This is a genomic window from Klebsiella sp. GW_Kp181 (assembly GCF_040062315.1).
GTDB classification, from domain to species: Bacteria; Pseudomonadota; Gammaproteobacteria; order Enterobacterales; family Enterobacteriaceae; genus Klebsiella; species Klebsiella oxytoca.
The window spans coordinates 1-57,516 of record NZ_JBEAFR010000057.1 but is presented as its reverse complement, the minus strand read 5'-3'; the positions used below and the strand labels follow the sequence as shown (position 1 = coordinate 57,516).

Sequence of the window (57,516 nt, the reverse complement as noted above, 5' to 3'; positions counted from 1 at the left end):
ACGGACGGGCCCCGGGCTGACCACATTCACGCGGATACCGCGCGCCTTCAGGTCCAGCGCCCATGAGCGGGCCAGGTTACGCACGGCGGCCTTACTGGCGCTGTACACGCTGAAGTTCGCGGTGCCTTTCACCGCCGCGGTCGAGCCGGTAAGGATGATGGAAGCCCCCTGGGTCAACAGCGGCAAGGACTTCTGGACGGTGAACAGCACGCCGCGCACGTTGGTAGCGAAAATGCGATCGAAGTGCTCTTCCGTTATGGCGCCCAGCGGCATCATATCGCCGCCGCCCGCATTGGCAAAAAGCACATCCAGTCGCCCTGATTCTCTGGCAATGGTCGAAAACACCCTATCGAGGTCGCTTAATATCGAGGCATCGGCGCGGATCCCGCTGGCGGCGGGACCGATTAACGCGACCGCCGCATCAAGCTCTTCCTGACGGCGACCGGTGATATAGACCGTCGCTCCCTGCGAGGCCAGCTCCCGGGCTGATGCCAGGCCGATACCCGAGGTGCCGCCGGTGACTAACGCGATTTTTGCCGAAAGTTTTTTACTCATGGTGCACTTCCTTAACTAAAGTATGAATATGCCAATTGAGTCATCCACTTACCGTGACCACCTGGCGACTGAGTACGGGAGCCACTCTACCGTCAGCCACGGATGCAAAAAACGGAGTAATGTGAAAAACACTCTTCACACTGGTGAATAATCAGCGGCTATTATCAGGAAAAATGAATAATGGATCGGTTTTCAGCCCTTAAAGTTTTTACGCGCGTTGTCGAAGCCAACAGTTTTACCCGGGCCGCAGACTCCCTGAATATGCCCAATGCCACCCTGAGTAAAGCGATTCAACAGCTTGAATCGCATCTTGGCGTGTGCCTGCTGCAGCGCACGACCCGACGCATTACCGTCACGCCGGAAGGGCGTGAATACTATGAAAAAGCGGTGCGGATTCTGAAAGAACTGGATGAGGTGGATGCCTCATTTCGCGCTGCCCGCAATAAACCAAAAGGGCATCTGCGCGTCGCGGTAGGCGGCTCCACCGCTCGCGACGTGCTGATCCCGCTGTTGGCTGATTTTATGGCAACCTATCCGGATATTCGTATCGACCTGGCGGTTGCCGACAGCCCCTCGGACCTTATCAGCGGCAATATCGACTGCGCGATCAGAGGCGGTCCGCTGGACGACTCGACGCTGATCGCGCGCAAAATCGGCGAAGCGACGATCGTGACCTGCGCCACGCCGGGCTATTTCAGGCTTTATGGTGTTCCCGCGTATCCCGATGAGTTGAAGAACGGACATCGGCTGGTCGGCTATTTATCTCCCACCAGCGGAAGAGCCTTCCCGTTCCGCTTTCTGGCTAACGGCATCGCGCAAGAGATCAAAACGGAACATCACCTTGGCGTAAATGAGAGCAACGCGCATATTGCGGCAGCGGAGGCTGGGCTGGGGATTGTTCAGACCTTCTCATATTCGCTGAGAAATGCGCTGGCGAACGGATTACTGGTGGAAATATTGAATAAATGGCGTCCGGCTCCTTATCCCTTTCATGTGGTTTATGCGCAGAATCGCCATGTCACATCCCGGCTGCGCGTATTTATCGACTGGCTGGCGGAGACATTCCCGGCGGCGGTGAAGGGGTCATTGCCCACAAGAACCAAAGAATGATGATAGCCTGCGAATTTTATGTATTGCGTGATGATAAATTAAGTCACAAAAAATATTATGCTCGCTTCGTCTAAGGGAATCAGGTCATCTATGTTTTGATATACAGAATACGATATAGTTAAATTATATGGGGATTCTATTAAAATATTTAATAAGACCTGTTAACGTTATTTTCCTTAAGGTCTGGAAGTATAAATTAGTCTTTTGTTTTCTATATTTATAGTAAATATAATAGCGGCAGGAATTTTTGTTTATAGTATGTTTGATATCCCACCTGTATCTTTTTGAAAATATTTTTTAGCTACTCAAGAGGTAATGTGAATGCCGGAAGATAACCATCAGATTAAATGTATGGCGTGTGGTTTAAACTGCCCTATTGAAGCGGAAGATAAAATGGAGCGATCCCTTTGCGGAGAGAGGAAGTTTTCTGTATGGCCAGATAAAAACTATTTTTTTAAGCGAGCGGTTAATGATTTGGTTTTTCGTGAAATTACCTGTTTTCTGCCTGAAGGAATGGTGCTGGTGGATTTCTCCCTCGACAATATTTTGTATTTTCTGCATGAGGGGTGGGTTGAAAAACTGCAGGAGACCGGGCTGAAAGTTATTTTACTCGCGGATAAGAGCATGCTACCCATGGCTAATTTTTGGATGCTGCGTTCCGGGTTATTATGGTCGGTGGTAGAGGTCAACGATGGCTTAAGCAGCTTAATCAAGAAAATAAAACGCATCATGCTGGGGCGAAATCTTCGCTGCCGGCGCACACCGTCGCTGACGGATCATGAAATGAAGACGCTGCGCCTGCTGGCAGATGGGTACTCCAGTCAGGATATCGCCCGCATCATGGCGTGCGATACCCGCAGCGTCTACCGCTTTCAATACTCTTTATGCAAGAAGTTCGGCGGACTCAACCGCCTGCGCGAGCTGCGCTTCAGGCATAATATCCCCGCTCTGGATTAGCAGCGGTTAGCCCGGCGAACTCATAAAACAGCCCTTTCCTAACTGATGATAGCGGCCTAATGCGACAATGTATTTCCTGTTGCTATTCTTCGCCTCGGGGCCTGTCCAGCTCTCCCCTGGCAACATATAAAATTGCGTTGAACTTTCATCGTCACCATTGCAGCCTTTCTGCAGAATGACTCTAAAATAGGTATTGCCAGTATTTTTAATGGTGCCTGTGGCTTCATTAATTTCATACTGGAATCGCGTCTTACGCGGGCGCACGATGAGAATCGTACTCATCGATACCGAAGGTACTATATCCAGTTTTTTCTGATCCTGACGCCAGGGGAAAACTGTGACGGGCGTCTCCTTAAAGATCACCCGATAATAGCGCTCAACGTCATCTTTAGGCCCACGGTAATAGAGTTTAAAATATTCCTGGCCATTGGCCTGCACGGTGAACTGCAGCGGCGACCAGACCAGGTCTTTATCCTGGCCTGGAACGGGTCTTTCATCTCCGTTGCCCGGATGGGAGATTTTATAAGCCGATATGGTATACAAATTGTTGTTTTTTGTATCATTGACTATTGGCCGGGAGATAAAATCTTTCCTGGCATCCATATCATAAATGATGGAATCAAAGTACACCGCGGAAGCGGGCTGAATACACAGCCCGCATAATCCGATGACAAGGATGTTTTTCATCATCCCCCCCGCTCGACGCCAATCCACGTGGCGGTCACTTTTACATCGCCGGTGGCGCTGACGGTCCCCATCCAGTCATGACCATTGGTGGTGAATTGTGAATGTGGGTCATCCATCGGAAACAGCAGTTTCAGCGTGGTGGTAAAAAAGAAACCATCGTTGACGTTGGCGTTCCAGGCCGTCTGTACCCAAACGGCGTTGGTCATATCGACAGGATCTTCGCCGCAGCTGTTGCGGACTTTTACCGCTTTACCGGTAGAGGATGTCCATTCGAGGTAGGCCGGGACCGGCACTTTTAGCGTCTCGTCCGCTGAGGTAAACAGGCAGAACGGCAAACCATACATGTTGACGGAGTCGCCAATCACCTGGGCGGTAATACTGTCGGCCTGACGCGACGCGGAGGTGGTGACTTTATATTCAAAGGTGATGGGCTCTTCGCTACCAATCTTGCCGGATGCTTGTGGATGCGAACGCCCGTCGCTGGCAACAATGCTGATGCCGTATTCCCGCGGGATGATGTTAATTAATGTTGATGGCGTGAACTGATAATAACCCGATTGTGGGGTGACGGAGTTATCAAAATAGAAGGTAAACAGAGCATCCTTGTTGGTTAAATCCGTTCCTGCCTTGAGGACTTTTTGGAAAAAGGCGTTGGACAGGAATACGTACACGTACTCGCCTGACGGTTTGAAAACCTTGTTATAGGTGCTGACCGTACCAAAATTGGTCCAGCTTGCCCCATCACCGCTGTACTTTACGTCAGACGTAGAAGGAGAAAATCCCAGCATCGCCGTGTCAATCACCATCCGGAAATCAAGTAAGGTGGTGAGAGTTTTAGTCTCCTGAAAATTGTAAGACACCATTTTACAGATGATCCCCGAAGCGCTCCCGACCACACCCATTTGACACAAATCCGAGCCGAGGTTGACGCTTGGCGTGCCATCGCTGGCAATCCACACTTCTGCCAGAGCACCGGTACTGTTTAACTTCAGATGCGAGACCTTTTCGAGGTTGAACGTGTAGTAGCGCCATGTTCCCCCGCTGGGGAGATCTTTACAGCGAACGCCGGAGGCAAAGTCATAATCGGTATTGGTATTCATGTAGCAAAGATTAAGCTGCAAAGAATCGATGGTCCCCACCGGCCGATCGCGAAAATACTCATAGGCTGACTGGCTTAGCGCTCCCGCACCGTAGTAACCGTTTGCTACGGTGTTGCCGGACATCGCGTGATAGAAGCCGTCTTTATCGATGACATCGGGAGAAATATAGCCAGACGCCGGGCAGTTTGCGCCCGTAGACATGCAACGGATCCCAAGAAACGGCTGGTTAATGGGCGAATTCTCGATCCACAGGTCGAAGTAGCGGTTGGCGTAAGCCCAGCCTATGTAGGTTATATATCCCAGACTTCGCTGGTTAGTCGGATATTTTGTCCAGACGTTGGCTCCGGTGAAGCGCGGGTCGAGGGAGCTGGTGGTGATGAAATATTCGTCATCAACATCATTGTCGATAAACATATAGGAGTTGCTGCCGCTTCCGCTGTTACTGGGGGTGAGCGCCATAGCCGGCGCAGCCAGCAGCCAGCCGGCCAGCAGCATGATGCTCTGGGGTTTAATAGACATTCTTAACATCTCCAGTCACTGATGCCGTTTGTTGTTGGATCTCACAAGGGATCTCACCGACCCATACGGCGCCTTTCGCTTCATTCAGATCCAGATCCACTTCGCAAATGCCGCCGAATTTATCCACCAGGGTAATCACTGGATAACGCTTATCGACGTCCATGGCGAACTCACCGAGTTCGTCGGTTCGGGTTTTACCAATGTGGTTATGAATATCGGCGTTGGCGTAGTAACCGCCGCGACGGTCTTTCACCCGGCCAAAGACGGTGACCAGCTGTTTGACTTCCGGATTAATCACGCTGACGTTGCCCGGATAGAGCACGACTTTGCTGCGGCGGTCGGTCACGATGTCGACGCTGTCTTCTGAGTTTTTGTCGTTCATCAGCTCCACCTTATATTCCGCGTAGGGCGGAAGACTGATGAAATTGCTTTTGCCGGTCAGCGGGTAGTTCTGGCCGTTGATCTGCGCCATCATCCGGCCCTTGCCGCTGAAATTGGTATTCACCACCAGGCCTGCGGTTTGGGTACCTTTTCCTGCATAGATATTTTTTTGCGTCCAGGCCACGCTGCCCTGCGAACTCAGGCTGTAGTTTGAACTGTGCTGCGATGAGCGGCTGACGGAGACGGTGCCAGCGTTATATTTGGTGTCATAGCTGACGTAACCATTGGCGGCGTAATCGTCGGAACGATAGCGACTATCGTCATTTTTATTCTGTTTAATCTGTTTCGAAACCGACGCCCCCACCTGGGTAATGGCGCGGTTGTCAAAGCTTTTGCGCAGCGTGGCGTTCGCCAGCATGTTTCCGTTCTGGCTGGACACTCCGGTGCTGAGCCAGGTGGAGAAGGGGATAGAGACATCAATATTGACGTACTTATCGCGCAGATTTTCATGGTTGTTGTACTGATAGTTCTGAATACCGGCGCGTAGCGTGACGGTTGCGTAGCGATTAGCTAACAAGGATTGATCATAATCGACGTTGGTATAGGTGCTCCCGGTATATTTGTTATTGGTGCGGCTGACGCTCAGCGTACCGAGGAACGGCGCAATTTTGCGCAGGTTAGCGTTGGCGCCGACGGTCACATAGTCGTTTTGCTGCATCGGTAGCGCGTTACCGATGGAACTGTACTGGCGCGACCCCCACAGGTTGCCATACCCGTCCGGTAAACTCATGTTGAAGGTGGAGGTACTCTGCCAGCTGCCGTCGGTAGCGAGCAGCCCCTGCTGGTTAAAGCTGAACGCGTTGTTGAAAATCACGTTCGCTTCCGTTTCATTGACACCGTTATTGTCAAAACCGTAGAGCGTGGTTTTCAGATTCACGCCGGAAAGCCAGGGTTGGCTGGTTGCAGCGGCGACCCCGGCAATCCACGTATTCCGTGTGCCATAATTGATGTTGTAGTTGTGGCGATAGTCCATCTTGTTGTATTCGAGGCTGCCCGCGAAGGTTTGCCATGAGAGATCACCGGTGACGCTCGATTTTCGGGCGAACGTTTTATTGATATTTGCCGTCCGGCTGCTGACCACGCGCCCGTTAACGACCACCTGTACGTCAACGTTGTAGATGCCAAACGGCAGGCGCGACGTATCGAGTTCGTAGCTGCCCATCGAGAAGTTTTGAATGCTGAGCAGTTTACCGTCACGATAAACATGCACTTCACCGGCGGCCGGGAGGAACACCGTGACGGGAACCAGAGCAAGCGTGTTGTCCTGCGTTTGGGAACTGCTTTTATTGCCATAGCTGATGCCGTAAATGCGGCTGGAGTTCAGGGCGCTCATGCTGGCGATCGATTGCAGATTCCAGGTATCCACCATCCCCATCGCCAGGCGGCGCCCTTGATAGTCGCGTTCGTACATCGAGCGATACAGTTTGCTCTGCTGGTTGCTGGTACCAATACCGTACAGGGAACCGTTAAAGTTCAGATGGTGCTCGCGCAGCGACCAGGTATTGTCCAGCGTCAGATAGCTGCTGGCGTTATCGGTATTCTCATATTTATTGTAATAGCTCCCCATCGAGTAATTCAGCACGCTCGAGAGATTCTGAGCAGTGGATTCCCCAAGCATGTTGGTACGCGGCAAAATAGCGGCCTGCATGGCTGCCCGGTTAACCGTCAGCTCAAGATAAAAGGAACGCGTATCGAGTGAAAGCGAGGCGTCTTTGTTGATATAAACGCGCTGACCGTCGCCGATGCTTTTGTCCTGCATCTCGTTGAGCAACGATTTTATCTGCGGTGATAATTCGGTTCGCTCCGGCAGATCGCTGAGGGCGATCTGGTTCAGGCGAAACTCATTATCCTTGATGGTAAGGATGGCATCAGCGATTTTTTGCTGGCTGCGTTGGGTACTATTATCGCCTTCATAACGAATAAAAACAGGGACCGACATGCCCTGATATAACGCGTTAGCAAATACCGAAGGAATAATATAGTTACTGACTTTGACTGGCGCTGTAGCATTAGCTGCCCAACCCTGGTTTACCGTAATCAATAACCCAGCGAACAACGTCCCTTTGACATAACCAAGATTATCCATAATATTACTCAGTTTACATTTATATATTGCTCACCGTGCCATATTCCAATTCGCGTTTTTTTGTTGGTGAGATCGGTATGCTTTATTTTTACGCTGATACCAGGCATGACATAATAGCGTTCACGACAGCCTTGCCCCTCATCCTTCGCTTTATCACGACAGGGTCCGTAGGAGATAACGCGGAATGAAGCGTTACCGGTATTGGTTACCGTGTCATTATCTCGACGATAGTCGAATCTTTCTTCGCGCGGCGCGACCACCAGAATGGTACCAATAATGGCAGAGGTCGTTGCCTCACCCTGTTTTTTCTTTTTACTGGCCTCAAACTCGGTCACCGGCTCATCGGTCCAGGATATGCGGTAATAACGCTCCTGATTATCCTGTGGCCCTTTGTAAAAAAAACGAAAGTTCTCTTTCGCATTTCCGGGTAATATCAGACTGGCTGGCGTTGACAATAATTCCGATCTGCTCGCCATCGGGATAACCTTGCCGCCGGCCATCGGCGATGAGATACGCTCCACGTTGACGCTAACGTAACGCGCCGTATCGGTGGTATTAATGATTTCTTTTGCCAGCGTCGAGGCATCCGGCCCCATTATTGAGGTGACGTCTCCGACATTTATTGCATGGGAGGAGGGCGTCACGGTGAATAAGAAGAGAGAGAGTAATAATGGATTCAGTTTCATGGCGCATCCTTATAAGGAGGCCAAAGCCTCCTTGTCATACCGGACAGGTGTTGGCTACACCTGATTAGATAGTCCATTCCGCGTTGAACTGAACGCGAACGTCGCCGCTCCAGTAACCGTCGGTTAAATCTTTGAACTCAGCGGCGGTGCTGCCGTCAGAAGTCGCGGAGTCGATAGTGAAATCGAAGTTACCCTGGGTGCTGACGCGATCGGCGCCTGCGAAGGCGGTGGCGACTGCCAGCGCATCCAGACCTGCGGAGATGTTGTTGCCCGCATCAATCATCGTTACCGGCGTGGTTTTGTTCAGTGCGTTGCCGTTCCAGCTCACACCAACGGCCAGAGTAGAGGCGTCAGTGGTACGGCTCAGGGTGTTGCTGACGATTTGAGAGGTCAGCGTGAAGTCAGTCGCGCCAGACTGGCCCTGGATGGTGATGTCAAAAGCGCCTTTCTGAGCGTTAAACGCTTTAATCCCTTCAGCGTACTGGAAGTTCAGGGATTTCAGCGGAGTGACAACCAGCGCGCTGGTGGTGTCTTTAGTTGCGCTAGCATCCCAGCTGGCAGTGGCGGAAGTCGTCACGTTAGCCATTGCATTGGTAGAGATAAGAGCCGCAGCCACAACACCCGCTAATACGATTTTTTTCATTTTAAATTTCCTGAGAATAATTAAGTTAGTTCCATTTATGGAGTTATTGCTGTAAATACTGATAATTAGTTTATCCAGATAGAATAATGTTTAACTTCCCTCTGCCTCCCATCTTATTCTGCAAGCTGAGCTTAATTGCGTAGATCCTTTTTTCTGCCATCTGCAATTCTTTTGCTATCTCTTTAACCGACTTCTCTGCGAGTAAAAGGTCGAGTACCAATACCTCTTGATCGCTGAGTTTTTGACGGTAGCCTCGAGCATCTCTTTGACCGAGAAACGAAAGCTGTATTTTCTTTTCAATCTCATCTCGGGTATCGCTGGTATTAATAATCGAAATTATCTGCTGACAGCGGTGTTTCCAGTACAGCGCCAGCGGTTGCGCTAATCTGTCGGCAATCAAAACTACCCGCAGCCCTGTCTTGATCAGATATTCAATCCATTTATCATTGGTGAATAATCTGATGTTGTAGCGAGAAAAATCAACAAAAATAAAGCCAGAATTAGAGAAGTTGTAATGCTTGTTAATTAAAAAACAATGCACACCATTTTTTAAATAGATATTTTTATCAGGCCATACGCAATAGTGAGTTTCAATGCAATTAATCGATTTTATCGTAGGTCGTGGATAGATTTCGCACTGATACTGACAGCTTATGCAGTATACCTTCTCATATTTCTGAGGAAGCATATGTCGATTTATTTCCCTATATTGTCTTACCCTATCGTTCAATGATGTGGCTATATTATGGCTAGTTAATAATTGTGACAACTTTAATTTCTGGAGAGTTATACAGATGAAAAATGTGTAAATTCTTAAGTCCAGAAAATGTCTGGATTTATACTAACCCACTCTAATAAATAAGAAAAATCTTAAGGTGCAGTATTTTATGTCGATCGCTCTTTAAGAATTATCCATTGCGACCAGGAATTTTCTCGCTGAATGGGCGAGGATTGGTTAAAAAAAAACAGCACAAAAGGTCAAAAAAAATGCTATCTCATCGCTGTTTGTTAATTTTGTGTTTTTATTTTGTTTTATTTTGTGGGGTTTGTTCTGTAATGGCCTAATTTTTGTAAGGGAAAGTTGCGATATTTTGGATTATGGGGGAAAGGATTGTCTGGCGAAATATGATCTGGCGTACAAAACCGGGCGTTTTTAAGCGCTAAAACACGTCGCAGTTTGCAGGGAAGTAAATCAGAAGGATGTGCTAAATCTTCACCGGAAGAAGCGGGCAATGCTTCTCGGTGAAATGGGGCGCTTCAGCCTGAACTGGCTTTGTCTGGAAGCCGCCGTAGCGCCACCGGGACGATGGCAGCGTGGATTTTGACTTGCAGACAAATGAGCTAACTCTTTCGCGGTGTCCGGCGAGCTTACGCCCCTTTCAGCAGAGGAAGCAGGTGATTCTCGGTAAGAGGAGCAAGCTTAATATGCCGAGCCTGACCCGGCGTATACCAGATAACTTCTTCTATTTCGGCCGTCGGCGTAAAGTTCGCTCTGTTGGTGGCTATCTGAAAGATATCCGCAGAGACCGTATGGCCCGGCTCGTTTGCCGCCGTATCGGTGAAACGGCCGACCGGAACCAGTTCTTCAGGTGAAACGCTAAAGTTGAGCTCCTCTTCGAGCTCGCGGATCAGCGCCGCTTCCGGGGTTTCCCCGATTTCAGGCTTTCCACCGGGCTGCATAAAGTACTCAGTCCCTCGTTTGCGTACTAAAAGACAGCGTCCTTGACCGTCGACGATCGTTGCCGCCGCGATGTGAATATTTTTTATGGTGTTCAAGAGATACCCCAGTTATATACCGATAGTGTTCAACGACCCGCATTCGTTTCGCCTCTGGCGAAACAACGCCTGGGCCATCATGATAACGGCCTTAGCGTGCTAATCAATCCCGTCAATTCTCGCAAAACCTGCTGACGGCGCGGGCGGCGCTCATTTATGATAGCCTGCGGAAAATAACGTCTATGCGGGAAGTGCAGCCTCTATGTCAATTCAGAAAATCGCTCGCCTGGCGGGCGTCTCGGTGGCGACGGTATCGCGGGTATTGAATAACAGCGATACCGTTAAAGCGAAGAATCGCGAACGTGTGCTGCAGGCGATCAAAGAGAGTAACTACCAGCCTAATCTGCTGGCCCGCCAGCTGCGAACGGCCCGCAGCAATATGATTCTGGTGATGGTCTCTAATATCGCTAACCCCTTTTGCGCCGAGGTGGTCAAGGGTATTGAAGAAGAGGCGGAAAAGAACGGCTACCGGATCCTGCTGTGTAATTCCGGCTCGGATTTGGCCCGTTCTACTTCTGGCCTGCAGCTGCTCTCCGGCAAAATGGTCGACGGCATCATCACCATGAACGCGCTCTCCAGCCTGCCGGAACTGACCACCATGATCGGCGACGCACCTTGGGTGCAGTGCGCGGAATATGCCGATAACGGCAGCATCTCCTGCGTGGGCATCAACGATGTCGACGCGGCGCAGGGCGCCGTTTCCCGGCTGGTTGACGGCGGGCGAAAACGCATTGCCTTAATCAACCACGATCTCAGCTATCGCTACTCGCGCCTGCGCGAGCGCGGCTACAAAAGCGTGCTGCACGTTCGCGAACTGGCGTATCAACAGGTCACCTACGCCAGCGACCTGAGCGCCGCCGCCGGTACCCGGGCGATGGAAACGCTGCTGGCGCAGAAAGAGAAACCGGATGCGGTATTTGCGGTCTCAGATTCGCTGGCGGCGGGCGCGCTGCGGGCTATCGCTCAGGCCGGATTGCGGGTGCCGGAAGATATTGCGGTAATCGGTTTTGATGGTACCGAACTGGCCGAAGTGGTATCGCCGCAGTTGACCACCGTGGAACAGCCTTCGCGCGAGATTGGCCGTACCGCCGTGACGCTACTGATGAAGAGAATCGATAATCCCGACGCTGCGGTCGAGCGGGTGATGATGGACTGGCGCGTGATCCCCCGCGCCAGCACCTGAGTTTTACCCGGATACCGCGCCCGCCAGCGAACGAATATCGTTGCCGGTGGGGGACTGGTGAATCCGCAGGCCGAACTCATCAACCACGGCAAAAACGTGGTCGAAAATATCCGCCTGAATGCTCTCATACTCCGCCCACACCACGGTGTTGGTGAAACAGTAAATCTCAATCGGCAGGCCGCTGGCGTCCGGAGCCAGCTGGCGCACCATCAGCGTCATGTCCTTACGGATGCGCGAATGGTTGCGTAAATACTCCTGCAAATAAGCGCGGAAGGTGCCGATATTGGTCATTTTGCGCTGGTTTAGCACCGACTGGTCGGTGGCGTTCTGCTGGTTCCACAGGCTAATTTCCTGATGACGCGAATCCATATACGGCTTCAGCAGCCGGGCCTGAATTAAGCGCTGCTGCTCCTGTTCATCGAGAAAATGAATGCTGGTGGTATCGATATTCAGGCTGCGCTTAATCCGGCGACCGCCGGATGCCGACATACCGCTCCAGTTTTTAAACGAGTCGGAAACCAGCGACCAGGTGGGAATAGTGGTGATGGTATTGTCCCAGTTGCGCACCTTCACCGTGGTCAGGCCGATGTCGATCACCGCGCCGTCGGCGCCATATTTCGGCATCTCCAGCCAGTCGCCGAGCTTGAGCATATCGTTGGCAGAGAGCTGAATACCTGCCACCAGGCCGAGAATCGGGTCTTTGAACACCAGCATCAGTACCGCGGCCATCGCGCCGAGGCCGCTAATCAGAATCGCCGGCGACTGGCCAATCAGTAAGGAGATAACCAGAATGCCGACAATAATCGCGCAGACCAGCTTAATTCCCTGAAATATCCCTTTAAGCGGCAGCTGAGAAGCGGTGGCGAATTTCTGCGATAAATTGAACACTACGTCCAGCAGCGAAAAGAAGGACAGCATCGCGTAGATCATCACCCACAGCTGCGCGCAGGTAGTGAGTATTTCCGCCGCCTCGCTGCCTTTTTGTAGCCATAGCACCGCCTGCACGTTGACGATAATCCCCTGCAGGGTGAAGGCCAGACGATGAAATAATTTGTTCTGGGTAATAATTTGCAACCATAGGTGGCTGCTGGCCTGCGCCCGCTTTTCGAAGGTGCGCAGCACCACTTTGTGCAGAATAAGGTGAACGACAATCGCCGTCAGAAAAATAATGCCGAAGATAATAATGAGTGAGGTGGTGGGGGTAATTTTGATGCCTAATGCGGCGATGTGCGATATGAATTCCTGCATAACGTCTCCTTTACATCCAGCGGTTATGATGACCGCTGGATGTCTATTATGCAAATCGCAGGTTACGCCGATGTGAATTATGGCGTCGCTACCGCCGGACGGACGTTAAGGTGTCGGCGTAGCCACAGCGCGATGGCGCCCAGTACCAGCATCATCACCACTTCCACCGCCAGGAAATCGATCAGCGCCCGGGGATAGTCGCCGCCGCTGCGCTGGGCGAGAGTTAAGAATAGCGACCCGAGAATTGCCGGGCCCAGGCCCAGCGTCGCCTGCTGCAGGGTGCTGAGAATTGCGCTCCCGGCCCCGGCGTCAGAAGCGCTGATGTCGCGCATCCCGATGCGATAAAAGCTATTCACGATCAGCGCCTGCCCGTAGCCGATAAGCGCCGTGGAGGGGACCAGCGCCAGGGTGCTGGTGTGGGTAGCGAGGCGATAAAAGGTCGCGCACAGCAGCAGCAGGCCGACAATCTGCACCGACAGGCCAGTCAGCAAAATGCGTCCCATGCTGTAGCGGGCAATCAGCTTCGGCGCGTACAGCGCGGAGATGAAGTAGGCCACGCCGAGCGCGATAAAGCTATTCCCGGACTGCCACGGCGCCATTCCCAGACCGGCCTGCATGGTCAACGCCATACAGAACATAAATCCGGACCAGGCGCTGAAAAAGAGCAGGGCGATGGCCATGCCAAAGCGAATGCTGGTGAGCTTCAGCAGGCGAGGTGGCAATAGCGGCTGCTCGCCGCGCTGCTGTTTGCTCAGCGCGCTGGCCCGCATCCAGACCAGCAGCGGCAGCACCGCAGCTAACATCAGCTGCAGCGTCCACGGCCAGTGCAGCTCCGGCCCCAGCGCCATCGGAAACAGCAGGCAGCAGAGGATCAGCGCAAGGCTGAAGGTGCCCTGCCAGTCGATGCGCGAATGCGCTTCGCGCCGGGTCTCCGGGACGTATCGCGGGCTAAAGGCCAGCACCAGCAGGCAGATCGGCACATTAATAAAGAAGGCATTCCGCCAGCCTAAACCGGCGATATCCGCCGAGACCAGCCAGCCGCCGCCCATCTGACCGACGATAAAGGCGATACCGCCAATGCCGCCGTACAGGCTGATGGCCCGGGCGTGGGCGTTGCCTTTGAGGGTGATATGCAGCGTGGCGAGGATCTGCGGCACGATTAGCGCCGCGCCGGCGCCCTGGACCGTGCGCGCCGCCAGCAGCGTGGTGATAGAGTTTGCCATTCCGCACAGCAGGGAGGCGACGCCAAAAATCGCCACGCCCCACATAAACAGACGGCGGCGGCCATAGTTATCGCCAAGTTTGCTGCCCATCGCCAGGCAGACGGCAAAGGCGACGCCGTACAGCGCGACAATCAGCTCCAGCTGGGTGGCGCTGGCGTTCAGCGATTGGGTGATGGAGTCCAGCGCGACGTTGGCGATCGAGGTGTCGATCAGCGGCAGCATCTGACCGGTCAACAGAAGGAATAAACCGGCGCGGCCGGGTGAAACAGCAGACGAATTCATCGGATCTCTCCATTGCGTCATTCAGCGGATGGCCGTAGCATCACCGATAAATTAAACGGGTACCAGTTCCTGCTTATACTGGTATTGGCACTACCATGCTGGAGGTTTTATGACGACCATGCCGCAACGTGAATCGACGATCGCCGCGCCCGATGATGCCCGTAAACAGCTGGGGGCATTTCTGCGCGCCCGGCGTGAGAGCCTCGATCCGCAGCGCCTGGGGTTGCCGCGCGTTGGCCGTCGACGCACGCCGGGTCTGCGGCGGGAAGAGGTGGCGATGCTGGCGGAGGTCGGCGTCACCTGGTACACCTGGCTGGAGCAGGGGCGGGACGTTAATCCGTCCGAGTCCGTGCTGGTGTCGGTGGCGAACGCGCTGCAGTGCAGCCCGCTGGAGACCCGGCACCTGTTTGTCCTGGCCGGACTGACGCCGCCGGAAGCCGCGCAGGTCACGGTATGCGAAGGCATCAGCCCCGGCACCCGGCGGATGCTTGATAGCCTGATGCCGCAGCCCGCCAGTATTCAGAAGCCGAGCTTCGATATTGTGGCCTGGAACGACAGCTTCTGCCGCCTGATGGGTATCGATTTCGCCACCATTCCGGAAGAGGATCGCAACTGTATTTATCTGTATCTGACCAATGAAACCTGGCGCAGCCGTATTGAAAATCGCGATGTGCTGGCGACGTTTGTCTCCTATTTTCGCGCGGCGATGGCGGAGCACCGCGGCGATCCGCTGTGGGAGTATAAGCTGGCGCGCTTTTTTGCCGCGTCGGCGGAGTTTGAGTCCCTCTGGCATCAGCGCTATGAGGTGCGCGGGGTGGAAAATCAGGTGAAGAACTTTAACCATCCGCAGCTCGGACGCTTCAGCCTGCAGCAGATGTACTGGTACTCGGCCCCGCGCAACGGCTCGCGCCTGCTGGTCTATTTGCCGATGGATGAAATGGGCGAACGGGCCCTGGCGTGGCTGGATAAACACTAATGACAAGGAATCAGATTGCTGACAAAGTGCAATCTTCAGGAACTGCCCGGCGGCGCGATGCTTGCGCAGGCCTACAGAGCATTGCATAGCAGGTTGATATTGCGGTTTTTCGTAGGCCCGGCAAGGCGCCGCCCGGCAGAAGTGCGAGCACAATAGCCAAAAAAAGGTTTGTCATCAGTCTCAAGGAATGCCCATGAATATTACCCGTAAAGAGCAGCGCATTATTCAGCGCGCGCTAAAGGCGTGGCAGGCCAGCGGCGATTTAGCCCCTGAGGATAGCCAGCGGCTGGCGCAAACGCTGCGCGTCTCTCCCTTCGACTGGCAGCGGCTGAGCCGCTATGCGTTCTGGACCGCGCTGGCCTGCGTGCTGGTCGCGCTGGGCAGCCTGTTTGCCGACAGCGCCCTGATTGAGCTTCTGCTGAGCCTGTTCAGCCGCTCGGCGCTGACGCGAATCATCCTGCCCGCGCTGCTGGCGGTAGCCTGCTACGCCTGGGGTTTTCGCCGCCAGCGGCGGGAAACGCAGTGGCACTACAGCACTGAGGCGATCCTCTTTCTGGGGGTTATTTTTACCGCCGTGGCGCTGTGGCAGCTTGGCGAACGTCTGGATACCGGCAGCGGTCATATCGCGCCGCTGTTCCTGGCCGGATGCCTGATTTACGGCGCGATTGGCTTTTTTGCCCGCTCCGGGCTGGTGTGGCTCTTTTTTCTGCTGTCGCTGGGCAACTGGTTCGGTGCAGAAACCGGCTACGTTTCGGGCTGGGGCGCCTACTGGCTGGGCATGAACTACCCGATCCGCTTCGTGCTGTTCGGCGGCGCGCTGCTTGCGCTCTGCTACGGCGCGCAACACGCTTTGCGCCAGCGCCAGCTGTTTACCGTCAGTAAAGCGATGGGGCTGATCTATCTGTTTATCGCCCTGTGGATCCTGTCGATTTTTGGCAACTATGACCTGGATAGCTGGTCCAGCATAGCGCAAAGGCAGCTGCTGCCGTGGGGGCTGCTGTTCGCCGTGGCGGCGGGGATCTGTATCTATATCAGCCTGAAAACCGACGACGGCATGCTGCGCGGCTTCGGTCTGACGTTCCTGGCGATCAACCTCTATACCCGTTTCTTCGAGTTCTTCTGGGATGGCATGCACAAAGTCGCATTTTTCCTGATCCTCGCAGTCTCGCTGGCGGTAATTGGCCGCTATGCGGAGCGCATCTGGCATGCGGGAAGGGTAACCCATGAATAATTAAGCTTTTTTAAGAAGTGTGGCAGGGGGCAGCGACGTCTTACGCGAATTGTCGTATAAGCGAATTTTACGCTTTTGACAGGGGCGCAAGATGAATAAGGAGTCGATTTTTCGCCAGCTAGAACAACGGATCGTCGGGCGACCGCTGACCGCGGAAGCGCTTGGCGAGTTTAATGCGATGGCGATTGCCGATAGCCTGAAGCAAAAACGCAGTATCATCAGCCATCATCTGAATAATCTCCATCGCGAGCAGCGGGTGGTCAAAGTAAATGGTCGCCCGGTGCTGTTTTTACCCATTGCCGCGCTGCGCGACCACCACCGCCTCGCGGTTCGACACGGCGAATACGCTTCCCTTCAGGCCCTGTGCGCTGAGCGCCAGGATAGTCTGGCGCAGCTGATAGGCGCTCAGGGCAGCCTGCAGGAAGCTTTGCGGCAGTGCAAGGCCGCCATCAGCTACCCCGGCGCAGGTCTACCGCTTCTGCTGCGCGGTCCCACCGGCACGGGGAAAAGTTTCCTTGCGCGCCAGCTCTGGCGTTATGCGATGGAACAGGGCGTTTTGCCTGCTGATGCGCCTTTTACCGTGTTTAACTGCGCTGAGTACGCGAATAATCCAGAGCTGCTGACCTCGAAATTATTCGGGCACGCGAAGGGCGCCTTTACCGGTGCGGATAAATCAGTCCCCGGTCTTATCGAGACCAGCAACGGCGGGGTACTGTTTATTGATGAGGTTCATCGTCTGCCCCCCGAAGGACAGGAGAAGCTGTTCCATTTTATGGATAACGGTAGCTGGCGGCGGCTGGGGGAGAGCAGCGAGGAGCGCAGCGCCACGGTACGGCTGATTTTTGCTTCAACGGAGGATCTGGAAAAGCACTTCCTGGCGACTTTTATTCGTCGTATTCCGGTGATCGTCAAAATCCTGCCGATCGCCGAGCGTGGACAGTATGAAAGACTGGCGTTTATCCATCACTTTTTTCGCCGTGAAGCGCAGCGATTACATCACGATCTGGCGCTGGACGGCGAAATCATCAGCCAGCTGATGCGCGAAACGCTCGAGGGTAACGTCGGCGGACTAGAGAATTTGATCCGCAATATTTGCGCCAGCGCCTGGACATTTGGCGAGCGGGATAGCGATCTTTTACAGATAAAAGCGGGTTTACTGCCCGACCGGTTGCTGGCGGATGCGCCTTTTTCTCTTCAGCAAAATAGCGAACGGGTCATGATTTACCGCGATGGCGACGCGCAGCCTTTATTTTCCGGTCGCCATCATGAGTATCAACGGCTAACGGAAAATATTTGCAGCCTGTGCGAGGAACTCGGGAAGGACAATATCAGCGCAAGGACCTTTGAAAAGCTCATTTATCAAAACGTGACGCTCTATCTCGATGCGTTGATGAATCAGGAGAGCGCGGTCTCTCTTCAGGACAAGCGGCTGCGCTTTATTGAGGATGTGGGCAAGGCGATCGCCGCCAATTACGATCTCCAGCTGAATGCCGAATTCGCCTATCTTACTGGCCGCTACCTGACCAGCCTGCCTCTTGCTCCGCGCAGCGTTGCCGAGCCCGCGCGTCTGGTGATGCAGCGCTGGCTGGAGTCCTCAGCGGGGCTGGCGCAGCGTATCGCGGGGAAACTACTGGATGTCGTCAATAACAAATACGATCTGCTCATCGATACGCTTGACCGCCTGGCGGTTGCCGCTATCGTCAGCAATGCGATTGATGCGACCAGCGGCGGAAAAGTGAAAGCGGTGATTATCGCCCACGGCTATTCGACCGCCAGCAGCATTGCGGGGGTCGCCAATCGCCTGATTGGCGAGAAGATCTACCAGGCGATGGACATGCCGATGGAGGTGGCGTTCAGCGACGTCAGCCGCGCCGTGGTTGATTATCTCCAGCATACCGATACCCGAGCCGGAGTCATGGTGCTTATCGATATGGGCTATACCAAAGAGATTGCCGATGCGCTTTTGTCGGTGATTAACGGCCCGCTGGTGGTGGTGGATAACGTCACGACGCGCATGGCGCTGAACGTCGCCAGCGAGATCGCGCTGGGGAAAAATATCGAACATATTGCCGAAGAGATCGTGCCGCTCAATCAGTCGCGCTGGGATGTCTTCTGGCCGACAGAAAAAAAAGAGCGTGCTCTGCTGGTGACCTGCATTACCGGAATCGGTACTGCGTTTAAATTTAAAAATCTGATGGAGAAGAGCCTGCTCAGCGACTTTGATATTAACATTATCGCCTGCGAGTATACGCGCTTAAAAAATAGCCGCACGGCGATATCGTTGCTCCACCAGTATGAAGTGATTGCGGTTGTGGGTACGCACGACCCACAGCTGGCGGGGGTGCCATGGGTAGGTATTGAAGAGCTGCTGGGCGAGCAGGGGCATCGGCATCTCAGTCAGCTCTTAAGCGGCTATCTCAATGAGAAGCAAATTGCGCTGATTAATAAAAATATGGTTCGTGAGTTTTCGCTGCATAACGTCGTCAACTCCTTGACGATACTGAATGCCGGAAAAACGATGAGCCATATTGAGACTATTATTGCAGAGTGGCAAAACACGCTTGGCTTTAATTTTAATAATAATTTAATTATTAGCCTGTATGTGCATCTCAGCTGCATGATTGAGCGTCTGGTAATGCGTAATGAAATTACCCATTATAAAAATCTTGAGCAATTTTCTCGCCAGCACGGAGAATTTATTGCTATGGTGAACCACTCGTTTCAGCGCCTGAAAATACTCTATAACGTGACGCTGCCGGTAGCGGAAATTGGTTATATTCACGATATTTTTGAATTACGCGTTGACGATTTTCGCTGGTAATCCTCAGCGCAGCCCCGGAGCAGGTCGCCGGGGCTGGCAGAGGGTTAGCGAATTAATATTCGACTTTCCACATATAGCGGCGGGTGGTCAGAGGATGGTTGCGGGCGGTGGCCAGCGCCAGGTTGTACACATCAAGAACGCAGTTGTGCAGCAGGCCGCAGAAATATTCGCGCACGCTGGCGTGAAGCGCATCAATTCCCACTTTTTCCACGTCAATAATCTGCAGTTTTCCCTGATAGCGTTCGATAAAGCGGATCGCGCGATCGTCCAGCGGACGGGTGCGGCCGCTGCTTTTTAATAAAATGAACGGCGTTCCCGGTTCGGTAATCTCAAAGGGGCCGTGGAAATACTCGCCGCTATGGATGCTGGCGGAGTTAATCCACTGCATCTCCAACAGAATACAGATGGATTCCTGATGCGCGGCACCGAACGAAGGACCGCTGCCCATCATATAAATGACCTTTTCACTTTTCCAGGCTTCGGCAAAATGCTGCGCATCCGCTTGCACCTGCTGCTGAGCGCCGCGCACCACGGATTCAAAACTGGCAAAGGCGCTGACCATCTCAGCGTAATGGTCGTATCCTTCTGTTTGCGCCAGGATCTCCAGCGCCAGCCACAGGCTGTACGCCGCTTTTTGCTGTGTCGGATCGACAGTTTCGGGATAGCGAGCCCAGCAGTATTCGATAGTGTAATCGCTGTGTTCGCACAGCGGCGTGCCGGGGGTATATACCAGTCCAATCGTAGCCGCGCCTTTTTGACGCGCGATGCGGGCGGCTTCGACCGTTTCAGCGGTGTTGCCCTGCTGAGAGGCAAGGATCACCACGCTATTTTCCCCTAATGCTTGCGGCGTCGCGTGGACAAATTCATTACTGGTCACATAGCCGACGGCCAGCTTTTTCGCTTCACAATCGAGAAAATATTTCCCCGGCCAGAAGCCGGTCAACGAACCCCCGCAGCCAACAAACCACACGCGTTCAATACGTTGCCTGGTTAAAATATCGCGAATAATATGGTGGGCGTTTTTCTGAGCTATAGACATATTGGTCTCCTTGAGATGTAAAGGGTCCTCCGCTGCATGGCGGATAACTTTTACAGGGCATTATTTAATTAAGTTTTTTACTTTTCATTTTCTGGTGGAACTGCGGATCCTTAGGTATTGCGGGATCGACACCCTTCACTGGCGGTAGTCTGGCGCAAACCATTTGCAATGGAATAATATATTCAAAGATTGCAAAGTCTGGATCGTTAATAAACGTAAAGGGCATGTTCTTACCGTTATTGTCAACATGCGGGCCAATGCGATAAATATGCGGCGTCCAACCAGACAGTATTTCCGCCAGACGATCCTGGCGCTCATCGGGATGCGGATCGAGCATAATCAGGGTTGAACGCTCATCGAAGGCGTTATAGATCCCGTGGATGAATTCCTCAAATTCATAGCCGGCCACCGGGCAGCGCAGCGTTTCAAGCATCTTTAGCGCGCCTTCCTGAACGGTGCCAAACAGTTCTGCCGGGCCGGTCAGGCGAATATCTGCGCTGTCGATAAGCGGCCGGGCGTGATTGAGAACCCACGCCTGCGAGGCCTCAATGAGCGTCGGCAAATGATTGAACGTCCTCTCCATGCGGACGAGTAGCGCCTTGCGCTCCTCATCGCTCAGGCGCTGCTGGCGGCTGGCGACGGCAAGCGCAAGCAGTATCAGGTTGAGTATGGTGCAGTGATAACCTTTGGTTTTGGCGCCGGCGCGCTCTTCTCCACAGGGGACCGTCAGGATCAAATCTGCCGCCTGGTCGATGGCAGCTGGCGCTTCCCCGGCCATGGAAGCGGTAAGGTGCCCGGCTGCCCGGGCGCGCTCCATTGCGGCGAGAGTGGAGAGGCTGCCGCCTCCCTGAGAAATGCCGATGACCAGCGCTTTGCCGCTGAGGGAAAGTGCCATCTCGTCCAGCAGGAAGGGCCAGTATACATCGACCGGGATGCCGCACCACTGCTGCATAAACGACCGCGCGGTCAGCGCGCCGTGGTAAGACGTACCGGAACCGGTCAGGATGATTCGAGAGATCCCGCGATCCGCCAGCGCTTTCGCCGCTTGCCAGAGATCTTCCCGCGTCTGCGTTAGCATAGCGAGCAGGCGAGCGGGGGTTTCATTCATATAGTCTTCTACGTGCATGGGTAATATTCCTCTTCTTAAAGCAGGCCTAACGCGCTGGCCGCCATGCCAAACGCGATGGTGCCTAACAGGATCCAGTTGATGTTGACTCCCTTACGGATCAGCTTGTACATCCCAAGGGTGAAAAGCAGAGGCAGCAGCGAAGGAAGTATTTTGTCGATAAACTCCTGTGCCTTCATGGTCGTCTGCCCGGCAGTGAAGCTGAGCGGGGTGGTGATATCTATCATACTGGCGGTCATCGCGCCGACGACCATCAGGCCAACGATTGACGCGATATAGGTGACCCGATCCATGAGTCCGCTTTGGTAAATCCGCATCAGCCAGGTGGTGCCAGCCCGATAGCCGAGCTTCAGCCCATACCAGCGGCACAACAGATGCGGTAGGTTATAAACTAACAACGCCATTATCGGTCCCAGGAGGCTGCCCTGCTGGGCGAAATAAATTCCCATCCCGGCGGCAATCACCTTCAATGACCCCCAGAATATGGAATCACCGATACCCGCCAGCGGCCCCATCAGGCTGGTTTTAATCGCGTTTATCGATTCTTCATTAAATTCGGGATTGCGCTGATTCTCCTCTTCCATAGCGATCGACAAGCCGAAGATAAAGGTGGAGAGGTGCGGCGTGGTGTTAAACAGCACCAGATGGCGCTGCAGGGCGCGCCCCAGTTCCGTCGGGTCCTGATAGATGCGCTTCAGGGCGGGCGACATTGCGAAGGCGTAGCCCATATGCTGCTGGCGCTCGTAGTTCCACGAGCCCTGCAGCGTAAAGGAGCGCCAGAACACGCTGCGTAAATCCCGAGCGGTGACCCGGCTTGCGTCATCGCTTTGCGGCTGGGCGGTGCCTGACAGGGTCTGCGTCATTTCACTCATGATTAGCTCTCCTGCTGCTTAAGATTAAGAAACTGGCTGATGATAAAAGCCAACACCACGGCGAATAGCGCGATGGCGATGATATCCAGTTTGGTATATGCCGCTATCAAAAATCCCAGACCGAGGTATGGCATAAGTTTGCTGCTGAGCATCATGCTGATCAGCAGGGCGAAGCCGAGCGCCGGCAGGATCTTACTGGCGACGATCAATCCGTTGGTGATCACCGGCGGAATCGCCTCAAGGAACCAGCTAACCGCCGAAGAGCCGAGCAGGATGGCGAAAAAAACCGGCAGAAATCCGTTTAAAAAATAGAGCAGCGTCGGACCGCCGAGGTGCATCAGGCCGACCATCCGGGTATTACCTTGCGCCGCATAGCGGTCCGCCAGATGACCGAAGCGGGCGTTCACCACGCGTACCAGAATGCCCAGCGTTTGCGCCAGCATTGAGACGGGGATGGCGATGGTGAGTGCAGCCTCCGGACCGCGGCCGGACATGATCGAAAACGCGGTCGCCAGTACGGAGCCGGTCACGATATCGGGTGGGTGCGCGGCGCCGATGGCGACGTTGCCGAGAAAAATAAGCTCCAGCGTAGCGCCAATCAGAATCCCCTCATGCAGATTGCCGCAGACCAGACCGGTGAGGGCGCACATCACCAGCGGCCGGTCGATCATCGATACCCCAAGCAGGCGGCCATCGAGGATCCCCAGGGCGGCAATCAGTCCGAGTAACGTTGCGGTGAGCAACATAGTGACCTCCGAAGTTAAAGTTGTTCGTTGAGGAGCTCGGCCGAGTGGGCGGGTACCTGACGCATCTCCAGCCGAATGCCTTTCTCTTTCAGCGCTCTGCTATCGGCGATTTCCTCTTCGGTCAGATAGATGGCCTTGCCGAATTGTCTTGCGCCCTCCTTCTGCGGCAGACCGCCGTAGTTAATGGCGTTAATTCCCGGGACTTTTTCTACCAGCGCGAGGGTTTCAGCAGTATTGCCAAGGACCACCATGACTTTTTTATGATCCAACTTGCCGCCGTTAAGCTTTTCCGCCGCCTGTTCAACGGTGGCGATGTCCAGCGTGACGCCCGCCGGCTTGGCCAGGTTAAGCGACATCGTAATGAAGGCATCCGCCGCGGCTTTGGCGTTAGCGACGATGATATGGTCGATATCCAGCGCTCGGGTCCAGGCAAAAACCACCTGGCCGTGCAGCAGCCGATAATCAATGCGCACGAGTTTAATCATGAGATTCTCCCTGTGGGTCAGAGGATGGTTGTGTTAGTAGGGGGTTGATGAAAACAATGGATTCACGCGCCGCGCTGGTGGCGTAGACAATCGCGGCCTCGGTAGTGGCTTCTTCGCACAGCAGAAACTCCAGCAGCAGAGTCAGATTGATGCCGGCGACCACGAAAACGTTACGATGACGCATCAAGACGCTCACGGCGCTATTGTTGATACTGCCGCCAAGCAGGTCGGTAAAGATCACCACTTCATCACCATTCGCCTGGACGATGAGATGCTCCAGGGTTTGCTCCAGCTGTTCGGTGGTCACGATATCTTCGTCATAGGCGCAGACCGGGATAACGCCGTGTTCGTCGCCAATCAGCAGCGACAAACTGTTCACCAGTCCGCGAGCAAAATGGCCGTGGCTGGCCACATAGATATGTTTCACCCGGTTTCTCCTTCATCCAGATAGTGGTATCTGTTAAGAGCAAAGGGCGTGCCAGAAATAAAAAATATTATTTATCAATTAATTAAAGCGGCAGGTTCACACTAAAGGCGTTATTCCTGGCACAAGCGGGCTTATTAGCGCCGGAAACCTGGCACAAACGGCAGAAAAAGAGGGGGAAAGAGTGGGGGAAGAAAGTCCCGGGCGAGACGCTGCTGCGCCATGGCCCGGGCGTTCCCGGCAGAAGGGAATTAAATCTCGGTAATCGTCGTCGCCTGCGGCAGGCGTGATTTCGGCAGGGAGGCGTTAAAGTCTTCAACGCTATGATGGCCGACCGGCACCACGACCAGGCTGGTGTAGCCCTTGGCCTTCAGGTCAAATTCGGCATCGAGAATTGCGAAATCGACGCCTTCAATCGGTACGGCGTCCAGGCCCATTGCCGCCACGCCCAGCAGGAAGTTGCCGACGTTCAGATACACCTGCTTCGCCATCCACTGGTCGTCGTCATGCAGATCTTTGCGGTGCATATCGGCAAAGAAGGTGCGGCCTTTATGGTTTGCCGCTTTGGCTTCGGCGTTAGCGAAGCGGCCATCGGCCTCTTCCTGATCGACCACGCGCTCAAGCCAGGCGTCGTCCATTGCGGTTTTGGCGCAGAACACCACCACGTGCGATGCGTCGAGAATTTTACGTTCGTTAAACACGTAGGTGCCGCTCGCCGCTTTGGCGACGCGCGCTTTGCCTTCATCGCTGCTGGCAACGATAAAATGCCACGGCTGGGAGTTGGTGCTTGACGGGCTGTACTGCAGCAGCGTTTTCAGGTTTTCCGCCTGCTCGGCAGTTAGCTTTTTGGTGGCGTCAAATGCCTTGGTGGAGTAGCGCTTTAAGGCAACCGATACGATATCCATACTCTTCCTCACTGTTTACAACCCCTTGCGGGTGCGTTTCGTGAAGGAAGAGTACAGCGATGGCGGGCAAATGATAAGGGGCAAAAATGCGATAACACTTATCGCGCAGCGCTGAAAATCACCCCGGGCGCAGCCGCTGCTGCTCTTTTTTGCTCAGTTTATCGACGATCAGATTCCACGAATCATCAATCAGCTCCGCCAGCAGGTCCACGCTGATATCCTCGCCGGGAACCACGGTGATCCAGTGCTTTTTGTTCATGTGATAGCCGGGCTCGATGCTGCGGTAAATGGCCTGATGAAGCAGCGATTTTTGCGGATCGCACTTCAGGTTGACCAGCGCGCGGCCGCGTACCGTTGCGGTGAGCATAAAAATCCGCCCGCCGACTTTAAACACATCGTACTCCGGGCCGAACGGCCAGCAGTGCTCGGTAAAGGGAAGCTCCAGCGCAATACGGTGCGCGTGGTCATGCAGCGAGCGGTGGTCCATCAGTGCGTATCCTCATGTAACGCCTGCCACATTGCCTCAAAGCCTAGCGCAATGAGCTCCGGGGCACGCTGCGGATCGTTGCTGGCGTACTCAATCGTGGTTTCCGCCAGCGACAGAAACAGCGCATCGCCAAAGGTGCGATAGGCATCGCTAAGAAAAATTGGCTTAACCGAAAGCTGGCATATCTCGTTGAGCTCGGGAAACATCTCTTTAACCCGGGTACGCGTTTCATCGGTAATCCGTTCGCTCAGGGACATGCGGCGTATGGCTTTATGCTCCATCGGTTTGCGCATACCCCAGTCGATATAGCTGTTCCAGATATTGCGGGCATTCTCTTTCGGACGGGATTCGTTCGGTTTAAGACTGGCCACCATGACCTGTACTAACCCCGATTTGATAGAGAGATAAAGCTCGTTAAGCAGATCGTCCTTGGTGGCAAAGTAGCGAAACAGCGTCCCCTCGGCTACCCCGGCGCTGCGGGCGATAGCGGAGGTTGAGGCGGCGATTCCCGACTGGGCAAAGGCGGCGGTTGCGGCCTCCAGTAACGCTTGCTTTTTATCTTCACTCTTAGGACGAGCCACTACACTTTACCTCACAGGTTATAAAACCACGATCTAAGCATGCCCGGTACGGGCACTGCAACGTTGTCTGTCAAAATTTGAAAATCGTCTTGACGACTTTCAGCTTCTTCCTAATAATGAGTGCTTACTCACTCATAATCAACCCTTATAACAAAAACCTCCAGGAAGGAGGATTTCGCCAGGTCAGGATATGAACCGTGTCATTTTCAGCGTGGTCGCCATCATGTTATTAGCGTCAGCAACAACTTTGCCGTTTGTGTTAAATGCCGGATTTGGCCAGGCGCCGCAGGGCGCGCAGCTCAGCCTGGTGGAACAGTCGCCGCACTATCATGACGGCCAGTTTCACAATCAGCTCCCGACGCCGGGTTTTACCGGGCAAAAAAATATGCTGGCCGCGTGGTGGGAGTTTCTCGTCGCCAGGCGCGAGAACGCCAGACCGGCCCAGCCGCTGCCGCTGGTGAACACCGATCTGGCGGGCCTGCCGTCAGGGCAGGACGCGATGGTCTGGCTCGGTCACTCCTCCTGGTATCTGCAGCTGGCGGGCAAACGCATCCTGATTGATCCCGTATTTAGCAACTATGCCGCACCCTTCTCTTTTATTAATAAGGCCTTTACCGGGGATTACCCATGGCACGCTGAGGGAATGCCGGAGATCGACCTGCTGATCATCTCGCACGATCATTATGATCATCTCGATTACGCCACCATCAAAGCCCTGATGCCGAAGGTCAAGCGCGTGATAACGCCGCTGGGCGTGGGGTCGCACCTGCGCTACTGGGGAATGGAGAGCGCGATAATCAGCGAGGCGGACTGGAATCAGGCGCTGCAGGTGAGCGATGAGCTGACGGTACACGTCCTGCCCGCGCGCCACTTTTCCGGCCGCGGCCTCAAGCGCAACCAGACCCTATGGGCCAGCTTTATGTTCGTTACCCCGCAGCAGAAAATTTACTACAGCGGCGACAGCGGCTACGGCCCGCACTTTAAAGCCATCGGCGAACAGTTTGGCGAAGTGGATTTAGCGATCATGGAAAACGGTCAGTATGACCAGGACTGGAAGTACATCCACATGATGCCGGAAGAGACGGCGCAGGCCGCTGACGATATTCATGCACGCGCGGTGCTGCCGGGCCATGCCGGGCGCTTCGTGCTGGCAAAACACACGTGGGACGATCCGTATAAACGACTGGCGGAGGCCAGCACAGGGCGACCGTGGCGACTGCTGACGCCTATGCTGGGTGAGCCGGTTTGGGTCGCTGATAAAACGCAATCATTTAACGCCTGGTGGCGCTAACGATGAGAGTGGTTCAGGAGGAGAGAGGACATATGACTATTTCCGCTCAGGTCATTGATACTATCGTCGAGTGGATTGATGAAAATTTGCATCAACCGCTACGTATTGACGATATTGCGCGCCATGCCGGTTATTCGAAGTGGCATTTACAACGACTGTTTTTACAGTACAAAGGGGAGAGTCTGGGGCGCTATATCCGCGAGCGTAAGCTGCTGCTGGCGGCGCGCGATCTGCGCGATACCGATCAGCGGGTTTACGATATTTGCCTGAAATACGGCTTTGACTCGCAGCAAACTTTTACCCGCATCTTCACCCGTACGTTTAACCAGCCGCCGGGCGCCTACCGTAAAGAAAATCACAGCCGCGCGCACTGAAAAAGCGTCCGCCGGGGAAACCGGCGGAGGCTGTTCTTACCAGGCGTAGCTGACCGTTGCCGTCACCGTCCGACCAATGCCGTAGAAGCAGGCGCTATCGCTGGCGCAGGAGGCCACATACCTGGTATCCGCGATGTTGTTTACGTTGAACTGTACCTGCGCGCCTTTCAGGCTCGAGTTTAGCTCGCCCAATTCATAGCTGACCATGGCGTCATACAGATCTACCGCCGGAACCTTAAAGGTGTTTTTCGCATCGCCATAGCTGGTACCGATATAGCGTACGCCCACTCCCGCAGTCAGGCTTTTCAGCGCGCCGTCCGGCAGGGTATAGCTGGTGAAGGCTGAAGCCATATGGGTCGGAATACGCGCTGGCGTTTTCCCTTCGGTACCGACAACGGTAGTGTTGACGGTTTCTGCATCGGTATAAGTGTATGAAGCGATCAGATTGAGATTCTCAAAGAGCGTCGCGTGCGCTTCGGCCTCAACCCCTTTGGAACGCACTTTACCGCTATTCTCAAACCATCCGGCGGCGCTGTTGTAGGTGGCGACGTTACTTTGCGTTAAATCATACAGCGCAAGGGTGATTAGCGCGTTTGGGTCAGGCTGGTATTTCACGCCGACTTCCACCTGCTTGCCTTCGCTGGGATCGAACGGTCCAACGCCAGGCGCGCGGTTGGTTTGCAGGTTAGGTTCAAAGGAGGTGCTGTAGCTGATATAGGGGGAAAGACCAGAATCAAAGGCGTACAGCAGGCCGGTGCGCCAGGTGAACTTATTATCATTCTGCTGGGTGCTGCTGGCGTCGGTAAAATCGGTGGTGCGTACTTCCGCCCAGTCATAGCGCCCGGAAACTAACAGTTCCCAGTTCTGCCAGCTCAGCTGATCCTGAACATAGACCCCAGCCTGATCGAGATTTTGCTGTTCATTAGTGGCGGGGCTGAAGGCGCTTTCATCGACGCTAACGCCGTAGGTCGGGCTGCGCCAGTCGAGATCGTACTGCGAGCCTCCGGCCCGGCCAAGATACTGCTTATCTTTACTGGTTTTGTAATCCAGACCGCCAATCACCGTATGGGCCACCTGGCCGCTGGTAAACTTTGCTTCGAGCTGGTTATCAATGCCAAACTCATCGGTCTGGCGCGTTTCATGCTGGGCGCGGCGGGAGAGTACCGAGCTGTTGGCGGGGCTACTGGAATAAACCAGGTAGCGATACTTCTGTTTGATGGTGGCGTAGCGGGCGTTCTGGCGCAGAGTAAAGGTATCGTCTGGCTGGTGCTCAAATTCATAGCCAATCATCGTTTGTTCCCGCCACGACTGATTGTAGCTGGGATCGCTGACGTTAAAATCACGCGCAATATAGCTGCCGTCGACGCTTTCCACCGTACCGTAGCGCGGCAGGAAGTTACGGTAACCGGCATCCGGGTCTTTCTGATAGCTGGTTAATAACGTCATGCGCGTGGCGTCATCAGGATACCAGGTGAGGGCGGGGGCGATGGCCATCCGCGTCTCTTTATAATCTTCAACCTGGCTATTCTGGGTACGGGCGATCCCGTTCAGACGATAGAGCAGGCGGCCATCATCGCTCAGCGGGCCGCCAAAATCGAAAGCGCCTTCGGCAAGATGATGATTGCCGGTGCGGAACTGCAGTTCATGAATCGGCTGGCTGACAGGGCGTTTGCTGGTCATGGCGATCAGCCCGCCGGGGTTTACCTGGCCAAACAGCACCGAGGCCGGGCCGCGTACCAGCTCGACGCGTTCCAGCAGCCACGGGTCGAAAGTACCGGTTTGCGAGGAGGCCGTCGCGCCGTAGCTCAGGCCATCGAGAAACTTGGGCACATAGCTAAAGCCGCGAACGAAAACCTCGTCGTTGCGGTTAGATGAACCGCGATATTCGGTAAAAACGCCCGCGCTATAGCGCAGCGCCTGGGATACCGAGGTGACGTCCAGCGCGCGCATTTGATCGCGGGTAACCACCGATACTGACTGCGGCGTTTTGACGATCTCTGCGGCGGTTTTTGTCGCGGATAGCGTCCTGGTGGCCACTATTCCCTTAAGCGGCGCTGTAGGATCTTCGCTACTGCCCGCGGTGACGACAAGCGTTTCCTCCGCCGCCAGCGCCTGATTCCCGATCGAAGATACCGCCAGAGTCGCAGTCCATAATGCTGTTATCTTATTATATTTAAACATATTTATGATTTTTCCTTGGTTAAATCGCCATCAAAAACCGCCCTCATCGAAGTGAATCCTTCAGCGGTCATCATTAACGGCCTTAATGTTATTGCAAATAGTTATTATTTGCATTAGCGTTATTAACAAATTCTTACAAGGAACTATCGGGCAATGAAAACGGCGTGGAGCGGTCTGCTGCTGGGGTTAAGTGCTTTACCGGCGGCGGCGATGAACTGTGAATCCCCTTCGTTACAGGGAGAGCTGGAGGGGAAGTTCGACGCCAGCGGTGAGGTCTGTTTTGACTTGCCCAGGCTAGGAGAGAACTACGTCGCGGCGACGCTCTCCGGCGTTACCGATGCCCGACTGCTGGATGAACATAACCGCCGTCTGCGCACGCTGCTGGCGGGCGGCCCGGCGGACGGCGAGCAAACCCTGCTGTTTTCTCTGCCGGTAAACCGCGCCTCCTCGCTGGTGCTCCACGGTGAAGAAGGAGCCCGCTGGCGCTTTCAGTGGCAGATGCGGGAAACCACCGCGCTGGCCAAAATCCAGACGCTGGACCCGGTCAGCCCGCGCCTGCAGCTGCTGAAGAAGGAACTGGCGGCGGGAGGCTCAACGGCGACTTTCTGGCGGGAGCGCGAACTGGAGGGAACGCCCATGGTGGAATCGGTGGACGCCAGCCATAAGCGGGTGACCTTCTTGTGGCGCGGAGCGAGCCGCAACGTGTTTATTCTGGGTTCGCCGGCGGGGGATCACGATCCGCTGTTTCGTCTCGGTGATTCTGACGTCTGGTTTCGTAGCTACGTCGTACCTGCCGATACCTTAATGCAGTATAAGCTGGCCCCGGATGTGCCGCAGGTAGCCGGCGGCGCGCGCGAGCAGCGGCGGGCTATTCTGGTCAGCGCCCAGGCCGACCCGCTAAACCCGAATAGCGTCAATGCCGCCCACGACCGCTGGAGTCGCTACTCCCTGCTGGCTCTTAACCCCGCGCGTTTTTGCTCGGCGCCGCGGATGGCGCAGCCGCTACGCTACGGGACGCTGACCCGCCATCAGCTGCGCAGCGACTTTTTGCAAAACGCGCGTGAAGTCATGATTTATCGCCCACGTTTGCCGCAGCCCGCGCGCTGGACCCTGCTGCTCTTTGACGGTAAAACTTACCAGGACGAATACCGCTTCGCCAACGTGCTGGACGCCCTGATCGCCAGCCACAGGCTACCGCCGATTAACGTGGTGTTTATCGATAGCCTCGATCATCCGCGGCGGGCAAAGGAGCTGCCGCCAAATCCGCACTTTGCCGATTTTATGGCCCATGAGCTGCTGCCCTGGCTGAACCGCCAGGGGCTCAGCCTGACCCGGCAAAAAACCGTGGTTGCAGGATCCAGCTACGGCGGGCTGGCCGCGTCCTGGGTGGCGCTGCGCTATCCCCGGCAGTTTGGCAACGTACTGAGCCTGTCCGGGTCGTACTGGTGGGCGCCGAAAGGGGAAGAAGCCAGCTGGCTGACCCGACAGTATCAGCACTCGCCGCGCTATCCGGTCCGTTTCTGGCTACAGGCGGGAAGATTTGAGACCCGCGGGTCGGACGGCGGTATTTATGCCAATACGCTTGAGTTCGGGCGGGTACTGAGCGAGAAGGGATATAAGGTGAGCTTTCATCCCTCCTCGAGCGGCCACGATTATGTCGCCTGGTGCGAAGGCCTGATCAACGGTATGCGCGACCTGAGCGGATTAGCGCTCAAGAGAGAACCAGCGACGCCAGACCCAGCGCAGCGCCAGATACTCGATGGCGCCCAGCGCTAAAAACCACAGGCAAAAGATCAGCGTATAAAGCTGGTTGAGATCCATCAGATGGAACGTCGCTACCAGCTTCTGCGCCAGCGTCAGACCCAGCGAGGGCGCCGGCAGCAGCAGACAGGAGAGTAAAGCCAGCAGGAGAATGCCGGCGGCACTCATGAGCGTTTCTAGCGGATGTTTCATTATTTGTTAATCATCAGTTAAAAACATATTGTCCGGTAAAAAGGGAATCAATGCAATATCGTTTCGTACGCAATTAAAATACGCTTTAAGTATTATATTTAAACGTTCTCACTCATTTCTTTGTTAATTATTTTGGGCTTATTTGTGATTAAGTTAATTACGCTTTAATGTAAATTAACGTCATTATTAAGCCAGCGCTTTTACAAAAGTATAGGTGCTATATCCCACCAGAGTAGCGATAATAATGGCCAGCAGAATGTACAGCACCAGGCGGCGTCCGCGATAGATTCCAAACATAGTAGACCTCGTTTAGTTTAGGTTTATTAATATTCTGCAATAGTTGTTCTATAGAATTAACTTACCATAAATTTTGTATTTGCGAGAGATTAAATATTGCGCAAGCTCAAATTATCTCCCGCCTGTTTAAAATTTTTCTCATTGGCCCGGAATGATTCCAGGCTTTCCGCCTCACGGAATTTTAAGGGAGATATATTTTGACCAAAATGATCAAAACTAATAATACCACCCCCTCAGGGGATGTCGCGCCACGCCGGGCATATCAGCAGACGGTTGATGCGGTGCTGGCGCAGAAAAAAAGCCATGTCGACGGGCTCAGCGCCGCTGAAGCCGCCGAGCGTTTGCAGACCTTCGGCCCGAACGCCTTGCCGGAGAAAAAAGGCAAGCCAGCCTGGCTGCGCTTCCTTGCCCACTTTAACGACGTCCTGATTTTCGTCCTGCTGGCCGCCGCCGCGCTCACCGCGGTTATGGGGCACTGGGTCGATACCCTTGTCATTCTTGGCGTCACGGTGATCAACGCCCTGATCGGCCATATCCAGGAGAGCAATGCCGAAAAATCGCTACAGGGCATCCGCAATATGCTCTCCAGCGACGCGCGCGTGCAGCGCAGCGGTAAACACGAAACCATCCCGACCCGCGACCTGGTGCCGGGCGATATTGTGATTCTGCGCGCGGGCGACCGCGTGCCGGCCGATATGCGCCTGATTGAGAGCCATAATCTGCGGGTTGAAGAAGCCATTCTGACCGGCGAGTCGACGGTGGTGGATAAAACCACCGACGCGCTGGAAGGCGAACTGCCGCTGGGCGACCGTACCAATATGCTCTTCTCCGGCACGACCATCAGCGCCGGCGGCGGCGTTGGCGTGGTGACCGCAACCGGCCAGGATACCGAACTCGGCCACATCAACCAGATGATGGCGGGCATTGAAAAGCACCGTACGCCGCTGCTGGTGCAGATGGATAAGCTCGGTAAAGCGATCTTCGTTATCATCCTGGCGATGATGGCTGCGCTGTTCGTCTTCAGCCTGGCGCTGCGCGATATTCCTCTCGGCGAGCTGCTGCTCTCCCTGATTAGCCTGGCGGTGGCCGCCGTGCCGGAAGGCTTACCGGCGATTATCTCGATTATTCTCTCTCTGGGCGTACAGGCAATGGCGCGTCAGCGGGCGATAATCCGCAAACTGCCGACGGTGGAAACCCTGGGCGCCATGACCGTGGTGTGCTCGGATAAAACCGGCACCCTGACGATGAACGAGATGACCGTTAAAGCGATCATCACCGCCGACTGCTGCTACCGCGTCGAAGGCGACAGCTACGAGCCTCAGGGTAACATCTGCCTGGAAGGCAGCAACGAGCCGGTGCAGATTAAACCGGGCAGCGTGCTGGAAACCTATTTGCGCACCATCGATCTGTGTAACGACAGCCAGATGATTCAGGACGAGCGCGGCCTGTGGGGCATTACCGGCGGGCCAACCGAAGGCGCGCTGAAGGTGCTGGCGGCGAAAGCGCGGCTGGAGCCCGTCGATGCCCGCCTGGTCGCGAAAATCCCGTTCGACTCGCAGTACAAGTACATGGCGACCCACCAGAAAATGGGCGACGTCGAGCAGGTGCTGATTACCGGCGCGCCGGACGTGATTTTTGCCCTGTGCCGCCAGCAGATGAGCAAGCAGGGGGCGGTGCCGTTTGAGCCGCAGTACTGGGAAGAGGAGATGGCGCGCTTTGCCCGCCAGGGCCTGCGTATGGTCGCCGCCGCCTACAAACCGGCTGACGTCGGCAGCACCACGCTGACCCACGACGATCTGCGCGAAGGGCTGGTGTTCCTCGGCATTGCCGGAATGATGGACCCGCCGCGTCCGGAAGCGATCGACGCTATCCACGCCTGCCAGAACGCGGGGATCCGCGTGAAGATGATTACCGGCGATCACCCGCAGACGGCGATGAGCATTGGCCAGATGTTGGGGATCACCAACAGCAGCCAGGCGATGACCGGCTACCAGCTGGAGCACATGGATGACGCCGAGCTGGCGAAAGCCGCCGTGGAGTTCGATATCTTTGCCCGCACCAGCCCGGAGCACAAGCTGCGCCTGGTGAAAGCGCTGCAGGATAACGGTGAAGTGGTTGGCATGACCGGCGATGGCGTCAATGACGCTCCGGCGCTGCGTCAGGCCGACGTCGGGATCGCCATGGGCATTAAGGGCACTGAGGTGACCAAAGAGGCCGCCGATATGGTCCTGACCGATGACAACTTTGCCACTATTGCCAGCTCGGTCAAAGAGGGGCGCCGGGTCTACGATAACCTGAAAAAGACCATTCTGTTCATCATGCCGACCAACCTGGCGCAGGGGCTGTTGATTATCATCGCCCTGCTGGCGGGGAACATTATCCCGCTGACGCCGGTACTGATTTTGTGGATGAACATGGCCACCTCCGCCACGCTCTCCTTTGGCCTCGCGTTTGAAGCCGCCGAGCGCAACGCCATGAACCGACCGCCGCGTAAAACCGGCCAGCACGTCATGGATGCCTTCGCCGTCTGGCGCGTCGCCTTCGTCGGCACGATGATCGCCGTCGCCGCCTTTATTCTTGAAGCCTGGCTGGCGCCGCGCGGCCACAGCCCGGAGTTTATCCGCACCGTCCTGCTGCAGATGCTGGTCACCGCGCAGTGGGTCTACATGATTAACTGCCGCAGCAGCGACAGCTTCTCGCTGAATATGGGGCTTCTGCGTAACAAAGGCATCTGGCTGGTGAGCGGCGTGCTGCTGCTGATGCAGCTGGTCATCATCTACGTACCGGTGATGCAGACGATGTTTGGCACCGAAGGGCTGCCGCTGCGCTACTGGTTCATCACCCTGGTCATCGGTATCGCGATGTTCCTGGTGGTGGAAGTTGAGAAGCGCCTGACTCGTCGTTTCCGCAAAGCCGCGTAGCGTGTCTGACCCGTCCGGCGTCCCTTCTCCTGCGGGGAAGGGACGCCGCATCGTCGTAAGGAATTCCCCATGAACAAGATCATCCGCTCCGCCCTGCTGGCCTGCGGCCTGGCAGGCTACGCGCTTATCGCCGCCGCCGCGCCGGCCATTCCGGTGCGCGTTGCCACCGTTGAACAAGCGCCGCATGCCGATGAACGGCAAATCTCCGGCCGCGTTGAGGCCATTCACGCCGTCGACGTTCGCGCCCGTACCGAAGGGACGATCGTGCAGCGCCATTTCCAGGATGGGCAGTACGTCAAAAAAGGCGAGCCGCTATTTACGCTGGATGACGCCCAGCCGAAAGCCGCGCTGGCGCTCGCACAGGCCGAACTGAAAAGCGCGCAGGCTTCCCTGCGCCAGGCCCAGCAGCTGTTGAGCCGCTATCAGCAGCTGAAAAATAACCATTCTATCAGCCGTCATGACGTGGATACCGCGCAGATGCAGCGCGATGTCGCCGCCGCCGCCGTAGAGCAGGCGCAGGCGCGCATTACCGCCCAGCAGATAACGCTCGGCTATACCCGCATTACCTCGCCGGTGAGCGGGCGCGTCGGCCATAGTCCTTTTCACGTCGGCAGCCTGGTCAATCCCGCCAGCGGCGTGCTGGTTGAAGTGGTCCAGCTCGATCCGATTCGCGTGGCGTTCTCGCTCGATGAATCCGCCTTTTTCGCGAAAGCAGGGCAGCACACGGATATCGCCGCGATGAAGCAGGCGTGGCTGGCGCAGGTGGAGTTGGATGGACGGCGTGAAGACGGCGTCCTGACCTCCGTTGATAACCGTATTGATAGCCGCACCGCCAGCGTGGCGCTGCGCGCTGAATTTGCTAACCCGCAGCACCGTTTACTGCCGGGCGGCAACGTCACGGTTTTCTTCCGTCCGCAGCAACTTAAGGAGAGCCCGATGATCCCGGCCTCTGCGCTACAGCAGGATGCACTGGGCTTTTACTGCTGGGTCGTAACGGCGAACAACACCGTGACGATGCGCCGTTTAGCGCCCGGCGGTCAGCATGGCCAGAGCTTCGTGGTGGCGGATGGCCTGAAAGCGGGAGAGCGCGTAGTGACGGAAGGTGCCCAGCGCCTGCGTGACGGCGCGGCCATTCAGTTGCTGAGTGAATAAGGGAGAGGGGATGCTGACATTTTTTATCCGACGCCCGCGCTTTGCGATGGTGATTGCCCTGCTGATGACCTTTGTCGGCGCGGTCTCGCTAAAGCTGATCCCGGTCGAGCAGTATCCGCAGATTACGCCGCCGGTCATCAACGTTAGCGCCAGCTGGCCTGGCGCCAGCGCGGCGGACGTAGCGGAAGCTATTGCCGCGCCGCTGGAGACCCAGCTCAACGGCGTCGATCATATGCTGTACATGGAGTCCACCAGTTCCGATGAGGGGACCTACAGCCTGAGCCTGACCTTTGCTGCCGGAACCGACGCCGATTTAGCCGCAATCGACGTGCAGAACCGCGTGTCGCAGGCGGTGGCGCAGCTGCCTGCCGACGTGCAGCAGAACGGCGTACAGGTGCGAAAGCGGGCGACAAACCTGCTGATGGGGGTGAGTCTCTACTCTCCGCTCGGCACCCTGTCGCCGCTGTTTGTCAGCAACTACGCCAGCACCCAGGTGCGCGAGGCGCTGGCGCGTCTTCCCGGCGTCGGGGAAGTGCAGATGTTCGGCGCGCGCGACTACAGCATGCGCATCTGGCTGCGCCCCGACCGCATGAACGCGCTGAATATCACGACCGACGATATTGCCCTTGCGCTGCGCGAGCAGAACGTGCAGGGCGCGGCGGGGCAGGTAGGCACGCCGCCGGTGTTTAACGGCCAGCAGCAAACGCTGACCATCAACGGTATTGGGCGATTAAGCGATGCCGCCGGTTTCGGACAAATTGTGGTTCGCAGCGGCGAACGCGGCCAGCTGGTACGCCTGTCCGACGTGGCGACTATTGAACTGGGCGCTCGCAGCTACAGCTCCGGCGCGCAGCTCAACGGCAAAGACTCCGCCTATCTCGGCATCTACCCGACGCCCACCGCTAACTCGCTGCAGGTCGCTACTGCGGTACGCGCCGAGCTGACCCGGCTGCATGCGCGCTTCCCGGCGGATCTCACCTGGGAGGTGAAGTTTGATACCACCCGCTTTGTTGCGGCGACGATCAAAGAGATCGGCGTGTCGCTGGCGCTGACCCTGCTGGCGGTGGTGGTGGTGGTCTCCCTGTTCCTGCAGAGCTGGCGGGCGACGCTGATAGTCGCGCTGGCCATCCCGGTGTCGCTTATCGGTACCTTCGCGGTGCTCTACGCGCTGGGCTACAGCGCCAATACCCTGAGTCTGTTTGCGATTATCCTCGCCCTGACGATGGTGGTAGATGACGCTATCGTGGTGGTGGAGAATGTGGAAACAAAAATGGCGGAGGGGCTGGATCGCGGCGCCGCAACCGCCGAAGCGCTGCGGCAAATCGCCGGGCCGGTGATCGCCACGACCCTGGTGCTGCTGGCGGTGTTCGTGCCGGTGGCAATGCTGCCGGGGATCGTTGGCGAGCTGTATCGCCAGTTTGCGGTCACCTTATCGACGGCGGTGACGCTGTCGAGCGTGGTGGCGCTGACCCTGACGCCTGCGCTGTGTGCGCTGCTGCTGCGTCCGCGTCCGGAGCGGCCTGCCGCCATCTGGCGCGGCTTTAACCGCGGTCTGGATACGGTGCGGGACGGCTACGGGCGTCTGGTCGGGGGCATGAACAGTCGCCCCTGGCTGGCGCTGGCGGCGACGGTAGCCGCGGCAGGGCTGGTGGTATTGAGCTTTACCACAATGCCGAAAGGCTTTCTGCCGCAGGAAGATCAGGGTTATTTCTTTGCCAGCGTGCAGCTGCCAGAAGCCGCCTCGCTGGAGCGTACCGAGGCGGTGATGGCCCAGGCGCGGGAGCTGCTGTTGAGGAACCCGGCGGTTGAGGATGTGATTCAGGTGTCCGGTTTTAATATTCTCAACGGCACCAGCGCCTCGAACGGCGGGTTTATCTCCGTGATGCTGAAAGAGTGGCATCAGCGGCCGCCGCTGGACGCAGTGATGGAAAAACTACAGGGCCAGCTGCTGGGGCTGCCGGAAGCGACGATTATGGCTTTTGCGCCGCCGACGCTGCCGGGGCTGGGCAACGCCTCTGGATTTGATTTACGCATTCTGGCGCAGGCTGGACAATCGCCGGCGGAGCTGGAGCAGGTCACCCATCAGGTCCTGCGAATGGCCAACCAGCATCCGCAGCTTAGCCGGGTCTTTACCACCTGGAGCAGCAATGTGCCGCAGCTGACGCTCACCGTCGATCGCGACCAGGCGGCCCGGTTGAACGTACCGGTGGCAAGAATTTTCAGCAGCCTGCAGACCGCGTTTGGCGGCACCCGCGCCGGCGATTTCAGCATCAATAATCGTGTCTACCACGTGGTGATGCAAAATGAGATGCAGTGGCGCGAGCGGGCCGAGCAGATTAGCGAGCTTTACGTGCGTAGCGACAGCGGCGAGCGGGTGCGTCTGAGTAATCTGGTGACGATTACGCCAACGGTTGGCGCGCCGTTTATTCAGCAATATAACCAGTTCCCGTCGGTATCGATAAGCGGTTCGGCGGCTGAAGGCGTCAGCAGTCGGGCGGCGATGGCGGTGATGGAGCAGATTTTACAATCGAATCTGCCGCACGGTTATGACTATGCCTGGAGCGGCATCTCGTGGCAGGAGCAGCAGACCGGTAACCAGGCGGTATGGATCGTGCTGGCGGCGGTGGCGATGGCGTGGCTGTTTCTCGTCGCCCAGTATGAGAGCTGGACGCTGCCGGCGAGCGTGATGCTGTCGGTGCTGTTCGCTATCGGCGGGTCCCTGCTGTGGCTATGGTGGGCCGGTTATGCCAACGATGTGTACGTGCAGATAGGGCTGGTGCTACTGATCGCGCTGGCGGCGAAAAACGCGATTTTGATCGTCGAGTTTGCCCGGGCGAAGCGTGAAGAGGGGATGTCGATCGTCGACGCCGCCCGCGAAGGGGCTACCCGTCGCTTCCGCGCGGTGATGATGACGGCGGTCTCCTTTATCATCGGGATTGTGCCGATGATGCTCGCCACCGGCGCCGGGGCGCAGAGCCGGCGGATTATCGGTACCACGGTGTTCAGCGGCATGCTGGTGGCGACGGCGATCGGCATTCTGTTTATTCCGTCGCTGTACGTGCTGTTCCAGCGCCTGCGCGAGTGGGCGCACCGCCGGATGTAGGTGGCCCGGACCTGGTAGCCCGGACAGGCGCGTCAAGCGCCGCCTCCGGGACGGTGTTGAGGGGTTCCGTTCACTATTATTCCGCAGAAAATGTCTCACCGCGGTAGGTGAACGGGTAAAGGGGGAGAAAACCGTCTCCCCCTTTACAATCTCCGCGGTCCCGCAAAGAAATCGGTGCTACGCACTGCGCTCACCTCCCGGACCTCAGCCTGCGGTCGGCTCAACTCGACCTTACTCGTCCCATCCCTGGGACTCGCCCCTACGGGGCCAGCGCAAGCGCTGTTCAAAATTGCTCCAGGCAATTTTGTCGTGTCTCGATTCGCCTCTGTCCGCCATCCCTGGCGGCCAGCCCTTGTCTTCGGCCCTCCGGTTCGCCGATTTCAGCGGGGGCCAGGGCATCGCTGCATATCACGTCGTTTCAGAGGCATATCCACAGCGGCATAAAAATCTCCCCGGGGCTACTCCCTGCAGACGATGTTATTAAGACTATCTGCTCTCCACCGCGATCATGGTGACGAACGGATGGTACTGCCACGGCACGCTGCCGCCTTTCCGGTACATCTTCGAAATGGTGCCGTCGAGATAGAGCATCTGGCGCACGTTGAGCCTGGATTGCGCGTAGCAGGCGAAATCGTAGAAATTGGTTTCGCGCTCGCTGAGCATAAATACCACTTTGCCATCGCCGTTGATGCCCACACCGTTACGCAGCTTGCGCGAGCTGGCGGACGGCTTCAGCCGCCAGTTGATCTTGCCGTTTTCAATTAGCATTGGCCCCGACTGCACGGCGTATTGAATGGCTGGCGACGGCTTGAATTTATCAATGCTGACAATTCCCGCGTTTTGCCCTCGCAGATAAAACACCCCGCCGGGACGAATAAAAAAGTTGCCGCCGCCGGAGGCGCGGTTAAGCGGGATCAACTGCCGGCCTTTCTCGATATACAGCCCCAGCGGCGCGTAGGCTTTATCATAAATTCCGCCGTTCATCGCCATCTGCACCTGCCCGTTGCGGTCGATATCCGCCAGCAGCGAGCGCAGCGACCCCCAGGCTTTGCCGTCCTCTTTTTGCCAGTACATCACAATGCGCTCGCGCTGCGGATCGACGCGATAGCTTTGCAGCGTGAGCGATGGATCGGTCAGCGAGCATTTCCCGCTGGCGAAGGCGGGCAAAGATACCAGTAGCAGCGGCAGAAGAGAGAAAAAGCGCACGACAAGTTCCAGACAGACGACGAAAGCGTGCAGTATACCCTGTTACCGCCGCTACGCCGTCCAGATCTCGCAGTGCTTTTGCACCAGTCCGATTAAGGAACCGCCGTTGGCGACGAACTCGCGCATCTGCTGCGGCTCGCTGCGAGCCTGCTTCGCCTGGCGCACAATCGCCTCCAGCGCGCTGCCGGCATTCAGCTTATGGGCGCTGGGCGCCAGTTTATCCGCCAGCCGTAGAATTTCTTCGCGAAAGGTTCGCTGTTCGCCGCCGTTTACATCGGTGTTGATCCCGTCCAGGCCATAGCGACAGGCCTGATAGCGGTTGAAGGGGTACAACAGGTAATCTTCGGGCTGATGTTTAAACGGCCGTTCCGTCAGCAGCCAGCAGGCAATGATCTGGATAAACCCGGCGATATTTACCGCCTGGGTAATCGTCAGCGGGGTATCCATCACTCGTACCTCAACGGTGCCAAAGCGCGGGCTGGGGCGAATATCCCAGTGCAGATCCTTCATGCTGTCAATCATGCTGGTATAGCTAAGACGACGAAACAGGCCGATAAACGCCTGCCAGTTATTGACCCACGGCATCGGGCCGTTATCGGGATAAGCGGCAAAAAGATTAAGCCGCGAGCAGGCAAAGCCGCTATCGGTCCCGTCGAGCCAGGGAGAGGCCGCATTCAGCGCGATAAAATGCGGCACGAAGCGCGACAGGCCGTGCAGAAGATAAATCGCATCATCGCCATTTTGACAGCCCACGTGCACGTGCTGGCCGAAAATAGTCGCCTGCTTCGCCAGGTAACCAAAGTGCTCAACGGTTTTCAGGTAGCGCGGGTTATCGCTGATCTGCTGGCGCTGCCAGCTTTGAAACGGATGCGTTCCGCCGCCGCAGATTTGTACATGATGGCGGGCGGCGGCACGCAGCACCGCCTGTTGGATCGCGCTCAGTTGCGCCGTGGCCTGATGGATATCGCGACAGACGCCGGTGGCGATTTCCAGCATGCTTTCGGTGATGTCATGTTTGGCCTCGCCCGCTTTCAGCGTGCCCTGGACCTCATCAATAAGCGCGGAAGAGTCCTGGCTCAGATCGAAGCCCGGTGGGTTGACGACCTGGAGCTCCAGCTCGATGCCAAGGGTAAACGGCTCGGAGCGGTGAAAATCAGGTAACGGCATGGCGACTCCCTCTTTCTCTTTATCAGAAAGTATAGAAGACAATGCCTCAAACTGATGATTTGCCGAATATTATGAATTTAATTTATAGAAAATAACGCCACGTGATTATCCCTTTCAAAAGAAAGTAAGGCTGGTGCAATCCTGCAACACATTTCCCGTCAGTGGTGCAAAAAGATAAGCTGATTCTATTTTTCAATGAAAATCATCGAGATAATATAAGTCATCCTTATTTTATACGCCGTTTCGCCCTTATTTCCCGCCCTTGCAGAACTGGTATGCATCTTGCCTGTTAGTTAGCGACTTTTATTTAACAGGGACAATGTGATGCTGAAGAAAAAAATATTTTCGCCTGGATGCCATCTCGCCGTTGCTGTTAGCGGGGCATTGGCGTTGTTTGCCAGCGTGTCGGCCCATGCCTCAACTCTGCGGATCGCCATGACTGCCGCCGATATTCCTTTGACCCTCGGGCAGCCCGATCAGGGTTTTGAAGGGAACCGTTTCACCGGCATTCCGCTTTACGACGCCCTTGTTGAATGGGATCTGTCGCAAGGCGAAAAGCCCAGCGGTCTGGTGCCGGGACTGGCAACGGAGTGGCACGTTGACCCGCAAAATCAAAGCCGCTGGATTTTCACCCTGCGCCCGGGGGTTAAATTTCACGATGGCTCGGAGGTCAATGCCGACGCCATCGTCTGGAACGTGGAGAAGGTACTGAATAAAGCCGCGCCGCAGTATGCGCCAGGCCAGATTGGCAACACTCTCTCACGCATGCCGACCCTGACCGGCGCGGAGAAAATTGATGACCATACCGTGGCGCTGACCACCGCCGAACCTGACGCGCTGCTGCCCTACAACATCACCAATCTGTTTATCGTTTCGCCCACCGCGTGGCAAAAGCTGTATGACGCGGTGCCGGCAAGCGCTGGCGATACCGCGGCGCGCAGCAAACAGGCATGGACCGAGTTCGCCGCCCATGCGGTGGGCAGCGGCCCGTTCAAAATGGAAAAACTGGTTCCCCGCCAGCAGCTGATCCTCGATAAGAACCCCGACTACTGGAACAAAGAACGAATTCCACGGGTGGATAAAGTGGTGCTGATCCCGCTGCCGGAAGCTAACGCCCGCACCGCGGCGCTGCTCTCGAAGCAGGTGGACTGGATTGAAGCTCCGGCTCCGGACGCGGTCGATCAGATAAAAGCGCAGGGTTTTAAAATCTATGCCAACACCCAGCCGCACCTGTGGCCGTGGCAGTTCTCCTTTGAAGAGGGATCGCCGTGGAAAGATATTCGCGTGCGTAAAGCCGCCAACCTGTGCCTGAACCGCGCCGAGCTTAAAAGCTATCTCGGCGGCTATATGACCGAAGCGACCGGCGTCTACGAGGCCGACAGCCCGTGGCACGGCAAGCCCACTTTCCAGATCAAATATGACCCTGAAACCGCCCGCAAGCTGATGACCGAAGCCGGCTATAGCGCCGGTAAACCGCTGCACGTCACGGTTGCCACCTCGGCCTCCGGCTCCGGGCAGATGCAGCCGCTGCCGATGAACGAGTACATCCAGCAGAGCCTGAAAAGCTGCTTCTTTAACGTCGACATTAAAGTTAATGAATGGAACACCCTGTTTACCAACTGGCGTCTCGGGGCGAAAGATCCATCGGCGAAAGGGATCGACGCGATCAACGTTAGCGCCGCAGTTAACGATCCCTATTTCGGCATGATCCGCTTCTCCACCGCGAAAGCCTTCCCGCCGGTAGCGACCAACTGGGGCTATTTCTCGACGCCGGAAACCGAAAAGCTGGCGGCGGCGGTAAAGCACGCGTTTACCCCGGCTGAAATGGATAAAGCCGCGGGCGAACTGCACGCCGCGCTGGTCGATCAGGTGCCGTTCCTGTTCGTCGCTCACGATGTCGGGCCAAGGGCGATTTCGCCTGCCGTCACCGGAGTGGTGCAGCCGCAAAGCTGGTTTATCGACCTTAGCCTGGTGAGCAAAAAAGAGTAATTGATTCGGGAGCAAGAGATGATCAATACCCTGCTATATCGCATCCTGCTGGCCGTCCCCACCATGCTCGGGGTCGCGGTGATCTGTTTTATGCTGGTGCAGATAGCACCGGGCGACCCGCTGGTGTCGGTGATGCCGCCGGACGCCTCGGAATCGCTGCGTCAGACCTTAATGCAGGCCTACGGCTTTGATAAACCGCTGCCGCTGCAGTTTGTGCACTGGCTATGGCGGGCGCTGCACGGCGATTTGGGCATGTCGGTCGCCACCGGCCGTCCGGTCATCGACGAGGTCATGACGGCGGTGACCTACTCTCTGCGTCTGGCGCTGCTGGCGACGGCGATCGGATTTGTGCTGGGTAGCCTGTTTGGTTTTGTCGCCGGCTATTTTCGTAACAGCATTATTGACCGCCTGGCCTCGGTGCTGTCGGTATTCGGCGTCAGCGTGCCGCACTACTGGCTGGGGATGCTGCTGGTTATCGTTTTTAGCGTCAAATTCGCGCTGCTACCGGCAACCGGCGGCGGGCCAATCGGCGAGGTGGGCTGGCAGTGGGACTGGGAACACCTGCAGTTCATGCTGCTGCCGGCCTTCACGCTGTCGGTGATCCCGACCGGCATCATCGCCCGCACCGTTCGTTCACAGGTGGCGGACATTCTCAGCCAGGAGTTTATCGTCGGCCTGCGCGCCCGGGGGCTCAACGAATCGCGGATCTTTCTGCATGTGGTGAAGAATGCCGCTCCGACCGCGCTGGCGGTGATGGGGCTGCAGGTCGGCTATCTGATGGGCGGCTCGATTCTGGTGGAGACGGTTTTCTCCTGGCCCGGCACCGGCCTGCTGCTGAACACCGCCATTTTCCAGCGCGACCTGCCGCTATTGCAGGGCACCATCTGGGTACTGGCGCTGTTCTTTGTCCTGCTCAATCTGCTGGTGGATATGCTGCAAACCAGTCTCGACCCGCGAATTAAGAGGAGCTGACGATGGTGGATACCGTGACGACCAAAGGCATTGCCGTCCCTGCCAGGACGGTTGCCAGGCAAGGCTACTGGCGCGGCGTGTTTGGCCGCCTGCTGCGCGACCCGGGCGGGGTATTCGTCGGCGCGATCATTCTCGTTCTGCTGGCGCTGGCGCTGTTCGGCCCCTGGCTGATCGTTAAAGATCCGTATCAAACGTCGATGTTTTTACGCCTCAAGCCGATCGGCACCGACGGCTTTCCGCTGGGCTCCGATGAGCTCGGGCGCGATATGCTATCAAGGCTGATTCTCGGCACAAGGCTATCGCTGTTTATGGGGATTGTCCCGGTGGTGTTGGCCTTTTTTATCGGCGGGGCCATCGGCATTATCGCCGGCTATGCGGGCGGCAAAACCAACACCCTGATCATGCGCACCGTGGACGTATTTTATGCTTTTCCCTCGGTGCTGCTGGCGATCGCGCTTTCCGGCGCGCTGGGCGCGGGCATCGGTAACGCGCTGCTATCGCTGACCCTGGTGTTCGTGCCGCAGGTGGCGCGTATTGCCGAAAGCGTCACCGCGCAGGTGCGGCATATGGACTACATCGACGCCGCCCGAGCCACCGGGGCCAGCGCGTTCACCATTATTCGCGTCCAGGTGCTGGGCAACGTGCTGGGGCCGATTTTTGTCTTCTCCACCGGCCTGATTTCGGTGTGCATGATCCTCGCCTCCGGGCTCTCATTTCTCGGCCTCGGGGTTCGTCCACCGGAGCCGGAGTGGGGGTTGATGCTGAACACCCTGCGCACGGCGATTTATACCCAGCCGTGGGTGGCGGCGCTGCCCGGTCTGATGATTTTTATCACCTCCATTTCGTTCAATATCCTCGCGGACCGCCTGCGTGCGGCAATGGCGATTAAGGAGTAAGCGATGCAACCCTTTACGAATATCGACCTCGGCGGGCCGGCGCAGCCGCTGCTCAAGGTTAACAATCTGCTGAAGCATTTTCCCGCCGGCGGCGGCAAAGCGCGCGAAGTGGTACAGGCGGTGGATGACGTCAGTTTTTCGGTGATCAAAGGCGAAACCCTCGGCGTCGTGGGGGAGTCGGGCTGCGGTAAATCGACCACCGCCCGGCTGCTGATGCAGCTGCTTAAGCAGGACAGCGGGGAGCTGATCTTTGATGGCCTGGAAGTAGGCTCATCGCGCCTGCCGATGAAAGCGTATCGCCGCCAGGTACAGATGGTTTTCCAGGATAGCTACGCCTCACTCAACCCGCGCATGACCATGGAAGAGAGCATTGCCTTCGGTCAGCGGGTACACGGCGTCAGCGCCAAAGAGGCCAGCGAGTACGCCCGCTATCTGCTGGCGCACGTTGGCCTTGAGCCGGGACGTTTTGCGCACCGCTATCCGCACGCGCTCTCCGGCGGCCAGCGCCAGCGCGTGAATATCGCCCGCGCGCTGGCGATGAAGCCCAGGCTGGTGATCCTCGACGAGGCGGTCTCAGCGCTGGATAAATCGGTAGAAGCTCAGGTTCTGCAGCTGTTGCAGGAGCTGAAGCGGACGCTGGCGCTGACCTATGTGTTTATCAGCCACGATCTGCACGTGGTGCGCTGGCTGTCGGACCGCATCCTGGTCATGTATCTCGGCGAGGTGGTGGAGATTGGCCCGGCGGAGCAGCTGTTTACCGCCTCGGCCCACCCCTATACCCGGGCGCTGTTAAGTTCGATGCCGTCGATGGACCCGCATAATCGCACCTTAACCTCGCCGCTGAGCGGCGATCCGCCCAGCCCGATTTCTCCGCCCTCCGGCTGCCGCTTTCATACCCGCTGCCCGCATGCCAGAGCGGTGTGCGCGGAGGTGAAACCGACGCTCGAAAGCGTCGGCGAGGGGCACCTGAGCGCCTGCCTGATGGCGCAGCCCGCGTCGCCCTGGCAGCAAAAAATCGCCATTCAGGAGGTGAGCCATGTCGCATGAAGCTTACGTCCATATCCGCGACCTGCGGGTTGAGTTTCGCCGCGACGGTCAGACGGTCAACGCGGTCAACGGCGTCTCCTTTGATGTACAAAAAGGCGAGGTGATGGCGCTGATCGGTGAATCTGGCTCCGGTAAAAGCGTCACCCTGCGCGCCCTGATGCGCCTGCATCCGCCAAAAAGCAGCGTGCTTTCCGGCACGCTGAGGGTCGGGGAAGAGGAGGTGTTGAAGATGAGCGCCGGGCAGCTGCGGCGCTACCGCGGCGCGCGCTGCGCGATGATTTTTCAGGAGCCGCTGCTGGCCTTCGACCCGGTCTATACCGTGGGCCAGCAGATTGTCGAAGGGCTGCGTCGCCATGAAGGCCTGTCGCGACAGGCGGCGCGGGAAAGGGCGCTCGAGGCGCTGCGCCAGGTACGCATTCCGAGCCCCGAGCGGCGGCTGGATGCTTACCCGCACGAGATGTCCGGCGGAATGCGCCAGCGGGCGATGATCGCCCTCGCGCTCTCCTGCAACCCGCAGCTGCTGCTGGCGGATGAGCCAACCACCGCGCTCGATGCCACGGTGCAAATACAGATCCTGATCCTGCTGCGCGAGCAGCAAAAGCAGCGCGATCTGTCGATCATTTTTGTGACCCACGATATCGGCGCGGCGGTGGAGATCGCCGACCGGGTGGCGGTAATGTACGCCGGACGCATCGTGGAAGAGGCGTCGATTGAGGAGATTCTGTATCGTCCGCGCCATCCCTATACCCAGGTGCTGCTGGGCAGCCGGCCGAAAGAGGGGCTGAAAAAGGGCGACGCGCTGCACTGTATCCCCGGCTCGCCGCCGGATCTCTCGCGCCTGCCGCCCGGCTGCGCGTTCGCCGATCGCTGTCCGCACGCGCGCCCCGCCTGTGCGCAGAGCCAGCCGGCTACCGAACCGGCCGGGCCGCGTCACGTGGTGAGCTGCCATCGCTGGCGGGAGCTGAGTGCGTCCGTTGAAAACCAGGCGCTGTACGCCTGAAGCCATGAGGAAAGCAGTATGCAGGATGATATTCGCGCTTTTATGCCCTATCCGCCGCATCCGGTGGCGCATGCGCTAAGCGGGCCGCTGAGCGGGTTAACTTTTGCGGTCAAAGATCTGTTTGACGTAGCGGGCTACCCCACCGGCGGCGGCAATCCGCATCTGCTGGCGCTGTCCGGGGTGAAAACCCGCACCGCGCCGGTGGTGCAAAAATTATTAGATAACGGCGCGCGCTTTATCGGTAAAACCCATACCAGCGAGCTGGCGTATTCGATGAGCGGGCACAACGTGCATTACGGCACTCCGCGCAACGGCGCCGCGCCGAATCATATCCCCGGCGGATCGTCGTCCGGCTCGGCGTCGGCGGTATCGAACGAGGCGTGCGACTTTGCCCTCGGCAGCGATACCGGCGGCTCGGTACGCACGCCGGCAAGCTACTGCGGACTGTTTGGCCTGCGCCCGACCCATGGCCGACTCTCCCTCGACGGCTGCCAGCCGCTATGCGCCACCATGGATACCTGTGGCTTCTTTGCCCGCTCGCCGGAGGTCTTTTCCACCGTCGCCGCCTGTCTGTTCGACGATGGGCGAGCGGATATCACCGGCGTGCGGCTGGCCAGCCATGAAGGGCTGTTTTCCCGCCTGCCGCTGCGCAGCCAGCAGGCGCTGCTGCCGGTCCGCCAGGAGCTGGCGCGCTTATTCGGCCCGGTAACGCCGCTCGGCGCGCCGCTGCCGGACGTGGATGATATCTATCTCGCCTTCCGCCAGATTCAGGGCTACGAAGCCTGGCAGGCGCAGGGGGAAACCATTGAGCGCTACGGCCTGCAGCTGGGGCCGGACGTCCGCGAGCGTTTTTTCTGGGGCAAAGCGGTCACCCGCGCGCAGTTTGACGCTGCCTGCCAGCAGCGCGAGCGTTTTACCGCCTGGTGGGACGCGCAGTTGGGCGATGCGGTCCTGGTGATGCCGACCGTTCCCGACGGCGCGCCGCTGCTGACGGCGCAGGCCGAAGAGATAGAGGCGGTCCGCCGCCTGTCTCACGATCTGCTGTTAATTTCCGTCATGACCCAACGTCCGCAGGTGACGCTGCCGGTTGCCCGGACGGGCGGCCTGCCGCTGGGAATTTCATTTTTGGGCCCGCGCGGCAGCGATCGTCTGCTGGTCGAGCTGGCCGCCGCGTTTATGCTAGGAGACCGAAATGAGCAGTGATGTCCTTTTTACCCCGATAACCGAAACCACCGCCTGCCGCGTCAATGGCGCGCGCCTGTGGGATTCGCTGATGACGCTGGCGGAAATTGGCGCCACGCCGAAGGGAGGCTGCTGCCGTCTGACGCTGACCGATCTTGACCGCCAGGGACGGGATTTGGTGATTAGCTGGGCGCAGGCGGCCGGGATGAGCGTCACCGTCGATAAAATCGGCAACGTATTTATGCGCCGGGAAGGGCGTAATCCGGCGCTGCCGCCGATTGTCTCCGGCAGCCATATTGACACCCAGCCGACCGGCGGCAAATTTGACGGTAACTACGGCGTGCTGGCGGCGCTGGAGGTGGTACGTACCCTGAACGATCGGGAGATTGAAACCGAAGCGCCGATTGAAGTGGTGTTCTGGACCAATGAAGAGGGGTCGCGCTTTGTACCGGTGATGATGGGCTCCGGCGTGTTTGCCGGGGTATTCCCGCTGGAGACCATCTACGCCGCGCAGGATGCGGACGGTAAAACCGTGGGCGCGGAGCTGGCGCGTATCGGCTATATCGGCAGCCAGACGCCGGGCGACCATCCGGTTGGCGCCTACTTTGAAGCGCATATTGAACAGGGGCCGATTCTTGAAGATGAAGAGAAAATTATCGGCATTGTGCAGGGCGTGCTGGGGATCCGCTGGTATGACTGCGTGGTGACCGGCCAGGAGTCCCACGCCGGGCCGACGCCGATGCGCCTGCGTCAGGATGCGTTACAGGTAGCGACCCGCATTATGCAGGAAGTGGTGGCGATTGCCGGGCGCAGCGAGGAAGGGCGCGGTACGGTTGGAAGAGTGCAGGTCTATCCGAATAGCCGTAACGTAGTGCCGGGAGAGGTCACTTTTTCGATTGATATGCGCAATATCAGCGATGCGCTGGTGGATGAGATGGACCGCCAGCTGCGGGCGTTTATCGCCGGGGTCGAGCGGGAGAGCGGCCTGAAGGTGGCGTTAAAAGAGGTGAGCCACTATCCGGCGGCACCGTTCCACCCGGAGTGCCAGGCGGCGATCGCCGACGCCGCGCAGCGGCTGGAGTATCCCGCGCGGGAGATTGTCTCCGGCGCCGGACACGACGCGGTGTATATGAGCTATCTGGCGCCGACCGGGATGATTTTTATCCCCTGTAAGGACGGGATCAGCCACAACGAAATTGAATATGCGTCGCCGGAGCACGTTGAGGCCGGCGCGAACGTGCTGCTGCAGGTGATGCTGCAGTACGCGCGGGTAGTGTAACCGGTTGTCCTCCCCGGTCGCGCTGCGCTTACCGGGGCTACGGGTAGTAGCCCGGACAGGCGCAACGCGCCGCCTCCGGGAAGGTGTAAAGGGTTTCCGTTCACCGCTATACCGCGGGGCGGTAGCCCGGGTAAGGCGTTTACGCCGCGACCCGGGATTTCCGGGCTACAAGGGCAATACAGGCTAGCGGCCAAATTTGCGCGAACCGATAACGCACAGAATCACGCCCAGGGTTACGGTCAGCATCAGTGGGCTGACGGTTTCGTGCAGCAGCGCGGCTGACAGGCCAAGCCCGAAGAACGGCTGTAATAGCTGAAGCTGGCCGACGGCGGCGATACCGCCAGCGGCCAGCCCTTTGTACCAGAAAATAAAACCGATAAGCATGCTAAAGAGCGACACATAGCCGAGCGCAATCCAGGCGGAAACCGAGATGGCGCTCCATGACGCTGGCCGGGTGAGTAACGAGGCGATCAGCATAAAAGGCAGCGCCATAATCAGCGCCCAGCTAATCACCTGCCAGCCGCCAAGCTCCCGGGTCAGCTTAGCACCCTCCGCATAGCCGAGGCCGCAGGCGATCACCGCCGCCAGCATCAGCAGATCGCCGCTCAGCGACGCCGCAACTTGTTGCGTCAGGGCGAAACCCACCACCAGCAGGCTGCCTATAACGGAAAAGATCCAGAAAGCGCGGCGCGGACGTTCTCCGCCGCGCAGTACGCCAAAAATGGCCGTCATCAACGGCAATAGCCCGATGAAAACGATCGAATGCGCTGAAGTGACGTGGCGCAAAGCCAGCGCCGTGAGGAGCGGAAAGCCGATCACCACCCCTGACGAGACGATGGCCAGGGGGACAAGCTGCGATGCGCGCGGCCGTTTCTGGCGCAAGCCGACTACCAGCGCGATAGCGAGGAGCCCGGCGATGGAGGCGCGCAGAAAGGTTAGCAGGAACGGGTTCATATCCAGCACCGCCAGGCGCGTTGCGGGCAGCGAACCGCTAAAAATAATGACGCCCAGTAAACCATTAAGCCATCCGGACCACGGCCCGGGAACCGTTTTATGAACCGCTGAATCTACCACGCTAACCTCGCTTAGTGGGGGGCTGAGCTCGCTTGAGCCATGACTGCGCCGATGGTAATGTGGTCAATCCAATACAATCAAATTATTGTCATAGATACATTCACCGATGAAAGCCCGATACAAAGCGGTTGTCGACAGATACGCGCAGGCGATTCAGAGCGGACAGCTGCCGGCCGGAACCCGCCTGCCGACGCATCGTACGCTTGCCGCCGACGAAGGGATCTCGCTGGCCACGGCCACGCGCGTTTATCATGAACTGGAAGCGATGGGGCTGGTCAGCGGCGAAACCGGTCGCGGCACCTTCGTGCGGGACATCGCGCTACCGCCGGGACACGGTGTCGATCAGCAGGCGGTGGCAGCCGATGTCGTGGATCTCAACTTCAACTATCCTTCGCTGCCGACGCAGGGGGATGCGCTGCGCGAGGCGCTCAGGCAGCTGGCGGGGGCAGGGGATATCGAGGCTCATCTGCGCTACCAGCCGCATGCCGGACGGCTCCCGGAACGTGAAATTATCGCTCGCTATCTGACCAGCAGCCGCTTTGCCCCTGACGCGGAAAATGTGCTGATCGTCAACGGCGCCCAGCACGGGCTGGCGGTGACCGTGATGGGGCTTCTGCGGCCGGGGGACGTGGTGGCGGTCGATGCGCTCACCTACTCGGGCTTTAAGGTTCTGGCGGCGCTGTATCATCTGGAACTGGCGGCGATCCCCTGCCGCGCGGACGGACCGGATCTGCATGCGCTCCACCGGCTATGCCAGCAGCGGCGCGTCCGGGCGGTGTATACCATGCCGACGCTGCACAATCCGCTGGGCTGGGTGCTCAGCCCTCGCCAACGACAGACGCTGGCGGAACTCGCCCGCCAGCACGACCTGCTGATCGTTGAAGATGCCGCCTATGCCAGCCTGGTGCGCAATCCGCCGCCGCCGCTGGTGAGCTATGCGCCGGAAAGAACGGTATATGTCACCGGCTTCTCGAAAAACGTCGCTACCGGTCTGCGCATAGGGACGGTCATCTGCCCACCTCGCTATCGGACTGAGATTGAGCGCGCCATACGAGCGACGACGTGGAATACGCCGTCATTGATGAGCTCGCTGATCTGCGCCTGGATTGAAGATGGCACGGTTGCACGCTTTGAAAATGAGAAGCGCCAGGATGCGCGGCAGCGGCAGCGGCTTGCCCGTGAGGCGCTCGACGGGCTGCCCTTCGTGAGCCATGCGGATTCGTACTTTCTCTGGCTACCTCTGGGCGAAGAGAGTCGGGCCGATCGGCTGGCGAAAACGCTGATGGCGCGCCATATTTCCGTGTCGACCGCCGAACCCTTCTGCGTTGCCGCAACTGTTCCGCAGGCGCTGCGCATCGCCCTCGGTTCTGTTCCGCTTGATACCCTGCGCGCGGCGCTGGTCGAGGTTCGCCAGGCCGTGGCATTTGAACAATACCGCTAGCCCATCTGTGCCAGCTGGCCGCGCAGCACCTCCACGCCTTGTTCGATGGCGTCAGGGTTAATGGCGTGAAAGCCCATTCGGAAAAAGTTATCCGGCGGCGCGTCGCTGAGAAAATGCCGGGCGCCGGGCTCGATCAGCACCCCGGCGTGGGCGGCGCGCCAGGTCAGCTGCTGGGTGTTGATTTGCTCCGGGGTGGCCAGCCAGAAGGCATTGGCGTGTTCGCTGCCGGGGATGATTTGGCATTCTGGCAGGTGCTGCCGCAGCGCGTTATTGAGGCGCTCCCAGCGCTGGGCAGAGTCGTAATGGTAGCGCCGCAGGTGGGTTTCATAATGACCCTGGGCGAGAAAATGGGCCATCTGATACTGAATGTTGGTTGGCGGATGACGATACACCAGCCGCCGCAGCGCCCGGGCTTCGTCAATCAGATCCGGGTCAGCGACCATAAAGCCCAGCCGCAGGCCCGGCGAGAGCGCCTTTGACAGGCTGCTCACGTAGATCACTCGTCCGCAGCGATCGCTGGCCTTCAGCGCCGGTAGCGGGTTGAGCATAAAGTTACTTTCAGAGTCGTAATCATCCTCAATAATCACCGCATCATGGCGGGCGGCATGCTCCAGCAGCTGGCTGCGGCGCGCTTTGCTCATCGCCACCCCGGTTGGCACCTGATGCCCGGGAGTCACATAGTAGTAATCGCAGGGGGCGTCATTAAGGACGATCCCCTGTTCATCCACCGGATGCGGCACGATATCGGTATCGGCAAGCAGAAAAGTGTTAATAGCCTCGCGAAAACAGGGATTCTCCACGCCAACGCGCGTGCCGGGGGACATCAGCAGGCGGGTCAGCAGGTAGAGCGCGTTTTGCGAACCGAGGGTAATCAGAATCTCGTCCGCCGAGGCGACAATTCCGCGTTTGGGCAGCACCCGGGTGCGGATCTGCTCAATCAGCATCGGCACGTCCCGATCGATATGATCCACCACCCACTCCGGGTCCCTTACGCCGCCGTGCAACCAGTTCGCCGCCGAGCGCCAGGTCGCCAGCGGGAACTGGCGGGTATCGGGCTGACCGTAGATAAACGGATAGCGGTAGTTCATCCAGCCGGCCGGTTTGAGAATCGACTCCTGCTGACTGGGGGTAATTTGCAGCCGCGTGCCCCAGCGTGGTGCAGAACCCGCGTCCTGCGGTGCAGCTTCCGTTACCGTGGAAGGAGCTGCGTGCTGATAATCCGCATGCAGGTAATAACCGCTGCGCGGGCGGCTCACCAGATATCCCTCGTTAACCAGCCCCTCAAACACCAGCGCCGTGGTGTTGCGCGATACTCGCAGCTGGCTGGCCAGCTGGCGGCAGGAGGGGAGCGGCGTGTCGGCGGAAAAAATGCCGCCCAGAATGGCGTTAATCAGCGTTTCGCGCACCTGCTCCTGCAAACCGCGGCGCGGGTCGAAATCAACGTGTAACCGGTGTCGGATCATGGCTGGCTCCTTACTCAAACGCTCTGTACAGGAACCGGAGCAAATTCCATACCACCCTGAGAATGACTGACACATCCGCACGATGAATCTGGCTCTATCCGGAAATTTAAAACGCTCCCTACAGTAAAAACGTATTCATCAGTCGCGGACCGGAACTTCCGTCGGCACATATTTTGCAAAACCTTTTCATGTTCTGGAATGAACACGTCTGGCGAATTAATTAGGGGTGAATTAATGAACAAATCATTAGGTTCAATTTGTCTGGGCGCCATCATGGCGATGGCCTTTTCTTATCACGCAGCCGCCGCAGATCTTCCGGAAATAGAAAAATCCGGCACCCTGAAAGTCGCGACCGAAGATGATTACGCGCCTTTTAACTTTATGAATAACGGCCAGGCGGATGGCTTCAACAAAGATATGCTCGATGAATTACGTAAATACGCGAAATTCAACGTCGACCAGAGCATTCTGCCATGGACCGGATTATTGGCGGCGGTCTCCACCGGGCAATACGACATGGCGTTAACCGGCGCGGTGATTACCGATGACCGTCTCAAGGTCTTTGATTTCACGCCGCCGTGGGCGTCAGCGCAGCACTATTTTGTCAAACGCGCGGCCGATAATTCCCTGAATACCATTGCCGAACTGAGCGGGAAAAAAGTGGGCGTTCAGGCGGGCAGCGCGCTGCTGGCAAGGCTGCCAGAACTGAAAGCAATGCTGGAGAAAACCGGCGGTAAACTGGGGCCGGTGGTGGAGTATCCCTCCTATCCTGAAGCCTACGCCGACCTCGCCAACAAACGCCTGGACTACGTGATTAACGTGGTTATCTCGGTCAACGACCTGGCGAAGGCTAAGCCGAAGGTGTTTGCCAAAGGTCTGGCGGTATCCGGCCCGGGCTATATGGCGTGGCCGATCCCGAAAAACTCGCCGCAGCTGCTGGCCTATATGACCAAATTTATGAACCACATGAAGGAGACCGGCAAGCTTGCGGAACTCCAGAAAAAGTGGTTTGGCGAAACCTATGACGACCTGCCGACCGAAGCGATTACCAGCCCGGAACAGTTCCATAAATTAGCCGGGCTGTAATGAGTTCTGCGGCGGGAAACCGCCGCCTGTTCAGGTGAAGGAGGGCTTCATGGATGCAATTTCCTGGCAGTTACTGATTGAAGGCGCATGGACGACCCTCTGGATTTCGGCCATCGCCATTGCCTTTGGGGTGGTGATTGGTCTGCTGATCGCGCTGGTGCGCATGCTGCGTATCCCGGTTATCGATCAGCTGCTGGTGGTCTATATCAGCCTTGCCCGCGCGACGCCGCTGGTTACGCTGGTGCTGTTCCTGTTTCTTTCTCTGCCGACCGTCGGGATTAATCTCGATAAAAACGTCGCGGCGATTGTAGCGCTGACGCTCAACACCTCGGCCTTCAACGCCGAAATCTGGCGCAATGCCTTTCGCACTTTCCCCCGCGAACAGCGGGAAGCGGCGGAGTCGGTAGGGATGCGCCGCTGGGCTTACTTCCGCTACATCATGCTGCCGCAAATGTGGATTGAAAGCCTGCCCGCGCTGGTTAATGAGATGTCGTTCCTGATTAAGGGCAGTCCCGCCATTGCGGTGATTGGCGTGGTGGATTTGACGCGCGTGACCAACCGAATTTCTTCGGTCACCTATGAGCCGCTTTCGCCGATTCTGGCGGCGGGTCTGCTGTACGTGGTGATTATTGGCCTGCTGCTGAAACTGCAGGGGATGGCCGAGCGTAAAGCGAAGCGTCTGGCACGATAAAGAGAGGAGGTGCTATGAATCAGTGGGCCGTTATCTGGTCGGTGCGCGACAGCTTTATTGCCGGTTTACTCGCCACCCTTGAGCTTTTTATTACTGCGGCAATAGCCGGCTTAATTATTGGCGTGGCCCTGTGCTATTTAACCGAGTATCAAAAGAAAACTCTTAACCGGCTTATTATTGGCTTTGTCAGCTTAATGCGGGCGATTCCCTTTTTGATCCTCGCCTATTTGCTCTATTACGGACTGCCGCAAGTGGGTATTAGTCTGGAGCCCTGGACCGCCGGATTAATCGCCCTGATTATCTACCACGGCGCCTATTTCTTTGAGATTTTGCGCAGCCAGCGTCGGGTCTTTTCCGGAGGCTATATCGAGGCGGCGGTAGCGCAGGGGTTCTCGCGCTACAAAATATTCCGCCACATTATTCTGCCCAATATTTTGTCATCGGCACTACCGCTGATGGGCAATCAGCTGATTATCTGCCTGAAAGATACCGCTTTCCTCAGCATTATCACCGTCCAGGAGATAACCGCCGCGGCTAACAGCGTGCAGGCCACCTATTTTATCCCGTTTAACGCCTTTATTGTCGCCATTGGGCTCTACTGGGCGATCAGCATCCTGCTGGAGCTGTTGATTAAGCGTCTGAGCGCCTGGGGAGCGAGAAGAGGAATGAGTCATGCCTGATACGACTGCTGTAAGCGTCAAAAACGTCTCAAAACAGTTTGATAATGTTGAAGTTCTTCGTGATATCAATCTGACGGTAGAGAAAGGGACCGTGGTGAGCATACTCGGCTCGTCGGGGTCAGGTAAATCAACGCTGCTGCGCTGCATGAACTGGCTGGAACAGCCGGATCGCGGCGAGATCCGCATCAGCGGCCAGCGGCTGGGGATTGATGAGCAAAATGGCCGGGCGATGTCCCATCGTCAGCTGTCGAAAATCCGCGAGCGGGTAGGGATGGTGTTTCAGAGCTTTAACCTGTGGCCGCACCTGACGGTGCAGCAGAACGTCAGCGAAGCGCTGCTGCACGTCAAGGGGATGAAGCGTGATGAAGCGAAGGCTATCGCCATGCAGCAGCTGGAGAAAGTGGGGATGGCGCATAAAGCCGACGTTTACCCGATCACGCTCTCCGGCGGACAGAAGCAGAGGGTGGCTATTGCCCGTTCGCTGGCGATGTCTCCGGAGGTAATTCTGTTTGATGAGCCGACATCGGCGCTGGACCCCGAGCTGGTCAACGAGGTGCTGGGGGTGATGAAGGCGCTGGCCGCCGAGGGCTACACGATGGTGGTAGTGACCCACGAGATGGACTTTGCGCGACAGGTATCGGATGAGGTGGTGTTTCTTGAGAAGGGATTGTTGATTGAGAAAGCTCCGCCGGAGAAGTTTTTCAGCAACCCGGACTCCGAGCGCGTCAGGCAGTTTCTGCAGAGCAGCCGGTAATCTCCAGCGGCCAATCTCCCCGGTCGCGCTGCGCTTACCGGGGCTACGGGTTTCCAGCCGTCTGCGGGGCGGTAGCCCGGGTAAGGCGTTTACGCCGCGACCCGGGATTTCCGGGCTCGGCGCCTGAG

The 57,516-nt window shown here is 57.1% G+C and carries 49 protein-coding genes (1 of these 49 only partly in view); 24 read left to right on the top strand and 25 right to left on the bottom strand.

The genetic code is table 11. The features are described from left to right. Positions 1-555 carry the 5' portion of an SDR family oxidoreductase gene (locus ABLV11_RS14040; RefSeq protein ID WP_126488720.1) on the bottom strand. 195 nt of this gene lie to the left of the window's left edge, so the window shows 555 of its 750 coding nt (coding positions 1-555); the start codon lies at positions 553-555; its stop codon lies beyond the left edge, outside the window. A gap of 180 nt (positions 556-735) precedes the next feature. On the opposite strand from ABLV11_RS14040, the gene ABLV11_RS14035 reads away from it, so the two are divergent. Beyond that, positions 736-1,665 carry a LysR family transcriptional regulator gene (locus tag ABLV11_RS14035; protein WP_348855360.1) on the top strand — a complete coding sequence of 310 codons (930 nt, stop codon included), beginning with the start codon at positions 736-738 and terminating at the stop codon, positions 1,663-1,665. Between the two features lie 321 nt (positions 1,666-1,986). Then, positions 1,987-2,622: a LuxR C-terminal-related transcriptional regulator gene (locus ABLV11_RS14030; RefSeq protein WP_126488722.1), complete on the top strand. Its 636-nt coding sequence runs from the start codon at positions 1,987-1,989 to the stop codon at positions 2,620-2,622. A 6-nt stretch (positions 2,623-2,628) separates the two neighbouring features. Here ABLV11_RS14030 and ABLV11_RS14025 read toward each other — a convergent pair whose 3' ends face one another. The 7 genes from ABLV11_RS14025 to ABLV11_RS13995 form a co-directional block, all read right to left on the bottom strand. After that, the gene (locus ABLV11_RS14025; RefSeq protein ID WP_126488724.1) at positions 2,629-3,312 is read right to left on the bottom strand and encodes a fimbria/pilus periplasmic chaperone; all 684 of its coding nucleotides are present in this window, start codon (positions 3,310-3,312) and stop codon (positions 2,629-2,631) included. After that, positions 3,309-4,928 carry a fimbrial protein gene (locus ABLV11_RS14020; RefSeq protein ID WP_126488726.1) on the bottom strand — a complete coding sequence of 540 codons (1,620 nt, stop codon included), beginning with the start codon at positions 4,926-4,928 and terminating at the stop codon, positions 3,309-3,311. The genes ABLV11_RS14025 and ABLV11_RS14020 overlap by 4 nt, the downstream gene beginning before the upstream one ends. Continuing rightward, positions 4,918-7,455 (bottom strand): TcfC E-set like domain-containing protein, encoded by a 2,538-nt coding sequence (locus ABLV11_RS14015; RefSeq protein ID WP_348855359.1) that lies wholly within the window; start codon positions 7,453-7,455, stop codon positions 4,918-4,920. Before ABLV11_RS14015 ends, ABLV11_RS14020 begins: the two co-directional genes overlap by 11 nt. An 8-nt stretch (positions 7,456-7,463) precedes the next feature. Beyond that, complete coding sequence (locus ABLV11_RS14010) at positions 7,464-8,141, bottom strand: hypothetical protein (RefSeq protein WP_017146413.1); 678 nt, start codon at positions 8,139-8,141, stop codon at positions 7,464-7,466. A gap of 64 nt (positions 8,142-8,205) precedes the next feature. Further along, complete coding sequence (locus ABLV11_RS14005; protein ID WP_017146412.1) at positions 8,206-8,784, bottom strand: common pilus major fimbrillin subunit EcpA; 579 nt, start codon at positions 8,782-8,784, stop codon at positions 8,206-8,208. Positions 8,785-8,854: 70 nt separating this feature from the next. After that, complete coding sequence (locus ABLV11_RS14000; RefSeq protein ID WP_023320513.1) at positions 8,855-9,472, bottom strand: LuxR C-terminal-related transcriptional regulator; 618 nt, start codon at positions 9,470-9,472, stop codon at positions 8,855-8,857. Positions 9,473-10,152: 680 nt separating this feature from the next. Further along, positions 10,153-10,551, bottom strand: a complete 399-nt coding sequence (locus ABLV11_RS13995; RefSeq protein WP_126489694.1) for an NUDIX domain-containing protein — start codon at positions 10,549-10,551, stop codon at positions 10,153-10,155. A gap of 211 nt (positions 10,552-10,762) precedes the next feature. Here ABLV11_RS13995 and ABLV11_RS13990 point away from each other — a divergent pair, with 211 nt between their 5' ends. Then, on the top strand, positions 10,763-11,743 hold the full coding sequence (locus ABLV11_RS13990) for a LacI family DNA-binding transcriptional regulator (RefSeq protein ID WP_004099966.1): 981 nt from the start codon (positions 10,763-10,765) through the stop codon (positions 11,741-11,743). A 3-nt stretch (positions 11,744-11,746) separates the two neighbouring features. On the opposite strand, the gene ABLV11_RS13985 is transcribed toward ABLV11_RS13990, so the two are convergent. Both ABLV11_RS13985 and ABLV11_RS13980 read right to left on the bottom strand, forming a co-directional pair. Beyond that, complete coding sequence (locus ABLV11_RS13985) at positions 11,747-12,991, bottom strand: mechanosensitive ion channel family protein (protein ID WP_126488730.1); 1,245 nt, start codon at positions 12,989-12,991, stop codon at positions 11,747-11,749. Between the two features lie 77 nt (positions 12,992-13,068). After that, a complete protein-coding gene (locus ABLV11_RS13980; protein ID WP_004099971.1) occupies positions 13,069-14,496 on the bottom strand; it encodes an MFS transporter in 1,428 nt (475 codons plus the stop codon). 109 nt (positions 14,497-14,605) lie between these two features. Between ABLV11_RS13980 and ABLV11_RS13975 the strand changes: the two genes are divergently transcribed. The 3 genes from ABLV11_RS13975 (at position 14,606) to ABLV11_RS13965 (ending at position 19,524) form a co-directional block, all read left to right on the top strand. Next, positions 14,606-15,472, top strand: coding sequence for a helix-turn-helix transcriptional regulator (locus tag ABLV11_RS13975; RefSeq protein ID WP_126488732.1), 867 nt, complete (start codon positions 14,606-14,608; stop codon positions 15,470-15,472). A gap of 193 nt (positions 15,473-15,665) precedes the next feature. Beyond that, positions 15,666-16,703, top strand: a complete 1,038-nt coding sequence (locus ABLV11_RS13970) for a hypothetical protein (RefSeq protein WP_016809122.1) — start codon at positions 15,666-15,668, stop codon at positions 16,701-16,703. Between the two features lie 91 nt (positions 16,704-16,794). Next, positions 16,795-19,524, top strand: coding sequence for a sigma-54-dependent transcriptional regulator (locus ABLV11_RS13965; RefSeq protein ID WP_016809123.1), 2,730 nt, complete (start codon positions 16,795-16,797; stop codon positions 19,522-19,524). A gap of 52 nt (positions 19,525-19,576) precedes the next feature. Here the strand turns inward: ABLV11_RS13965 and ABLV11_RS13960 are convergent, their stop codons facing one another. The 9 genes from ABLV11_RS13960 to ABLV11_RS13920 form a co-directional block, all read right to left on the bottom strand. Further along, positions 19,577-20,563 (bottom strand): SIS domain-containing protein, encoded by a 987-nt coding sequence (locus ABLV11_RS13960; RefSeq protein ID WP_004099979.1) that lies wholly within the window; start codon positions 20,561-20,563, stop codon positions 19,577-19,579. Between the two features lie 64 nt (positions 20,564-20,627). Further along, positions 20,628-21,689: an SIS domain-containing protein gene (locus ABLV11_RS13955; RefSeq protein ID WP_224330554.1), complete on the bottom strand. Its 1,062-nt coding sequence runs from the start codon at positions 21,687-21,689 to the stop codon at positions 20,628-20,630. Between the two features lie 17 nt (positions 21,690-21,706). After that, the gene (locus tag ABLV11_RS13950; RefSeq protein WP_032694576.1) at positions 21,707-22,561 is read right to left on the bottom strand and encodes a PTS system mannose/fructose/sorbose family transporter subunit IID; all 855 of its coding nucleotides are present in this window, start codon (positions 22,559-22,561) and stop codon (positions 21,707-21,709) included. A 2-nt stretch (positions 22,562-22,563) separates the two neighbouring features. Further along, the gene (locus tag ABLV11_RS13945) at positions 22,564-23,307 is read right to left on the bottom strand and encodes a PTS mannose/fructose/sorbose/N-acetylgalactosamine transporter subunit IIC (protein ID WP_004099986.1); all 744 of its coding nucleotides are present in this window, start codon (positions 23,305-23,307) and stop codon (positions 22,564-22,566) included. A 14-nt stretch (positions 23,308-23,321) separates the two neighbouring features. After that, positions 23,322-23,792: a PTS sugar transporter subunit IIB gene (locus ABLV11_RS13940; protein ID WP_004099987.1), complete on the bottom strand. Its 471-nt coding sequence runs from the start codon at positions 23,790-23,792 to the stop codon at positions 23,322-23,324. Continuing rightward, positions 23,785-24,219, bottom strand: a complete 435-nt coding sequence (locus ABLV11_RS13935) for a PTS sugar transporter subunit IIA (RefSeq protein WP_004099989.1) — start codon at positions 24,217-24,219, stop codon at positions 23,785-23,787. The genes ABLV11_RS13940 and ABLV11_RS13935 overlap by 8 nt, the downstream gene beginning before the upstream one ends. Before the next feature lie 248 nt (positions 24,220-24,467). Beyond that, positions 24,468-25,121: an oxygen-insensitive NAD(P)H nitroreductase gene (nfsB, locus tag ABLV11_RS13930; RefSeq protein ID WP_004111163.1), complete on the bottom strand. Its 654-nt coding sequence runs from the start codon at positions 25,119-25,121 to the stop codon at positions 24,468-24,470. Positions 25,122-25,239: 118 nt separating this feature from the next. Further along, the gene (locus ABLV11_RS13925; protein WP_004099993.1) at positions 25,240-25,608 is read right to left on the bottom strand and encodes an MmcQ/YjbR family DNA-binding protein; all 369 of its coding nucleotides are present in this window, start codon (positions 25,606-25,608) and stop codon (positions 25,240-25,242) included. Then, positions 25,608-26,189 carry a TetR/AcrR family transcriptional regulator gene (locus ABLV11_RS13920; RefSeq protein WP_004111165.1) on the bottom strand — a complete coding sequence of 194 codons (582 nt, stop codon included), beginning with the start codon at positions 26,187-26,189 and terminating at the stop codon, positions 25,608-25,610. Before ABLV11_RS13920 ends, ABLV11_RS13925 begins: the two co-directional genes overlap by 1 nt. A gap of 190 nt (positions 26,190-26,379) precedes the next feature. Between ABLV11_RS13920 and ABLV11_RS13915 the strand changes: the two genes are divergently transcribed. Beyond that, entirely contained in the window at positions 26,380-27,480 is a 1,101-nt protein-coding gene (locus tag ABLV11_RS13915; protein ID WP_004111167.1) for an MBL fold metallo-hydrolase, read from the top strand. 32 nt (positions 27,481-27,512) lie between these two features. Further along, a complete protein-coding gene (locus tag ABLV11_RS13910; protein WP_004099996.1) occupies positions 27,513-27,854 on the top strand; it encodes a RamA family antibiotic efflux transcriptional regulator in 342 nt (113 codons plus the stop codon). 36 nt (positions 27,855-27,890) lie between these two features. Here ABLV11_RS13910 and ABLV11_RS13905 read toward each other — a convergent pair whose 3' ends face one another. Beyond that, positions 27,891-30,035 (bottom strand): TonB-dependent siderophore receptor, encoded by a 2,145-nt coding sequence (locus ABLV11_RS13905; protein ID WP_348855358.1) that lies wholly within the window; start codon positions 30,033-30,035, stop codon positions 27,891-27,893. 153 nt (positions 30,036-30,188) lie between these two features. Here ABLV11_RS13905 and ABLV11_RS13900 point away from each other — a divergent pair, with 153 nt between their 5' ends. Then, on the top strand, positions 30,189-31,811 hold the full coding sequence (locus ABLV11_RS13900; RefSeq protein ID WP_023329407.1) for an alpha/beta hydrolase-fold protein: 1,623 nt from the start codon (positions 30,189-30,191) through the stop codon (positions 31,809-31,811). Here ABLV11_RS13900 and ABLV11_RS13895 read toward each other — a convergent pair. Then, positions 31,740-31,988 (bottom strand): DUF1158 domain-containing protein, encoded by a 249-nt coding sequence (locus ABLV11_RS13895; protein ID WP_004100000.1) that lies wholly within the window; start codon positions 31,986-31,988, stop codon positions 31,740-31,742. The genes ABLV11_RS13900 and ABLV11_RS13895 overlap by 72 nt on opposite strands. A gap of 503 nt (positions 31,989-32,491) precedes the next feature. On the opposite strand from ABLV11_RS13895, the gene ABLV11_RS13890 reads away from it, so the two are divergent. From ABLV11_RS13890 to ABLV11_RS13880, 3 genes are all read left to right on the top strand, one after another. Next, positions 32,492-35,206 (top strand): cation-transporting P-type ATPase, encoded by a 2,715-nt coding sequence (locus ABLV11_RS13890; RefSeq protein WP_094298950.1) that lies wholly within the window; start codon positions 32,492-32,494, stop codon positions 35,204-35,206. Positions 35,207-35,275: 69 nt separating this feature from the next. Next, on the top strand, positions 35,276-36,358 hold the full coding sequence (locus tag ABLV11_RS13885; protein ID WP_023329409.1) for an efflux RND transporter periplasmic adaptor subunit: 1,083 nt from the start codon (positions 35,276-35,278) through the stop codon (positions 36,356-36,358). A 10-nt stretch (positions 36,359-36,368) separates the two neighbouring features. Continuing rightward, positions 36,369-39,461 (top strand): efflux RND transporter permease subunit, encoded by a 3,093-nt coding sequence (locus ABLV11_RS13880; protein WP_023329410.1) that lies wholly within the window; start codon positions 36,369-36,371, stop codon positions 39,459-39,461. Between the two features lie 486 nt (positions 39,462-39,947). Here ABLV11_RS13880 and ABLV11_RS13875 read toward each other — a convergent pair whose 3' ends face one another. Then, positions 39,948-40,679 carry a phosphodiester glycosidase family protein gene (locus ABLV11_RS13875; RefSeq protein ID WP_172438006.1) on the bottom strand — a complete coding sequence of 244 codons (732 nt, stop codon included), beginning with the start codon at positions 40,677-40,679 and terminating at the stop codon, positions 39,948-39,950. A gap of 39 nt (positions 40,680-40,718) precedes the next feature. Next, positions 40,719-41,834 (bottom strand): YbdK family carboxylate-amine ligase, encoded by a 1,116-nt coding sequence (locus ABLV11_RS13870; protein WP_064370865.1) that lies wholly within the window; start codon positions 41,832-41,834, stop codon positions 40,719-40,721. Between the two features lie 324 nt (positions 41,835-42,158). On the opposite strand from ABLV11_RS13870, the gene ABLV11_RS13865 reads away from it, so the two are divergent. The 7 genes from ABLV11_RS13865 to ABLV11_RS13835 are packed head-to-tail and all read left to right on the top strand — an operon-like array spanning position 42,159 to position 50,199. After that, positions 42,159-43,823, top strand: coding sequence for an ABC transporter substrate-binding protein (locus ABLV11_RS13865; RefSeq protein WP_004111180.1), 1,665 nt, complete (start codon positions 42,159-42,161; stop codon positions 43,821-43,823). An 18-nt stretch (positions 43,824-43,841) separates the two neighbouring features. Beyond that, positions 43,842-44,795, top strand: a complete 954-nt coding sequence (locus tag ABLV11_RS13860) for an ABC transporter permease (RefSeq protein ID WP_004111182.1) — start codon at positions 43,842-43,844, stop codon at positions 44,793-44,795. 2 nt (positions 44,796-44,797) lie between these two features. Then, positions 44,798-45,691 carry an ABC transporter permease gene (locus ABLV11_RS13855; protein ID WP_016809132.1) on the top strand — a complete coding sequence of 298 codons (894 nt, stop codon included), beginning with the start codon at positions 44,798-44,800 and terminating at the stop codon, positions 45,689-45,691. Between the two features lie 3 nt (positions 45,692-45,694). Continuing rightward, entirely contained in the window at positions 45,695-46,738 is a 1,044-nt protein-coding gene (locus ABLV11_RS13850) for an ABC transporter ATP-binding protein (RefSeq protein WP_004111184.1), read from the top strand. After that, a complete protein-coding gene (locus tag ABLV11_RS13845; protein ID WP_016809134.1) occupies positions 46,728-47,738 on the top strand; it encodes an ABC transporter ATP-binding protein in 1,011 nt (336 codons plus the stop codon). Before ABLV11_RS13850 ends, ABLV11_RS13845 begins: the two co-directional genes overlap by 11 nt. 18 nt (positions 47,739-47,756) lie before the next feature. Continuing rightward, on the top strand, positions 47,757-48,941 hold the full coding sequence (locus ABLV11_RS13840) for an amidase (protein ID WP_126488744.1): 1,185 nt from the start codon (positions 47,757-47,759) through the stop codon (positions 48,939-48,941). Next, positions 48,931-50,199, top strand: a complete 1,269-nt coding sequence (locus ABLV11_RS13835; protein ID WP_070557265.1) for a Zn-dependent hydrolase — start codon at positions 48,931-48,933, stop codon at positions 50,197-50,199. Before ABLV11_RS13840 ends, ABLV11_RS13835 begins: the two co-directional genes overlap by 11 nt. Positions 50,200-50,382: 183 nt before the next feature. On the opposite strand, the gene ABLV11_RS13830 is transcribed toward ABLV11_RS13835, so the two are convergent. Then, positions 50,383-51,273 carry a DMT family transporter gene (locus ABLV11_RS13830; protein WP_126488746.1) on the bottom strand — a complete coding sequence of 297 codons (891 nt, stop codon included), beginning with the start codon at positions 51,271-51,273 and terminating at the stop codon, positions 50,383-50,385. 106 nt (positions 51,274-51,379) lie between these two features. On the opposite strand from ABLV11_RS13830, the gene ABLV11_RS13825 reads away from it, so the two are divergent. Beyond that, positions 51,380-52,714 carry a PLP-dependent aminotransferase family protein gene (locus tag ABLV11_RS13825; protein ID WP_049128621.1) on the top strand — a complete coding sequence of 445 codons (1,335 nt, stop codon included), beginning with the start codon at positions 51,380-51,382 and terminating at the stop codon, positions 52,712-52,714. On the opposite strand, the gene ABLV11_RS13820 is transcribed toward ABLV11_RS13825, so the two are convergent. After that, entirely contained in the window at positions 52,711-54,177 is a 1,467-nt protein-coding gene (locus tag ABLV11_RS13820; RefSeq protein ID WP_016809446.1) for a PLP-dependent aminotransferase family protein, read from the bottom strand. The genes ABLV11_RS13825 and ABLV11_RS13820 overlap by 4 nt on opposite strands. A 234-nt stretch (positions 54,178-54,411) precedes the next feature. Here ABLV11_RS13820 and ABLV11_RS13815 point away from each other — a divergent pair, with 234 nt between their 5' ends. The 4 genes from ABLV11_RS13815 to ABLV11_RS13800 are packed head-to-tail and all read left to right on the top strand — an operon-like array spanning position 54,412 to position 57,388. Further along, positions 54,412-55,263 (top strand): transporter substrate-binding domain-containing protein, encoded by an 852-nt coding sequence (locus tag ABLV11_RS13815; protein WP_126488748.1) that lies wholly within the window; start codon positions 54,412-54,414, stop codon positions 55,261-55,263. 49 nt (positions 55,264-55,312) lie between these two features. Continuing rightward, complete coding sequence (locus ABLV11_RS13810; protein ID WP_004100025.1) at positions 55,313-55,954, top strand: amino acid ABC transporter permease; 642 nt, start codon at positions 55,313-55,315, stop codon at positions 55,952-55,954. Between the two features lie 14 nt (positions 55,955-55,968). Continuing rightward, positions 55,969-56,634 (top strand): amino acid ABC transporter permease, encoded by a 666-nt coding sequence (locus ABLV11_RS13805; RefSeq protein WP_023329418.1) that lies wholly within the window; start codon positions 55,969-55,971, stop codon positions 56,632-56,634. Next, complete coding sequence (locus ABLV11_RS13800) at positions 56,627-57,388, top strand: amino acid ABC transporter ATP-binding protein (protein ID WP_004111204.1); 762 nt, start codon at positions 56,627-56,629, stop codon at positions 57,386-57,388. Before ABLV11_RS13805 ends, ABLV11_RS13800 begins: the two co-directional genes overlap by 8 nt. Positions 57,389-57,516 lie beyond the last annotated feature (128 nt).

What these genes read in the sequence shown, in the direction of transcription:
- ABLV11_RS14035 (WP_348855360.1), top strand. Translation starts at nt 736, where the DNA reads ATGGATCGGTTTTCAGCCCTTAAAGTTTTTACGCGCGTTGTCGAAGCC.
- ABLV11_RS14030 (WP_126488722.1), top strand. Translation starts at nt 1,987, where the DNA reads ATGCCGGAAGATAACCATCAGATTAAATGTATGGCGTGTGGTTTAAAC.
- ABLV11_RS14025 (WP_126488724.1), bottom strand. Translation starts at nt 3,312, where the DNA reads ATGATGAAAAACATCCTTGTCATCGGATTATGCGGGCTGTGTATTCAG.
- ABLV11_RS14020 (WP_126488726.1), bottom strand. Translation starts at nt 4,928, where the DNA reads ATGTCTATTAAACCCCAGAGCATCATGCTGCTGGCCGGCTGGCTGCTG.
- ABLV11_RS14015 (WP_348855359.1), bottom strand. Translation starts at nt 7,455, where the DNA reads ATGGATAATCTTGGTTATGTCAAAGGGACGTTGTTCGCTGGGTTATTG.
- ABLV11_RS14010 (WP_017146413.1), bottom strand. Translation starts at nt 8,141, where the DNA reads ATGAAACTGAATCCATTATTACTCTCTCTCTTCTTATTCACCGTGACG.
- ABLV11_RS14005 (WP_017146412.1), bottom strand. Translation starts at nt 8,784, where the DNA reads ATGAAAAAAATCGTATTAGCGGGTGTTGTGGCTGCGGCTCTTATCTCT.
- ABLV11_RS14000 (WP_023320513.1), bottom strand. Translation starts at nt 9,472, where the DNA reads ATGCTTCCTCAGAAATATGAGAAGGTATACTGCATAAGCTGTCAGTAT.
- ABLV11_RS13990 (WP_004099966.1), top strand. Translation starts at nt 10,763, where the DNA reads ATGTCAATTCAGAAAATCGCTCGCCTGGCGGGCGTCTCGGTGGCGACG.
- ABLV11_RS13985 (WP_126488730.1), bottom strand. Translation starts at nt 12,991, where the DNA reads ATGCAGGAATTCATATCGCACATCGCCGCATTAGGCATCAAAATTACC.
- ABLV11_RS13980 (WP_004099971.1), bottom strand. Translation starts at nt 14,496, where the DNA reads ATGAATTCGTCTGCTGTTTCACCCGGCCGCGCCGGTTTATTCCTTCTG.
- ABLV11_RS13975 (WP_126488732.1), top strand. Translation starts at nt 14,606, where the DNA reads ATGACGACCATGCCGCAACGTGAATCGACGATCGCCGCGCCCGATGAT.
- ABLV11_RS13970 (WP_016809122.1), top strand. Translation starts at nt 15,666, where the DNA reads ATGAATATTACCCGTAAAGAGCAGCGCATTATTCAGCGCGCGCTAAAG.
- ABLV11_RS13965 (WP_016809123.1), top strand. Translation starts at nt 16,795, where the DNA reads ATGAATAAGGAGTCGATTTTTCGCCAGCTAGAACAACGGATCGTCGGG.
- ABLV11_RS13960 (WP_004099979.1), bottom strand. Translation starts at nt 20,563, where the DNA reads ATGTCTATAGCTCAGAAAAACGCCCACCATATTATTCGCGATATTTTA.
- ABLV11_RS13955 (WP_224330554.1), bottom strand. Translation starts at nt 21,689, where the DNA reads ATGCACGTAGAAGACTATATGAATGAAACCCCCGCTCGCCTGCTCGCT.
- ABLV11_RS13950 (WP_032694576.1), bottom strand. Translation starts at nt 22,561, where the DNA reads ATGAGTGAAATGACGCAGACCCTGTCAGGCACCGCCCAGCCGCAAAGC.
- ABLV11_RS13945 (WP_004099986.1), bottom strand. Translation starts at nt 23,307, where the DNA reads ATGTTGCTCACCGCAACGTTACTCGGACTGATTGCCGCCCTGGGGATC.
- ABLV11_RS13940 (WP_004099987.1), bottom strand. Translation starts at nt 23,792, where the DNA reads ATGATTAAACTCGTGCGCATTGATTATCGGCTGCTGCACGGCCAGGTG.
- nfsB (WP_004111163.1), bottom strand. Translation starts at nt 25,121, where the DNA reads ATGGATATCGTATCGGTTGCCTTAAAGCGCTACTCCACCAAGGCATTT.
- ABLV11_RS13925 (WP_004099993.1), bottom strand. Translation starts at nt 25,608, where the DNA reads ATGGACCACCGCTCGCTGCATGACCACGCGCACCGTATTGCGCTGGAG.
- ABLV11_RS13915 (WP_004111167.1), top strand. Translation starts at nt 26,380, where the DNA reads ATGAACCGTGTCATTTTCAGCGTGGTCGCCATCATGTTATTAGCGTCA.
- ABLV11_RS13910 (WP_004099996.1), top strand. Translation starts at nt 27,513, where the DNA reads ATGACTATTTCCGCTCAGGTCATTGATACTATCGTCGAGTGGATTGAT.
- ABLV11_RS13905 (WP_348855358.1), bottom strand. Translation starts at nt 30,035, where the DNA reads ATGTTTAAATATAATAAGATAACAGCATTATGGACTGCGACTCTGGCG.
- ABLV11_RS13900 (WP_023329407.1), top strand. Translation starts at nt 30,189, where the DNA reads ATGAAAACGGCGTGGAGCGGTCTGCTGCTGGGGTTAAGTGCTTTACCG.
- ABLV11_RS13895 (WP_004100000.1), bottom strand. Translation starts at nt 31,988, where the DNA reads ATGAAACATCCGCTAGAAACGCTCATGAGTGCCGCCGGCATTCTCCTG.
- ABLV11_RS13890 (WP_094298950.1), top strand. Translation starts at nt 32,492, where the DNA reads ATGATCAAAACTAATAATACCACCCCCTCAGGGGATGTCGCGCCACGC.
- ABLV11_RS13885 (WP_023329409.1), top strand. Translation starts at nt 35,276, where the DNA reads ATGAACAAGATCATCCGCTCCGCCCTGCTGGCCTGCGGCCTGGCAGGC.
- ABLV11_RS13880 (WP_023329410.1), top strand. Translation starts at nt 36,369, where the DNA reads ATGCTGACATTTTTTATCCGACGCCCGCGCTTTGCGATGGTGATTGCC.
- ABLV11_RS13870 (WP_064370865.1), bottom strand. Translation starts at nt 41,834, where the DNA reads ATGCCGTTACCTGATTTTCACCGCTCCGAGCCGTTTACCCTTGGCATC.
- ABLV11_RS13865 (WP_004111180.1), top strand. Translation starts at nt 42,159, where the DNA reads ATGCTGAAGAAAAAAATATTTTCGCCTGGATGCCATCTCGCCGTTGCT.
- ABLV11_RS13860 (WP_004111182.1), top strand. Translation starts at nt 43,842, where the DNA reads ATGATCAATACCCTGCTATATCGCATCCTGCTGGCCGTCCCCACCATG.
- ABLV11_RS13855 (WP_016809132.1), top strand. Translation starts at nt 44,798, where the DNA reads ATGGTGGATACCGTGACGACCAAAGGCATTGCCGTCCCTGCCAGGACG.
- ABLV11_RS13850 (WP_004111184.1), top strand. Translation starts at nt 45,695, where the DNA reads ATGCAACCCTTTACGAATATCGACCTCGGCGGGCCGGCGCAGCCGCTG.
- ABLV11_RS13845 (WP_016809134.1), top strand. Translation starts at nt 46,728, where the DNA reads ATGTCGCATGAAGCTTACGTCCATATCCGCGACCTGCGGGTTGAGTTT.
- ABLV11_RS13840 (WP_126488744.1), top strand. Translation starts at nt 47,757, where the DNA reads ATGCAGGATGATATTCGCGCTTTTATGCCCTATCCGCCGCATCCGGTG.
- ABLV11_RS13835 (WP_070557265.1), top strand. Translation starts at nt 48,931, where the DNA reads ATGAGCAGTGATGTCCTTTTTACCCCGATAACCGAAACCACCGCCTGC.
- ABLV11_RS13825 (WP_049128621.1), top strand. Translation starts at nt 51,380, where the DNA reads ATGAAAGCCCGATACAAAGCGGTTGTCGACAGATACGCGCAGGCGATT.
- ABLV11_RS13820 (WP_016809446.1), bottom strand. Translation starts at nt 54,177, where the DNA reads ATGATCCGACACCGGTTACACGTTGATTTCGACCCGCGCCGCGGTTTG.
- ABLV11_RS13815 (WP_126488748.1), top strand. Translation starts at nt 54,412, where the DNA reads ATGAACAAATCATTAGGTTCAATTTGTCTGGGCGCCATCATGGCGATG.
- ABLV11_RS13810 (WP_004100025.1), top strand. Translation starts at nt 55,313, where the DNA reads ATGGATGCAATTTCCTGGCAGTTACTGATTGAAGGCGCATGGACGACC.
- ABLV11_RS13805 (WP_023329418.1), top strand. Translation starts at nt 55,969, where the DNA reads ATGAATCAGTGGGCCGTTATCTGGTCGGTGCGCGACAGCTTTATTGCC.
- ABLV11_RS13800 (WP_004111204.1), top strand. Translation starts at nt 56,627, where the DNA reads ATGCCTGATACGACTGCTGTAAGCGTCAAAAACGTCTCAAAACAGTTT.